The sequence below is a fragment of the Spirosoma endophyticum genome (assembly GCF_900112365.1).
Lineage (GTDB): Bacteria > Bacteroidota > Bacteroidia > Cytophagales > Spirosomataceae > Spirosoma > Spirosoma endophyticum.
Genome location: NZ_FOLQ01000003.1, coordinates 403,699 through 461,369 on the forward strand (window position 1 = coordinate 403,699; position 57,671 = coordinate 461,369).

Annotated in this window: 51 protein-coding genes and 1 pseudogene (1 of these 52 running past the window's edge); 13 read left to right on the forward strand and 39 right to left on the reverse strand. The window is 47.6% G+C overall.

The annotated features are described in order from the left end of the window. The 4 genes from BM202_RS10715 to BM202_RS10730 all read right to left on the reverse strand — a co-directional run. A protein-coding gene (locus BM202_RS10715; RefSeq protein ID WP_093825772.1) for a sugar ABC transporter substrate-binding protein crosses the window boundary here: on the reverse strand, window positions 1–435 show its start. 504 nt of this gene lie to the left of the window's left edge; only the first 435 of its 939 coding nucleotides appear in the window; it begins with the start codon at window positions 433–435; its stop codon lies beyond the left edge, outside the window. 75 nt (window positions 436–510) lie between these two features. Beyond that, on the reverse strand, window positions 511–1,491 hold the full coding sequence (locus tag BM202_RS10720; protein WP_093825773.1) for an ABC transporter permease: 981 nt from the start codon (window positions 1,489–1,491) through the stop codon (window positions 511–513). A gap of 26 nt (window positions 1,492–1,517) precedes the next feature. Continuing rightward, window positions 1,518–3,017, reverse strand: a complete 1,500-nt coding sequence (locus tag BM202_RS10725) for a sugar ABC transporter ATP-binding protein (RefSeq protein WP_093825775.1) — start codon at window positions 3,015–3,017, stop codon at window positions 1,518–1,520. A 135-nt stretch (window positions 3,018–3,152) separates the two neighbouring features. Next, the gene (locus BM202_RS10730; protein WP_093825777.1) at window positions 3,153–4,172 is read right to left on the reverse strand and encodes an AraC family transcriptional regulator; all 1,020 of its coding nucleotides are present in this window, start codon (window positions 4,170–4,172) and stop codon (window positions 3,153–3,155) included. Window positions 4,173–4,291: 119 nt separating this feature from the next. Between BM202_RS10730 and BM202_RS10735 the strand changes: the two genes are divergently transcribed. Further along, the gene (locus BM202_RS10735; RefSeq protein ID WP_245776614.1) at window positions 4,292–4,813 is read left to right on the forward strand and encodes a nuclear transport factor 2 family protein; all 522 of its coding nucleotides are present in this window, start codon (window positions 4,292–4,294) and stop codon (window positions 4,811–4,813) included. Window positions 4,814–4,863: 50 nt separating this feature from the next. On the opposite strand, the gene BM202_RS10740 is transcribed toward BM202_RS10735, so the two are convergent. The 4 genes from BM202_RS10740 to BM202_RS10755 all read right to left on the reverse strand — a co-directional run bounded on the left by BM202_RS10740 (window position 4,864) and on the right by BM202_RS10755 (window position 8,582). After that, complete coding sequence (locus BM202_RS10740; RefSeq protein ID WP_093825779.1) at window positions 4,864–5,439, reverse strand: ribonuclease HII; 576 nt, start codon at window positions 5,437–5,439, stop codon at window positions 4,864–4,866. 107 nt (window positions 5,440–5,546) lie between these two features. Further along, window positions 5,547–6,632 carry a VWA domain-containing protein gene (locus BM202_RS10745; RefSeq protein WP_093825781.1) on the reverse strand — a complete coding sequence of 362 codons (1,086 nt, stop codon included), beginning with the start codon at window positions 6,630–6,632 and terminating at the stop codon, window positions 5,547–5,549. Between the two features lie 4 nt (window positions 6,633–6,636). Beyond that, the gene (locus tag BM202_RS10750) at window positions 6,637–7,719 is read right to left on the reverse strand and encodes a hypothetical protein (RefSeq protein ID WP_177236557.1); all 1,083 of its coding nucleotides are present in this window, start codon (window positions 7,717–7,719) and stop codon (window positions 6,637–6,639) included. After that, window positions 7,716–8,582: a DUF58 domain-containing protein gene (locus tag BM202_RS10755; protein ID WP_093825783.1), complete on the reverse strand. Its 867-nt coding sequence runs from the start codon at window positions 8,580–8,582 to the stop codon at window positions 7,716–7,718. The genes BM202_RS10750 and BM202_RS10755 overlap by 4 nt, the downstream gene beginning before the upstream one ends. 83 nt (window positions 8,583–8,665) lie before the next feature. Between BM202_RS10755 and BM202_RS10760 the strand changes: the two genes are divergently transcribed. From BM202_RS10760 to ffh, 4 genes are all read left to right on the forward strand, one after another. Continuing rightward, window positions 8,666–9,049: a DUF4296 domain-containing protein gene (locus tag BM202_RS10760; RefSeq protein WP_093825785.1), complete on the forward strand. Its 384-nt coding sequence runs from the start codon at window positions 8,666–8,668 to the stop codon at window positions 9,047–9,049. Beyond that, window positions 9,046–10,389, forward strand: coding sequence for a protoporphyrinogen oxidase (hemG, locus tag BM202_RS10765; protein WP_093825787.1), 1,344 nt, complete (start codon window positions 9,046–9,048; stop codon window positions 10,387–10,389). The genes BM202_RS10760 and hemG overlap by 4 nt, the downstream gene beginning before the upstream one ends. 72 nt (window positions 10,390–10,461) lie before the next feature. After that, window positions 10,462–11,262 (forward strand): polyprenol monophosphomannose synthase, encoded by an 801-nt coding sequence (locus BM202_RS10770; RefSeq protein ID WP_093825788.1) that lies wholly within the window; start codon window positions 10,462–10,464, stop codon window positions 11,260–11,262. 789 nt (window positions 11,263–12,051) lie between these two features. Then, window positions 12,052–13,371, forward strand: a complete 1,320-nt coding sequence (gene ffh, locus BM202_RS10780; RefSeq protein ID WP_093825793.1) for a signal recognition particle protein — start codon at window positions 12,052–12,054, stop codon at window positions 13,369–13,371. 73 nt (window positions 13,372–13,444) lie between these two features. On the opposite strand, the pseudogene BM202_RS10785 reads toward ffh, so the two are convergent. From BM202_RS10785 to BM202_RS10895, 22 genes and pseudogenes are all read right to left on the reverse strand, one after another. Beyond that, window positions 13,445–14,149: pseudogene (locus BM202_RS10785) on the reverse strand (DNA alkylation repair protein). 69 nt (window positions 14,150–14,218) lie between these two features. Further along, window positions 14,219–15,628 (reverse strand): cell division protein FtsZ, encoded by a 1,410-nt coding sequence (gene ftsZ, locus BM202_RS10790; RefSeq protein WP_093825795.1) that lies wholly within the window; start codon window positions 15,626–15,628, stop codon window positions 14,219–14,221. An 82-nt stretch (window positions 15,629–15,710) separates the two neighbouring features. Next, window positions 15,711–17,126 carry a cell division protein FtsA gene (gene ftsA / locus BM202_RS10795; RefSeq protein WP_245776615.1) on the reverse strand — a complete coding sequence of 472 codons (1,416 nt, stop codon included), beginning with the start codon at window positions 17,124–17,126 and terminating at the stop codon, window positions 15,711–15,713. Then, window positions 17,123–17,896, reverse strand: coding sequence for a cell division protein FtsQ/DivIB (locus tag BM202_RS10800; RefSeq protein WP_093825797.1), 774 nt, complete (start codon window positions 17,894–17,896; stop codon window positions 17,123–17,125). The genes ftsA and BM202_RS10800 overlap by 4 nt, the downstream gene beginning before the upstream one ends. A gap of 37 nt (window positions 17,897–17,933) precedes the next feature. Next, entirely contained in the window at window positions 17,934–19,319 is a 1,386-nt protein-coding gene (gene murC / locus BM202_RS10805) for a UDP-N-acetylmuramate--L-alanine ligase (RefSeq protein WP_093825798.1), read from the reverse strand. A 45-nt stretch (window positions 19,320–19,364) separates the two neighbouring features. After that, window positions 19,365–20,456 (reverse strand): undecaprenyldiphospho-muramoylpentapeptide beta-N-acetylglucosaminyltransferase, encoded by a 1,092-nt coding sequence (gene murG, locus BM202_RS10810; RefSeq protein WP_093825801.1) that lies wholly within the window; start codon window positions 20,454–20,456, stop codon window positions 19,365–19,367. Between the two features lie 2 nt (window positions 20,457–20,458). Further along, on the reverse strand, window positions 20,459–21,580 hold the full coding sequence (locus BM202_RS10815) for an FtsW/RodA/SpoVE family cell cycle protein (RefSeq protein ID WP_093825803.1): 1,122 nt from the start codon (window positions 21,578–21,580) through the stop codon (window positions 20,459–20,461). Between the two features lie 60 nt (window positions 21,581–21,640). Beyond that, window positions 21,641–22,996 carry a UDP-N-acetylmuramoyl-L-alanine--D-glutamate ligase gene (gene murD, locus BM202_RS10820; protein WP_093825805.1) on the reverse strand — a complete coding sequence of 452 codons (1,356 nt, stop codon included), beginning with the start codon at window positions 22,994–22,996 and terminating at the stop codon, window positions 21,641–21,643. A 92-nt stretch (window positions 22,997–23,088) separates the two neighbouring features. Next, complete coding sequence (gene mscL / locus BM202_RS10825; RefSeq protein WP_093825807.1) at window positions 23,089–23,418, reverse strand: large-conductance mechanosensitive channel protein MscL; 330 nt, start codon at window positions 23,416–23,418, stop codon at window positions 23,089–23,091. Between the two features lie 72 nt (window positions 23,419–23,490). Continuing rightward, window positions 23,491–24,450: a DUF3078 domain-containing protein gene (locus BM202_RS10830; protein ID WP_317039688.1), complete on the reverse strand. Its 960-nt coding sequence runs from the start codon at window positions 24,448–24,450 to the stop codon at window positions 23,491–23,493. Window positions 24,451–24,520: 70 nt separating this feature from the next. Then, a complete protein-coding gene (locus tag BM202_RS10835) occupies window positions 24,521–25,363 on the reverse strand; it encodes a mechanosensitive ion channel family protein (RefSeq protein WP_093825812.1) in 843 nt (280 codons plus the stop codon). Window positions 25,364–25,586: 223 nt separating this feature from the next. Continuing rightward, window positions 25,587–26,192, reverse strand: coding sequence for an RNA polymerase sigma factor (locus tag BM202_RS10845; RefSeq protein WP_093825814.1), 606 nt, complete (start codon window positions 26,190–26,192; stop codon window positions 25,587–25,589). A 138-nt stretch (window positions 26,193–26,330) separates the two neighbouring features. Continuing rightward, window positions 26,331–27,164 carry a translation elongation factor Ts gene (tsf, locus tag BM202_RS10850; protein ID WP_093825817.1) on the reverse strand — a complete coding sequence of 278 codons (834 nt, stop codon included), beginning with the start codon at window positions 27,162–27,164 and terminating at the stop codon, window positions 26,331–26,333. Window positions 27,165–27,352: 188 nt separating this feature from the next. Then, on the reverse strand, window positions 27,353–28,189 hold the full coding sequence (rpsB, locus tag BM202_RS10855; protein ID WP_093826286.1) for a 30S ribosomal protein S2: 837 nt from the start codon (window positions 28,187–28,189) through the stop codon (window positions 27,353–27,355). A 148-nt stretch (window positions 28,190–28,337) separates the two neighbouring features. Continuing rightward, entirely contained in the window at window positions 28,338–28,724 is a 387-nt protein-coding gene (gene rpsI / locus BM202_RS10860; RefSeq protein ID WP_093825819.1) for a 30S ribosomal protein S9, read from the reverse strand. A 6-nt stretch (window positions 28,725–28,730) separates the two neighbouring features. Continuing rightward, window positions 28,731–29,174: a 50S ribosomal protein L13 gene (gene rplM / locus BM202_RS10865; RefSeq protein ID WP_093825821.1), complete on the reverse strand. Its 444-nt coding sequence runs from the start codon at window positions 29,172–29,174 to the stop codon at window positions 28,731–28,733. 126 nt (window positions 29,175–29,300) lie between these two features. Next, window positions 29,301–30,509 carry a phospho-N-acetylmuramoyl-pentapeptide-transferase gene (gene mraY / locus BM202_RS10870; RefSeq protein WP_093825823.1) on the reverse strand — a complete coding sequence of 403 codons (1,209 nt, stop codon included), beginning with the start codon at window positions 30,507–30,509 and terminating at the stop codon, window positions 29,301–29,303. Between the two features lie 103 nt (window positions 30,510–30,612). Next, window positions 30,613–32,100 (reverse strand): UDP-N-acetylmuramoyl-L-alanyl-D-glutamate--2,6-diaminopimelate ligase, encoded by a 1,488-nt coding sequence (locus BM202_RS10875; protein WP_093825825.1) that lies wholly within the window; start codon window positions 32,098–32,100, stop codon window positions 30,613–30,615. A gap of 166 nt (window positions 32,101–32,266) precedes the next feature. After that, the gene (locus BM202_RS10880) at window positions 32,267–34,387 is read right to left on the reverse strand and encodes a penicillin-binding protein (protein WP_093825827.1); all 2,121 of its coding nucleotides are present in this window, start codon (window positions 34,385–34,387) and stop codon (window positions 32,267–32,269) included. Beyond that, on the reverse strand, window positions 34,377–34,775 hold the full coding sequence (locus tag BM202_RS10885; protein WP_093825829.1) for an FtsL-like putative cell division protein: 399 nt from the start codon (window positions 34,773–34,775) through the stop codon (window positions 34,377–34,379). The genes BM202_RS10880 and BM202_RS10885 overlap by 11 nt, the downstream gene beginning before the upstream one ends. A 126-nt stretch (window positions 34,776–34,901) precedes the next feature. Continuing rightward, window positions 34,902–36,395 carry a M20/M25/M40 family metallo-hydrolase gene (locus BM202_RS10890; protein WP_093825831.1) on the reverse strand — a complete coding sequence of 498 codons (1,494 nt, stop codon included), beginning with the start codon at window positions 36,393–36,395 and terminating at the stop codon, window positions 34,902–34,904. Window positions 36,396–36,503: 108 nt separating this feature from the next. Further along, window positions 36,504–37,205, reverse strand: coding sequence for a DUF3431 domain-containing protein (locus BM202_RS10895; protein WP_093825833.1), 702 nt, complete (start codon window positions 37,203–37,205; stop codon window positions 36,504–36,506). Window positions 37,206–37,370: 165 nt separating this feature from the next. Between BM202_RS10895 and BM202_RS10900 the strand changes: the two genes are divergently transcribed. Both BM202_RS10900 and BM202_RS10905 read left to right on the forward strand, forming a co-directional pair. Then, the gene (locus BM202_RS10900) at window positions 37,371–39,494 is read left to right on the forward strand and encodes a S9 family peptidase (protein WP_093825835.1); all 2,124 of its coding nucleotides are present in this window, start codon (window positions 37,371–37,373) and stop codon (window positions 39,492–39,494) included. Between the two features lie 162 nt (window positions 39,495–39,656). Beyond that, on the forward strand, window positions 39,657–41,132 hold the full coding sequence (locus BM202_RS10905; RefSeq protein WP_093825837.1) for an FG-GAP repeat domain-containing protein: 1,476 nt from the start codon (window positions 39,657–39,659) through the stop codon (window positions 41,130–41,132). 63 nt (window positions 41,133–41,195) lie between these two features. Here BM202_RS10905 and BM202_RS10910 read toward each other — a convergent pair whose 3' ends face one another. From BM202_RS10910 to BM202_RS10930, 5 genes are all read right to left on the reverse strand, one after another. Further along, window positions 41,196–42,479 (reverse strand): Gfo/Idh/MocA family protein, encoded by a 1,284-nt coding sequence (locus tag BM202_RS10910; RefSeq protein ID WP_093825839.1) that lies wholly within the window; start codon window positions 42,477–42,479, stop codon window positions 41,196–41,198. Between the two features lie 132 nt (window positions 42,480–42,611). Next, a complete protein-coding gene (locus BM202_RS10915; protein ID WP_093825841.1) occupies window positions 42,612–44,000 on the reverse strand; it encodes a glycoside hydrolase family 140 protein in 1,389 nt (462 codons plus the stop codon). Between the two features lie 367 nt (window positions 44,001–44,367). Continuing rightward, complete coding sequence (locus tag BM202_RS10920) at window positions 44,368–45,681, reverse strand: esterase-like activity of phytase family protein (RefSeq protein ID WP_093825843.1); 1,314 nt, start codon at window positions 45,679–45,681, stop codon at window positions 44,368–44,370. 313 nt (window positions 45,682–45,994) lie between these two features. After that, on the reverse strand, window positions 45,995–46,246 hold the full coding sequence (locus BM202_RS10925; RefSeq protein WP_245776616.1) for a hypothetical protein: 252 nt from the start codon (window positions 46,244–46,246) through the stop codon (window positions 45,995–45,997). A gap of 105 nt (window positions 46,247–46,351) precedes the next feature. Continuing rightward, window positions 46,352–46,618, reverse strand: a complete 267-nt coding sequence (locus tag BM202_RS10930) for a hypothetical protein (RefSeq protein ID WP_093825847.1) — start codon at window positions 46,616–46,618, stop codon at window positions 46,352–46,354. Between the two features lie 312 nt (window positions 46,619–46,930). On the opposite strand from BM202_RS10930, the gene BM202_RS10935 reads away from it, so the two are divergent. Continuing rightward, on the forward strand, window positions 46,931–47,179 hold the full coding sequence (locus BM202_RS10935; protein ID WP_093825848.1) for a hypothetical protein: 249 nt from the start codon (window positions 46,931–46,933) through the stop codon (window positions 47,177–47,179). Window positions 47,180–47,567: 388 nt separating this feature from the next. Here the strand turns inward: BM202_RS10935 and BM202_RS10945 are convergent, their stop codons facing one another. Next, window positions 47,568–47,843 (reverse strand): hypothetical protein, encoded by a 276-nt coding sequence (locus BM202_RS10945; protein ID WP_093825852.1) that lies wholly within the window; start codon window positions 47,841–47,843, stop codon window positions 47,568–47,570. Between the two features lie 203 nt (window positions 47,844–48,046). Continuing rightward, window positions 48,047–51,256, reverse strand: coding sequence for a TonB-dependent receptor (locus BM202_RS10950; RefSeq protein ID WP_093826288.1), 3,210 nt, complete (start codon window positions 51,254–51,256; stop codon window positions 48,047–48,049). A gap of 503 nt (window positions 51,257–51,759) precedes the next feature. On the opposite strand from BM202_RS10950, the gene BM202_RS10955 reads away from it, so the two are divergent. Both BM202_RS10955 and BM202_RS10960 read left to right on the forward strand, forming a co-directional pair. Beyond that, entirely contained in the window at window positions 51,760–52,521 is a 762-nt protein-coding gene (locus BM202_RS10955) for a ferritin-like domain-containing protein (protein WP_093825854.1), read from the forward strand. 12 nt (window positions 52,522–52,533) lie between these two features. Next, complete coding sequence (locus tag BM202_RS10960; protein WP_093825855.1) at window positions 52,534–53,343, forward strand: ferritin-like domain-containing protein; 810 nt, start codon at window positions 52,534–52,536, stop codon at window positions 53,341–53,343. Window positions 53,344–53,544: 201 nt separating this feature from the next. On the opposite strand, the gene BM202_RS10965 is transcribed toward BM202_RS10960, so the two are convergent. Then, on the reverse strand, window positions 53,545–53,967 hold the full coding sequence (locus BM202_RS10965) for a response regulator (protein WP_093825857.1): 423 nt from the start codon (window positions 53,965–53,967) through the stop codon (window positions 53,545–53,547). A 335-nt stretch (window positions 53,968–54,302) separates the two neighbouring features. On the opposite strand from BM202_RS10965, the gene glf reads away from it, so the two are divergent. The 3 genes from glf (at window position 54,303) to BM202_RS10980 (ending at window position 56,917) form a co-directional block, all read left to right on the forward strand. Then, window positions 54,303–55,424, forward strand: a complete 1,122-nt coding sequence (gene glf, locus BM202_RS10970) for a UDP-galactopyranose mutase (RefSeq protein ID WP_093825859.1) — start codon at window positions 54,303–54,305, stop codon at window positions 55,422–55,424. 98 nt (window positions 55,425–55,522) lie between these two features. Continuing rightward, window positions 55,523–56,182, forward strand: coding sequence for a DUF6766 family protein (locus tag BM202_RS10975; protein ID WP_093825861.1), 660 nt, complete (start codon window positions 55,523–55,525; stop codon window positions 56,180–56,182). Window positions 56,183–56,203: 21 nt separating this feature from the next. After that, window positions 56,204–56,917 carry a hypothetical protein gene (locus BM202_RS10980; RefSeq protein WP_177236558.1) on the forward strand — a complete coding sequence of 238 codons (714 nt, stop codon included), beginning with the start codon at window positions 56,204–56,206 and terminating at the stop codon, window positions 56,915–56,917. 12 nt (window positions 56,918–56,929) lie between these two features. On the opposite strand, the gene BM202_RS10985 is transcribed toward BM202_RS10980, so the two are convergent. Further along, on the reverse strand, window positions 56,930–57,664 hold the full coding sequence (locus BM202_RS10985; protein WP_245776617.1) for a DUF72 domain-containing protein: 735 nt from the start codon (window positions 57,662–57,664) through the stop codon (window positions 56,930–56,932). Window positions 57,665–57,671 lie beyond the last annotated feature (7 nt).

The window sequence follows — 57,671 nt, forward strand, 5'->3', positions numbered from 1 at the left end:
CAGCGCAATTTTTGCTGATTCTACGTCATCAGACCCCACAAAGGCCGATGGTTTTGTACTCGTTTCGGAGTTGACGTTAATAATGGGAATTTTCGCGGCAAGGGCTTTGGCAATGGCGGGCGAACTGGCTTCCACTTCGCAGGGATTCATGATGATGACATCCACTTTTTGCGCGATAAAGCTTTCGACCTGCTCGATTTGTTTAAGTGCCGACCGTTCGGCGTCAACGGTGATCAACTCAACCCCCAGTTCCTGTGCTTTTTTCTCCATTTCATCGTGGACATTGACGATGAATTCATTCTGCATACTGAGCATCGTTGCACCCACAATGATCTTTTCACCTTCCTGACTTTTATCCGAAGAGGTTGATTGAGAACAGGCGGCCAGTAGACTGATAGACAGGAAAGTAATTCCGATTCGACGCAGTAGTTTCATTTAAAAATAAAGAGCGAAAGAGTGAATGAGAGAAAGAGCAGTGAGTAGCTAAGTAATAAACTGCAGTTAATACACTTATTTTTTGTGATTAAGACTGTCCAGCACGACGGCGCCGATGATGATAACGCCCATTACGACTTGCTGGTAATAAGAGGTTACGTTCAGTAGATCCAGCCCATTACTAATCACGCCAATCAGCAGGGCACCAATTAGGGCACCCGCCATCGTTCCGGTTCCGCCCGACGTACTGGTTCCACCGATAATGGCAGCTGCAATGGCGTCAAGTTCAAAACCGGCTCCGGCATTTGGCTGACCGGTTGTGATGCGCGATGTCAGCAGAATACCGGCTATTCCGGCCAACCCTCCGCAGAGCGTGTAAACAACCATCTTTATTTTTTTCAGGGGAATGCCCGATGCGCGGGCCGCCTGTTCGTTACCTCCAATGGCATACATGTAGCGTCCTAATACGGTTTTGTTGAGCAGAACAGCGCAGATCACAAACAAAATGATCAGGATGAAAATGGGCATTGGTATACCCAATAATTGTCCGCCACCAATAAAATTAAAGGAGTCGGATAAGTTTGAAATTGGACGACCTTTACTCAGAATCAAGGCCAGACCCCGGCCTATTGTCATCGTGCCTAACGTAACGATGAACGGCGGTACGTTGCTTCGGGTAATGACAAACCCATTGAACGCGCCCATCACTACGCCGGCCAGTAAGCCCATAAAAATAGGTACGACTACCGGATACGTATCAGGGTGGGCAAACGAAGCTGCCACTACGCCCGCCACGGCCACCATCGACCCTAGCGAAAGATCAATGCCGCCCGTTATAATCACGAACGTAACGCCAAAGGCAAGTAACGCATTGATTGACACCTGGGTAACGACGATCGTCAGGTTCGACCAGGTCAGGAAGTTGGGCGTAATGAGCGACAGTGCCAGACAAATCAGGCCAAAAGCCACAAAAATCCCAAACCTGCCAAAGCCACTGATGCGCAGGTTCGGTGAGCCTCCAGCCAAATCGAAATACGTATTAGTCGTGTTTTTCATCTATTGTAAAAACGGATGGGTTGTTCTTAATTGGGCATGGCATACCGTAGTATCATTTCTGGCGAAGCCTCTTCCTTACTGAGCAGGGCCGTTTGTTTGCCCTTTTCCAGTACCAGAATTTGATCGCTGAGGCCCAGCAGTTCAGGAAGTTCCGACGAGATAACAACAATGGCTACGCCATCAGCGGCTAATTGCCGGATAAGTTTATAGATTTCAAACTTTGCCCCCACGTCGATGCCACGCGTCGGTTCATCGAAAATAATAAGCGACGGTGCCGCCAGAAGCACTTTTCCAATAATGACTTTTTGCTGATTGCCTCCACTCAGGTTTGACACTTTCTGATCCGGTCCAGTAGTTTTGATACGTAAGTCACGTATCATTCGATGGGCTGAATCGGTCTCGCGTTTGGCATCAACAAATACTCCTTTCGCATGAGCAGGCAGGCTTGCCAGGGTAAGGTTATGCCTGATCGACAGGTCGGGAATAAACCCCCATCCTTTTCGATCTTCGCTAACATAGCCAATGCCCAGACGAATGGCCTCCTGGGGAGATGTAATGGTAGCGAGTTGACCGTTGATAGAAATTTCGCCACTATCCGGCTGCTCCAGCCCAAAAATGGCGCGGGCCAGTTCGGTTCTCCCGGCCCCCATCAGGCCCCCAATTCCCAGAATTTCGCCTTCGTGAACCGTGAAACTGATATTGGTAAAGACATCTTTCCGACTAAGGTTTTTTACGGCGATCACTGCGTTTCCTATCTCCGTCGCTGAGTCTGGAAAAAGATTGTCAATTTCGCGGCCAACCATCAGGTTAATCAACGAATGCGTATCCAGTTCAGCCGTTGGATACGTACCAATATAACTCCCATCTCTCAGCACGGTGATTGTATCGGCAAGTTGGCTTATCTCCTCCATTTTGTGGGAGATATAAATGATGGCTACTCCATTCTTCTTCAGTTCGTCAATGAGGGTAAAAAGAACGGCGACTTCTTTGTGCGACAGCGCCGATGTAGGCTCATCCATGATCAGCACCTGCGCATTATTCGAAATCGCTTTTGCGATTTCGACCATCTGCTGTTCGGCTACGCTCAGGTCCTTCATTCGGGCGCGTACGTTAATCGTAGCCCCCATATGCGTCAGCAGCTTTTCGGCCTCTTGATTGATACGCCGGTCGTCGAGCCAGCCCGAAAACCAGCCTTTAGGCTCGCGACCCAGGAAGATATTCTGCGCGACGGTTAGTTCGGGAACGGCGAGAATTTCCTGATGGATCATCGAAATGCCGTTTTGCTGCGCTTCCCTGACGGTCGTATTCTTCAATCGTTTTCCATTGAGGATGATTTCACCAGAATCAGGCGTTTCAAGACCCGATAAAATCTTCATAAACGTCGATTTCCCGGCCCCGTTTTCGCCCATGAGCGCATGAACCTCGCCTTTTCTGAGGTTCATCTGAACGTTGTTCAGCGCTTTTATACCCGCGAAGGTTTTGGTCAGGCTACGTACCTGAAGAATATAGTCCTGATTCGGGGTCATGCATGGGGATTTGTCCGCTTTTTAAAGCAAAAAAATCTCGAAAACTCCTCAGATTACCTCAAATCAGCCGAAGTTCATCCTATACTACCACTGGAAACTGTTGGGAACGTAGCATTTGGGCGGATGTTGGCTGTTTCAGCCATTGATTATCCCTTTCTGATAACTGACGGGTGTAGTGCCGGTCCATCGCCTGAACGCCCGGTTGAAAGCGCTCAACTCATTGTAGCCAAGGATATATGATACTTCTTTTACGGGATATTGTCCTGAACCTAAATAATGTAAGGCCAATGATTTACGGGTTGAATCCGACAATTGCTGATACGTTATGCCCTCTTCCTGAAGTTTGCGTTGCAGGCTGCGCGAACTTGTGTTGAGGTTAGCCGCAATGGCTTCCAGCGTAGGAATGCCCAGGTACGAATTGACCAGAAGAAGACTTCCGATCCGTTCACTTATTTTCCGCCTGTCGCCGAAAGCCGAGTCCATCGCGCTTACTTTTTGTAGCAGCACACCTTGCAACTCATAATTCGCCATCAGGATCGGCTCATCCCAAAATGATTCATCGAATGACAGTTCATAATAGTCAGCTTCCTGAATCGAATGGCATCGAAGGACACGTTCGTATTCAGGTAAGTCGGCGCTTATGGGCGGCATACTAATACGGATTGGTTGAATCTTTTCGAGCACCAACCCATCGACTTCGTGTAGCGTAAAGGCCATGAAAAAATCCATCATCTGACTAAATAATAAGGGCGCAACTTTCTGTCGACTGGTGTCGGGCGTGAAGCGAATGAAAAACGACTTATCCGCTCGTGTTACGTCCATGACGAATATATCCGTGATTAAGTGGGCGAAGGCAACCGCGTGTGTCAAGGCTTCGCCGATGGTTCGACTATGCCGGATGAGTTCACCTACAACGCCGAGGGCGGCAACTTGCAGCGTCTCACCGAAGTGTAAGCCAAACAAAGGGTCGTGGCTCAGATGCGTGGCGTTGAGCCAAAGATCATCCAGCTGCTTATCGGTCAGGGTTAGATTCTCCCCTTTTTTCAAGGTACTAAACTCAATACCCGATAGTGTACATAACTGCGCTGCGGAGAGGTTTTTCTGCGTCGCGTAGGCCAGCAGATTGAGCACCAGAAGTCGCTGATAGTCTTGCATACGACAAAGGTATCGAAATATAAAAACGACCCTGTTTTGTGGCGTGAAGTGGTAGCGAGTTGGCGCTTAAAGGTAAAATACAGGCGGTCTACCCCCGATACCTTTGTCAAAAAAACGCCATGAAAACAATTGCAATCGCCTTACTGCTAGCCCTGAGCCATTCCGCGGTTCCTCAGCCAGCCCATGAGAAGACAAACAAATCAGTACGTCAGGAAACCACTAAACAAGCAAACACGAAAACTATGGAAACGCAATCAATGCAGGTCGTCAGTGAGTTTTTAACCGCCGTTCAACAGGGAAATCAGGTTAAACTAGGGTCGCTCATTCACCCGAATATTGAGTGGAGCCAACCCGGAAACAACCGCTTTTCAGGCACGAAGAAATCGAGCGGTGAGGTGTTTCAGATGGTTGGCGGCATGTTTGCTGCCTCCGAAAATTCACTGGCCTTAACTGACATCAAAGTACTCACAGCGAACGGAAACAGCGTCGCCTGCCTGGTCCACTGGAAAGCGGTTCAGCCTAACGGCGGTATGCTGGATGTGGACAACATCGATGTTTACACCGTAGAAAACGACCAGATCGTGAAGGTAAAAGTATACTCCGCTGACCTAGCGCAGGAAGATAATTTCTGGCTGAAATAGACGTGACGTAGCGATGTATAGAAATCCCCAACCAAAATGATCGGGGATTTCTATAATAGTCGAAAACTCATTCGATGATATTTTGTCGGGCCAAATTCCCGGATGGCTGCCCGGTGGATTGGTGTTGGATAGCCCACATTCTTTGCCCAGCCATAAGCTGGAAATTCCTGGCTGAGTCGCTCCATCAAATCGTCACGGTACGTTTTGGCCAATACTGACGCTGCGGCAATGGAGAGAAAATTAGCATCGCCCTTGATGATGCAGGTGTGCGGAATCATGGGGTACGTCACAAAGCGATTGCCGTCGACTAGTAAGTGCTCCGGCTTAATGGTTAGTGCGTCTACGGCCCGATGCATCGCCAGAAAACTGGCTTTCAGGATATTAATCCGGTCAATATCTTCATGCGAGACTTCGGCTACCGCCCACGCCAGCGCATCGCGCTCAATATCTTTTTTTAATAATTCTCGCTGACGATGAGAAAGTTGCTTTGAGTCGTTCAGGATTGGATGTGTGTAGTCACTCGGCAGAATAACCGCTGCAGCCACGACAGGTCCAGCCAGGCAGCCCCGTCCAACTTCATCCAGGCCCGCTTCAAGGACATCGGCGTTGTAATAAGAACGTAGCATTTGTTAGAGGGCCGAAGGAGGATAGGGACGAGAGGGAGAAAAGGACAAGGGAGAGAGGGTAGTGGTTCATTTTTTCTTTTCATCTCTCGTCCCCTTTCTCTCTTTTATCAGTCTTCCAATACGTTTCCAAAAATTGTATTTTTCAAAAATAGAGCAAATAACAGGAACGAGATGGCCCAGTAAAGATAAATTCGATAATAGTCCTGCACATCCTCGTAAACCCGAACGCGAACGGGTGATTTTTCCAGCTTACTAATTTGGGCAAACACGGCCCGCAGTCGGCGGGTATCGGTTGCCCGGAAGAAACTACCATTGCCGATGGTTGCAATGGTTTTCAGAATACCTTCGTCGACCGTACCAGCTTGCGCTGTTGACGCGCTGATTCGGCCAACGGCAATCGTATAGATTCGAATGTTGAAAATTTTGGCTAACCGGGCGGCTGTAACCGGGTCTATGTTGCCAGCCGTATTGTCGCCGTCACTCAGTAGGATAATAACTTTACTACGTGCCTGCTGCCGTTGTGCGGCTTCCTGCCGGGTTGTATCGGTCGTTGAATTAGATCGGTCGCGCATCCGGTTAATACAGCGGGCCAGTGCATCGCCAATGGCCGTACCAGAGGTGCGGATCATTCGATCATTGAGATCGCTGAGGTATTGCTTCACCAGTCCATAGTCTGTAGTGAGCGGACAAAGTGAAAACGCTTCACCCGCGAAAACGACCAGGCCAATACGGTCGTTTTGACGACCATTTACAAAAGTTTGTGCTACCCGACGAGCCGCAGCCAGTCGAGTAGGCGGCAAATCGGTATCGCTCATGGATTCTGATACATCGATAGCCATCATAATATCAATGCCTTCCGACTGCTCATCACGTTGTTCACGCACAATCTGCGGTCGGGCCAGAGCCACTAATACCAGCGTAACACCCGCGAATACACTAATTGGCAAGAGGTAACGTAATGAACTAAGCAGCGAACGGGTCGTCTGAACACGAATTTCCTTGCCGCGAGCGCGGGGCAAATTGAGTTGTCCCAGCGACATATTTAAGCGCTGCGTTGCGTTGCGGTGGAGGTAATAACGGATTGAAAACAGCAATAGAATCGCTGGAATCAACGACAGGGCCAGCGGATTCGCAATGTGAAATTGCTGCCACTGCGCCGGACTGAACCAATGAAGTGAATACCAGGGTTCCATTCGATCAGGAGTAAGAAGAGTGTTCGGCTGAATCGGGTTCCTGGGTGTTCGCTACATTCTGATCAACCAATCCCTGTAATTTGGTCCGTCGATCGTGGTAGGTTTGCGTAGCTATGTCACTCAGCGCCTGCAAGGCAAGCTGCGATTGTGGAGAAAAGGTGCCTCCGTAAATCATCCGATCGGCTTCACGTAGCGCATCGGCGATGCGTTCGTTGTTCATACGCTCGGCTATTTCGGGGGTCGTTAGGGATGTGTAAGGCTGTAAATCAAGTTTTTCTAAATACGTTTTCCATAGCACAACCGCCTGGTTGGCTGTTTCTGACGCCGTAAACGAATTGAGTCGCTGGCTAAGCCGATTGTAGTCACGCAGGAAGCGGGTGTGCCGCCTATTGAGCTGGTACAGCCGCCATAACCGCCTGATTGCCCGGCCAAACAATCCGTAGAGAAGTAGGGCAATAAGACTGATCACCAGTAAGCCAGTTGCCAGCACTGAGTAATTGAATTGTTGTTGTAAAGGAGCTAGATCGGTTTCTGTATCTAGTGTAAGCGACTGAGAACTGGTTATTAGGCTACGTATTGGTGGGAGTTTCGAGTGTAGAAAGACTGTGTCAATACCTGTCCATTGAACCGTGCAGTCGGCATCGTTGATAATCCGGATGGGCACACGTAGCAATTGAATTGAATCCGTCTCGAAGGATACCAGCGTATAAACGGCACTATCGCGACTGACAGCGTTATAGCCGCTACCCGTCGTCTGTGTGGCAAAAACCGCCACGTTCTGCACCTTGTATGGAGCGAAATTTCGGGCTGTATCAGGGAATAAAACGTCGATTATCGGTGAATGTCGATACGTCAGCGCGTACTGAAAGGGGCGGCCAATCTCGATACTATCTGTCAGAAAATGTCCCCACAATCTCCATTGCCACAATGGAGATTGCCGCAATGGAGATTGCCGCAATGGAGATTGTCGCAAGGTAGCCTGACGTAGTGCAGACTGAATCTGTGCGGGTTGACGGATCGGTTGCGCCCAGCCTGCACCGGTCAAAAGCCAAAAGCCAATAAAGAGATACGTGCAGACTACATTCATTGATACTTTCTCACCCTGAACAATTCAACGAGTTTCGGTACAAAATCTTCCTGCGAGTCCAGCGCAATGTAACTCGCATTGAACTGCTTGCAAAGTCGCTCCAGCCGGGTCTGGTTCTGGTGGAACGTATCGTGCAGCCCCTTCCGAAACGAGGCCGAAGACGTATTGACCCAAACCGTCCGTCCCGTCTCGGTATCATGTACGGGAATGATCCCCAGTTTAGGCAGTTTTACCTCCCGCTGATCATACAGATGAATAACGACCAAATCATGTTTTTTCGCCAAAGCCTTTAGGTTGTGTTCATAACTCAGGTCAATGAAATCAGAAAGCAGAATCACCACGCTTCGACGCTTGAGGACATTGAGCGTAAACAGTAATGCATCGGCAATGCTTGTTCGGGTCGATTCGGGCTGTAGTTTATAGAGGTTCATAATCAGTTGATAACCTGTTTTCAGGCCGTTGGCTGGTTTCAGGTAGCGCTCCTTCTGATCCGAGAAGCAATACATGCCTACGTAATTGGCCTCACGGATGGCTGAGAGCGCCAATACCCCACATACTTCTTTTGTCGCGTCCAGTTTGTCGCGATGGCGTGGCCCAACCTGCTGGGATGCGCTGACGTCCACCACGAAGAAAACAGTCTGATCTTTCTCTTCCCGAAATACTTTTACAAACGTACCGTGGCCTTTCGATGATACGTTCCAATCAATAGCCCGCACATCATCACCATATTGATAAGTCCGCAAGTCACTGAATTCCAGGCCTGTTCCTTTGAAAATGGACCGAAAGCTACCGCGCATCTGCGAGTTGACGGCCTTTCGTATGCGAATATCGAAATTACGGAGCTTAGCTAAGAACTCGTCCATACGAAACAGGCGTTATACTATTTTAACAAGCAATCCCGAACTTTGCCAACAGGGATTAGCTTACAAAGCTATCATTTAAACGTATGCACTGGAACCGATTTCAATCTCATCTATGGTGTCTGCTGATAAGTGGCTGGCTGATGGCAGCCTGCACGGCTCCAGAAGATGAACGACCGGATAACCTGATTGCTCAAGACAAAATGATTGATATTCTGACGGAAGTCCACATCGCAGAATCTCAGGTCAGCCGCTTGAGTTTGGGCTCGCTTGACTCGTCGAACATTGCGTATAAACATCTGGAAAATCAGATTTTTCGAAAATTTGCGGTGGATACGGCAATGTATCGAAAGAGCTATATTTTCTATTCATCGCATCCGAGCGATATGGAGGCTATTTATAAGCAGGTTACCGAGCGATTAAAGCAACGTGCTGATACGACAAAATCGAAGCAACCGAAAAAATCATGACAATCGGTATTATCGGTGCGGGGATTTCCGGCCTGACGCTAGCCTACGAACTGCAGAAACGCGGTATCGAATACCATATTTGGGAAGCCGCTGATCAGGCAGGAGGTTATATCCAGTCTCGTCGGGAAGTGGCCGAAGGAGGAAGTTACCTGCGCGAACTGGGACCAAATTCCTTACTTGGCGATGCTGATTTATTACGTTGGCTTGACGAACTCGGCTTAACGCCTGACCTGACATTTAGCAAACCGGTGAGTAAAGTCCGTTACATTTTCCGGAATGGACAGTATCAGCAATTACCATCCGGGCCACCTTCCTTGTTGTTTGGTAGTTTTTTTAGCTGGAAAACGAAATGGGCCATCTTTCAGGAACGTAACAACAAAACGGTGTCGCCCGAAAACGAAACGTTAGCGCAATTTTTTCGGCGTCGATTTTCGGACGAGATTGTCGATTCGGCTTTAGGGCCGTTTGTCGCTGGAATTTATGCGGGTGATCCTGAACAACTGCTTGTTTCTGAGACATTTCCGTCATTGCTTGAGTACGAGAAAGACTATGGTTCTGTGCTACGTGGTCTGATAAAAAACCAGTCGAAAACAGGCCGCCGGCAATCCTTTAGTTTTCGGGATGGCATGCAGATGTTGCCCAATGCGTTAGCTGTCAAACTCAAAAACCTGTCGCTTAGTAGTCCGGTTAAACGTATCGTCAAAATTGCTGACGGCTGGCAAGTTGAAACGGCAACTGGCACGCAAACAGTTAATATGCTCGTGTTGACCACCGGCACCGACGTAACAACTCGTCTCGTGGAGCCTACTTATCCTGTCTTCGCAAAGGCGCTGCGTAATGTTACCTATCCGCCCATGACCGCTATCCATTCAGTATACAAGCGGGCTGATGTCCGGCATCCGCTGGATGGGTTTGGTGGCCTTAATCCGAAAAGTGAAAAGCGTTTTTCCAGTGGTCATATCTGGAATAGTTCGGTATTTGACGGGCGTTGTCCTGAAGATGAAGTTTTACTGACCACGATGGTTGGCGGCCAAATGAATCCTGCTAATGCCCAACTGCCCGACGATGTTATCTTTCGCAATGTACATCAGGAGTTAGTGGACAGCTTCGGGATAAGAGCTAGCAAGCCTGTTTTTCGCGCTATTCAGCGATGGGAGCGCGCTATTCCGCAGTATGATGCAGCTATTGTTGCTGTTAAACAACCGGTTAAGGTCGCAGAAGCCGACAATTTATTTGTGTGTGCTAACTGGTACGGAGGCATTTCATTGTCTGACTGTATTCGTAAAGCCCGCGAGCTGGCTGAGCAATTAGCGGGTAAAGCAGGAATTAACAATTTTTAATGATTATTTTGTGCAGAAAACGAGGGGTTTGCAGTTATAGGAACAACTCCCCTTATAACCCATTCAGTACCTGTGAAAGAGCGCTTAGTCGTTATTCCTACATACAATGAGATTGAGAATATCGAAACAATAATCCGAAAGACGTTTAGCCTGCCGGAGCCATTTGATATTCTTATCGTAGACGACGGCTCTCCCGACGGTACTGCTCAGCGCGTCCGTGATTTACAGGAAGAATTTCCACCTAACGGGCCTTCTTTGCGACTCAATCTGCTCGAACGACGCGGGAAGCTGGGCTTAGGAACGGCTTATATTGACGGGTTCAAATGGGCTTTGTCGCGCGGTTATCAGTTTCTATTTGAAATGGATGCCGATTTTTCTCATAACCCCGAGGACTTGATCAAACTTTATCATGCCTGTGCTGACGAAGGCGCTACTCGAGCCGATGTTGCTGTTGGATCACGTTATATTAAGGGAGTTAACGTAGTGAACTGGCCAATGAGCCGCGTATTGATGTCGTACTTTGCGGGCGTATACGTTCGGTTTATTACGGGGATGTCCATCATGGACCCAACCGCAGGATTCATTTGCTACCGGGCTGAAGTACTGGAAGTTATTTTGCATAATCCCATAAAATTCGTGGGTTATGCGTTTCAGATTGAGATGAAATTTACGTGCTGGAAATACGGCTTCCGTATTCGCGAAGTGCCCATTATTTTCACTGACCGCACGAAAGGCGTCTCAAAAATGTCGTCAAAGATTTTTAAAGAAGCCGTATTTGGTGTGCTGCAAATGAAAATCAGCAGCTTTTTCCGGCACTATATCCCGCGCCGGGAGACTCCGGCAAAGGCCGAAGAATCAATGAAGGCTTTCTAAAAAGCTGTCTGAATCTCTTTTGTAATTTACTTGCTTTTGCTGGTATGCGCATGGTTGATTTCCCGAACCATGTTCATTAAACGTTTCCAGCATCGGCCAATCGTTTTTTTGTCCTGAACCTTTGGCGTTGTTGATGTAGCTGTGACTACGGGCTCAGGCTTGGCTGTTGTGTTACGCGCTAATGCTGGGCTCTTTGTCAAACTGCCAGATGACGTTCTCGACGATACGGTTACTTCCTGACTAGATTTTGGCACTGTAGGGACCGTATTCTGCAACGGCATTGCCATAGTTGCCGATGATACGAATAAACCGGTAGTCAGTAATGAAGGGACTAGGAAGCCCATAGCTTTATTGATCGGCATATTTCTCATGAGTAGTTTCTAAAGAGTCAACCAGTGCTTCATTATCATCTTTTCATTGATACATGAACCACTGGTCGGAAGATAACGCAAATTAGTATTATTGAAATATATAATTGTATTGAAATATTTTATTGAACAAAAATTTTCGCACAAGTCGGCAATTGAGATGGTGATTTTTTAGAAGATTATACGGTACTGTTAACGTTTATGCCTAAATCATATTGTTAAGTGTTCTTACCACCGAACAATTAGTAGTTTATTTTGAAAATGGATTATAAATATATGAATAAAAAAATGATAAATCGTTTCTGTATAGTTTGGTAGAGATTAATAGGTCAAAATAATCCCTTAACTAAGTTCTCCTATAGTTCGGTGCGTTAACGCCCACAGGAAACTGTTATCTTTGCCAGATCGTTTGTAAAAGACTATGTTCGAGAATCTTCAGGATAAACTTAATAAGGCTATCAAAACCCTAAAGGGGCAGGGCCGCATTACTGAAATTAACGTTGCCGCCACTATTAAGGAAGTGCGCCGTGCTCTCACTGACGCCGACGTTAACTACAAAGTAGCAAAAGACATCACCGATCGTATCCGCGATAAAGCACTCGACCGCAAAGTGTTAATTTCGGTTGAGCCTGGCCAGTTATTTGTCAAGATCGTGCAGGAAGAACTGACCGAGCTGATGGGTGGTGAAGCGCAGGGTATTAATATAAAAGGCGAACCGGCTGTCTTGCTGATTGCAGGGCTGCAGGGTTCAGGTAAAACGACGTTTTCAGGTAAACTGGCTGCGTACCTGAAAAAACAGGGACGTAACGTTTTACTCGTCGCAGCCGACATTTATCGCCCAGCCGCCATTGACCAGCTGAAAGTATTAGGCGAGCAGGTTGGTGTGGATGTATATGCAGAACCGGAAAACAAAAATGCCGTTGAGATTGCACTCAATGCTATTGCGCACGCGCGTAAGACTGGTAAGAAAATCGTCATTGTGGATACCGCCGGCCGTTTAGCAGTAGACGAAGCCATGATGCAGGAAATTGAAGCCGTCAAACGGGCAATTTCGCCTACAGAAACGTTGTTCGTCGTTGACTCAATGACAGGGCAGGATGCGGTCAATACAGCCAAGACGTTTAACGAACGGCTTAATTTTGATGGCGTGGTATTAACCAAGCTTGATGGGGATGCCCGTGGTGGAGCCGCTCTTTCGATCAAAACGGTTGTTAATAAACCGATCAAGTTTATTAGCACGGGTGAGAAAATGGAAGCGCTCGACGTATTCTACCCCGACCGCATGGCCAGCCGAATTTTAGGCATGGGCGACGTGATTTCGCTGGTAGAGCGGGCACAACAGGCCTTCGACGAGGATGAAGCCAAGCGTATCAACGCCAAGATGCGTAAAAATCAGTTCGACTTCGACGACTTCCTGTCGCAGTTGCAGCAGATCAAGAAGATGGGCAATGTTAAAGACCTGCTAGGTATGATTCCGGGGATGGGCAAGATGATTAAAGACTTAGATATTGACAATGAATCTTTTAAGCCTATCGAAGCCATCATCAGCTCCATGACGCCAAAAGAACGTCAGCGCCCTGACATCATTGACGGTAGTCGGAAAAAACGTATTGCCGCAGGTAGTGGCACGAATATTCAGCAAGTGAATAATCTGTTGAAACAATTCGATGAGATGCGTAAGATGATGAAGAAAATGAACACGATGCAGGCATCGGGTAAAATGAATAAAATGATGCGGTAGTGAACGTAATAATCAACAAAAAGGGGTTACCGTCATTGACAGTAATCCCTTTTTGTTGATTATTACGTTGTTTTTATAAATCCAGATAATAGCGTCGGCGGGATGGGTCGAAGCGTTCAATAGCATAACGGAGTGTAGTACGGGGCATTTTTTGAATGTGGTCATGTAAAAATTCTTCCAGTGCACTGAAGTTGCGTTTGCCTACTTCACGTAGCATCCAGCCAATAGCTTTATGAATAAGATCGTGTTTGTGGGGCAGTAGAATCTCGGCAATCGAAAACGTATCACTAAACTGTCCTAGCCGAATAAGCGCTAAAGTTGATACAATAGCTATCCGCTGGCTCCAAAGCTCATTTTCATGAGCGAGATCATACAGAATGGAGCGATCACCTTGTGCTACGTGTTTCCCAAGAATATGAGGTCAGGTAACATCTACTAAATCCCAGTTATTAATGTATTGACGATTAGTAAGATAGCGTTCCAGAATTGCCACTTCCTGAGTTGTTGTCGCTTTTTGGCTTTGCCGTACCCAAATCAGCAGGCCTGTCATACGGCATTCATGGTAGGTGTCTTGCACTAATTGCTCCGTTTCTTCAATCGGTAAGTTCCAGAATTGTCTTACTACTACGCGTTGCTGTGGCATTGAAAGACCCAGAAAATGATCACCTTCTCCATACTGCCCGGCTCCTGTTTTAAAAAAACGTGCCAACGCCACAGCGCGCTTGGGCTGTTCTAAAGCAAGAAGCGTGTTTTTTGCATCAGCATAGGTTAGTTGCATAGGAGAAAAATAAAAAAGCAGAGATTCGTGTGAATCTCTGCCAGCATCTATAACATACTAACTTCTCGATTAGTCATTTAGCTTCGAGCGCACGAACTCCTGTTCCGACAGCAAAGGCAGTGTATACAGCATCGTTTTATTTCGTTCAAATGTTGGCCGGTCGATGTCGGCTGCCAAGTATTGACCTTTAACAAAGGCTTCAACTGTCCGCTTGATCAAATCGGCATCACTGGGACGTTCTTCTTCATCCAGCAATAATACATCATTCTCCTGATCCCGTAAAGGCAACGTTGTACCTGGTTGTTCAGGTCGAATGATCGTAGTGCCGTTGTAGCTAGTTGGTGTTTGCTTATCGTCGTTTTTGACGCTAACGCCTGTAGGTTCGGGATCAATTTCATCGCCAGCATCATCAACGAGTACTAATTCACCTGCCGGCTCTTCTTCGGTCACTACGTCCTGTGGCTGCTCTTCTGGTTCTGTAATGACCTCAGTTGGCTCCAGAATAGCTGGATTCGTACCATCAAAACCGGCTGCAATAATCGTTACCCGCAAACTTTCGCCTAAGGCTTCATCGGTGATCGCACCGAATTTAAACATTCGGGCTTCATTCTGGATTTTCTTGGCCACGTGTTCTGAAATAGCCATTTGCTCTTTCAGACGCATGGCATATGCCTTACTTGACGAAATAGTCAGCAGAATACGCTTGGCACCCCGGATATCGTGATCATTGAGCAGTGGCGAATTAAGGGCAGCCTCAATAGCGCGTATAGCCCGATCTTCACCGGCGGCTTCTGCTGATCCCATTACCGACTGGCCTGCGCCTTCGAGAACTTTCTTTACGTCGGCAAAGTCAGCGTTGATGTCCCCTTGCGTGGTAATAATTTCGGCGATGCTTTTTACCGCATTGGCCAGTACGTCGTCGGCATGGGCATAAGCTTCCGTCCATGTCAGTTCGCTGTATAGTTCGGCTAACTTGTCGTTCAAAACTACCAGAACAGTATCGCAACTTTTCTTGAGCTTTTCAATACCTTCCCGTGCCTGTTCTTTCTTGTCGGTTCCTTCGTACCAATACGGCGCTGTGACAACGGCCACAGTCAGCAAGCCCATTTCACGAGCCATTTCCGCAACTACGGGAGCTGCTCCTGTACCCGTACCACCGCCCATACCCGCCGTAATGAAAACCATTTTGGTAGGCGGAGCTAATAAATTACGGATTTCTTCGATGCTGGCACGTGCAGCATCTTCGCCAGCTTTCGCTTCAGTCCCAGCCCCTAAGCCATCGCCCAACTGTAACTTAGTTGGTACGGGATTGCTCATAAGTGCCTGACGATCAGTATTGCAAACGGCAAAACTCACATCCTGCATTTTGAGTTCGTGCATGTGTTTGACGGCATTGCCGCCCATGCCGCCAACGCCGACAACCTTTATTATGATCGGATTATCGTCTGGTATTTCGAATCTATAGCCCTGACTATTCATCGTGTCGGTATGTGGTGTCTTTTTGTGTTACAAAACTGTATATTTATCCGCAAACCGGTATGCTGCCGGTTTGTTACAATCATCAATATGGATCGGTTTCGTTCCCCCGTATTGGTTGCGTTAATTTACGGAACCATTTCATGAGTTGCCCTTCTTCGGCCTCTTTCGGTTGTTCTACCGGTGGTTTTGAAACAGGCGGTTTGGCCGTGCCGATCGGAGGATTAGGATTACCATAAGATGGCCGAACCGGCGTGGTAGCAGGCTGTTCATCATAAATGGCCCGATTGGGATCACTTATAAATGAAATACGATTATCAATCGTCTTATAGCCAGCCCACACTAAACCAACAGCAGTGGCATAAGCAGGATCGCCAACTAAATCGGCACGGCCGTTGGGTTCCAGATGTTCAGGAAATCCAACGCGTACTTCTTCAACACCCGTTACGCGACCAAAAATATGCTCTACGCCTGGAATCAGGGCAGAACCGCCCGTTAATACAAGGCCGCCCAGCAATTTGCCATCGTAACCAGAGCGAATGATTTCAGCCTGCACCAGTGCCGCAATTTCACGTAGCCGATCTTCGATAATAAGCGCTACATTTTTTAGCAGAACGTCTTTGGGTTTTCGGTTGCTCAATCCTGGTACAGCCACAACCTCGTTCAGATTGTATTCGGTAGGATTGGCACTGCCAAATTTTTTCTTGAGTTGCTCCGCCTGATTGGGCAGAATTTTACAACCTGCCTGAATATCGGATGTCAGGCTATTGCCTGCCCACGGGAAGACCGCAACATGACGTAGTACATTCCGATAATAAATGGCCATTTCGGTGGTGCCACCGCCAATATCTACCAGAGCGACCCCTGCATATTTTTCTTCGTCCGTCAGTACGGCCAATCCGGAAGCCAGCGCCGACAACATCATCGTGTCCTGTGCCAGATTGTTGCGCGTAATACACTTACGAATGTTCCGGGCTGCGTTTGCCTGAGCTGTAATTAACTGAAAATCAGCACCCAGTTTAACGCCGTTACGGCCAACAGGCTGGTTTACATTTGTCTCTGTATCGACCACGAAGTCCATCGGCAAAACATGGATAATCTCCTTGTCAGCCGGAATCGAGGTGCGATACATGTCATTTAGCAGATGGTCGATATCTTCGGTCTGGATCTCGTCGCCCGATGAAGAACGCGTAATACTACCACTGGACTTAACCGATGTTACATGGGCACCGCTAAAACTGACATTAACTAAGTGAATGTTCAGGTTCGATTGATTGGAAGCCTCTGCTACTGCACGCCGAATAGCGTTCACCGTATTATTGACATTCACGACCGAGCCTTTAGCTACTCCGTCGGTTAGTGTCGTTTCGCCCACACCCAGTACTTCGAGTGTTTCCTGTTCTTTATTGTTACGAATCAACCGTCCAGCTACTGCACAAACTTTAGTGCTACCAATGTCCAGACCCACTACTATTTTCTCGTCCATGCCCGTTGTTGTCATTCGCAAACTAATTGGTTTCGGTATTGAACGCTTACTCGGCTATAACGATCCCATCCTTTAGCCGGCAAAACGTCCGTATAAACTAATTTCAGCTTCTTAAACTTTGCGTCCAGATCAGTAGGCGGTCCAAATTCAATTTGGTGATTACCCATCTGTGGCCACATAATTACTTCGCCCTGCTCATCTACCGCTAATTCGGTAATTTGTGCCCGCCAGAACGGATCATCATGAATTCGTTTCAGCAAATCCAGCAATGGCCGGTTACGCTCACTAACTAACGAACGATTCTGACGAAAATAATTTCCTGTCAGAATCGGCACCCGGGCCGAGTAATTCATCGAAATCGGGAAAAAACGGCCCTCTTCGCTTACATACTGTCCAGATACGGCTCGAACCCCATCACTAGCCACCATTAATCGGGCTAGCGGACGAGGTTGTTCAATCACGACGAGCAAGTCCCCCGTCAAGTCACGCGATACTTGGCACTTTTTTACCAATCCATGGTTTTGCAATCTTTTTTCCAACTGTCGGAAATCGACTTCTTTGTAGTCTTTTCCAATAATTGGATCGGCACCTCCATTGGTTAAGTAGCCCATTACGTCTCGGCGCGTCAGAAACTGATGGCCCTCAATCTGATCGAGCCGAATAATAACTGCCCGAACGTGCTTCTGTCCATGCCTGATTTCGGTGAAAGCAATAAGCCCAAATAAGCTCAAAAGCCCCCCGATTGTAAGCAACCACTTTTTGGATGATTTAAAGGTAGAAAACATCTGTAAATAAGCTTAATTGTTTTCCAGATATTTTTATCTATTGGTATTCAACGATGTTTTTTAATGTTGGTAACAGTTGATCTATATCTCCTGCACCTATGGTTACAAGCAAAGAGGGCCGCATTTGTTGCACAACGTCGGGTAATTCAGCTTTGGTGCATTTTATTTTAGTTTTCGATTGTATGTCCCGAAAAATCAAATCCGACGTAACGCCTTCCATGGGTAGCTCGCGGGCCGGGTAAATATCCAACAGAATAACATTATCGGCCAACGATAAACTTTCCGCAAAACCCTGTGCAAAATCGCGTGTTCGACTGAACAGGTGCGGTTGGAAAATAGCCGTTAATTCTCGATCGGGATAGAGGGCCTTAACTGACGATAAAAATGCCTGCACTTCAGCCGGATGGTGAGCGTAGTCGTCAATAAGGATAGCAGAATCTGTTTTAAGTACGTACTCAAACCGTCGCCGAACACCTCGGTAACTGGCCAGTGCAGAACGAACGGCTTCTGGCGATACGCCCACTTGCAAGGCTACTGCTCCAGCCGCAACCGCATTCTCAACGTTGTGAAAACCGGGTACGGTTAGAGTAATATCTGCAATAACGCCTTTTGGATGTACAATATCAAATATGAAGGACGCTTGTTCAATTCGCAGGTTTTGGCTGTGATACTCACCTTCTTGTAATGAATACTGTCGAACAGTGGCTTTTGTTTTATCCGCCAGCGATAATCCTTTTTTCATGAACAACACGCCATCGTCTTCGATTTGACTAACAAAAATCCCGAACGATTCAAGAACGGCCTCGTGGGCTCCGTAAATATCCAGATGGTCGGCATCGGTCGAGGTTACGATGGCGAACGTTGGAAACAATGTCAGAAATGAACGGTCAAATTCATCGGCTTCTACCACGCACACTACTGACCGAAGATCGTCGGCAGGTTCGTTGAGTAAAAAGTTCGTGCCGTAGTTATTTGTAATGCCGCCCAGAAAAGCCGCGCAGTTGACACCCGCATGGCGCAGGATATGAGCGACCATCGACGACGTAGTGGTTTTGCCGTGTGTGCCCGCTACGCCAATGGTGGTCATCTGACCAGCGAGCAAGCCTAACACCTGCGAGCGTTTCTGAAGCGTGAATCTATTTTCTACGAAAAAAACATATTCAGCATGTGTTTTCGGAACGGCCGGTGTATAAATCACTAAGGTTTCGGCTGGATTTTTCCGAAAGCGAGCTGGTATCTGGTCAACATCTTCGGTAAAATGAATGGCCATCCCTTCAACTTGCAACGAGTCGGTAAGAGCCGTTTGTGTTTTGTCGTAGCCTACTACGTCATACCCGTTTACCTGAAACCAGCGAGCCAGCGCACTCATGCCGATACCACCGATACCGAGAAAATAAATGTATTTGAATTGATCTAATGTCATTACTTGAGGACGGAAAGGGAGAAAAGTACTTTCCTCCGCTCTCTATTATTTTGTTAATTTAATTACTTCTTCGGCAATGTCACGGGCGGCATTTGGCTTTGCCAGTGTCTTTATCTGGGTGCGTAATTGATGCTGTTGTGTTGGGTTGCTCAGTAAGTTCAGGGCAGACGTAATGAGTTCTTCGCGTGCAGCTCGATCATTGACCAGCAACGCAGCATTATGCTCCACCAGACTCATGGCGTTTTTAGTTTGATGATCTTCAGCCGCTGCTGGGAAAGGTACCAGAATAGCCGGGCGCCCCACTAAACACAATTCGGAAACTGACAAAGCACCAGCCCGCGACACCACTACGTCAGCAACGGCATAGGCTTTATCCATATCGTAAATAAAGTCATAGGCCTTAATCAAGGGAGAGCCAACAGCCGCTACGGCTGCTTTGGCCCGCTCACTGAAGGCTGGCCCCGTCTGCCAGACTACCTGAACGCCTGCATCTACAAAACGCTGCAAACCAGTTTCTATACTCTCGTTGATCGTTCTTGCTCCCTGACTCCCACCAATGATCAAAAGAGTAGGACGGCTGGCTTCCAGGCCAAACAATAGTCGGCCAGCCTCTATCTGTTGATCCGCCAGTTGAATGTCGCTACGGACCGGATTGCCCGTTAGTTTAAGCTTATCGGCGGGAAAAAACTGCTCCATACCGGGGTAGGCCACGCAAATGCGTTTTGCCCAACGGGCTAATACTTTATTGGTCAGGCCGGCATAAGAGTTCTGCTCCTGAATTAGGGTGGGGATACCTTTGAGTGAAGCGGCTAATAAGAGTGGTCCGCTGGCATACCCTCCCACACCTACGGCTGCGTCGGGCTGGAAGGTGCGAACGATTTGCCAGGCACGTAGTAAACTCCGGCCTAATTTGATTGGGAAGCCCAAATTAGCCAAGGTTAATTCGCGTTTTATGCCAACAACCGGCAACCCTACGATGGTATAACCAGCACGGGGTACTTTTTCCATCTCCATTTTACCCTCGGCCCCAACAAATAAAATTTCTGTAGCTGGATCAATTGCTTTCAGCTCGTTGGCGATGGCTATAGCTGGGTAAATATGTCCGCCGGTTCCGCCCCCGCTGATGATAACTTTCATACTTAAATTTTACTTTCGTCGGCTTCGTCGCGGCTGACACTTAATACAATACCAATGGCTAAGCCTGTGAATATGAGGGATGTACCACCCATACTTAACAATGGCAACGGTTGCCCGGTTACGGGTGCTAAACCAATGGCCACACAAATGCTGGCAAAAGCCTGGAACACAATACTGAATGTCAGCCCCGCCGATAATAAACCACCGAAAGGCCGGGTTGCTTTCTGAAGTGTTTTCATCCCTCGCCACAAAAACCATATATAGGCAAGTACGACTGGAATGCCGCCCAGTAGCAAACCATATTCTTCCACGATGATGGCGTAAATGAAATCAGAGAATGGGTTTGGTAGCGTATTGCGCTGGTGACTATTACCGGGTCCCTGACCCGTTATCCCACCATTGGCCAGGGCTATATAGGACTGTTCAACTTGGTAAGGAAGCGTGTCTGACTTAGTAAAAATAGCGACTCGGTTAACGGCTGTTTCCAGGCGTTGACCAACGGCTAAGGCTATTCCGCCAAACAGAATACAAGCCGCGATCATATAGCCTAAATATCGAACTGGTACCCGGCCAATGTACATTAGTAGAAAGCAGGTCGCGCCCAGCAACAGGGCTGTTGACGTATTGGACAGAATAATAAGTGAGCAAATAAGCGCAATCCAGATGATCAGGTTAAATAACACGCTGGGGTCACTCATGAAGCGCTGGCGTTTGGCTAACATGGCTGCCAGATTGGAAATAAGCGCTAGTTTGGCCAAATCTGACGGCTGAAATGTCTGGTTAATAATGGGAATCGTTACCCAGCGTGATGCGTCGTTTAAGGTTGCTCCTTTGAAAAAGGCCCACAATAACAAGGGTACTGACAGCCACAAGCCATATTTCGACAAGCGGGCGTAGTAAACGTAGTTGATCTTATGCGCGAAATAGGTGCAGGCGATTCCAATCAGGAGCAGTGAGCCATGTTTGAGCAGAAAGACTTCGGTGTTGCCATCGAGTTCCCGAAAGGCCTTGGTACCAGTCGCACTATAGACGACCAGCACGCTCATGATGGATAGATATAGGACAATCCACCAGATTTGGCGGTCACCTTTAAGATGCGTACGAATCCACTCGCGTAAAGCCATGGTTTTCTACTGATAAATGATGAGTTGTGAATGATAAATGATTTTGCCCACGAGCATTTATCATTCATCATTCATCATTAGTTTCTTCACTGCGGCTTTAAACTGGTTGCCCCGATCTTCGTAATTTTTAAATAAATCGAAACTCGCACAGGCAGGTGATAACAGCACGACATCACCGGTTTGGCCCCATTCAAGTCCTTTCGCTATCGCGTCCGTGATCTGCTGCGTCTCATAAATAGCGGAAACCTTATCGCCGAAATAATCTATTAATTTGTGATTGTCTACACCAAGGCAAATCAATGCTTTTACTTTCTGGCGTACTAAATCATCAAGCTGGCTGTAATCGTTGCCTTTATCCTGACCGCCAGCGATCCAGATTGTCGGGGCATCCATACTCGCCAGAGCATAAAAAACAGAGTCAACGTTGGTCGCTTTCGAGTCGTTGATGAACGTAATACCATTGATCGTTCCGGCTGGCTCAAGCCGATGGGCCGCATTTTGAAAGGTTTTCAGCCCGGTCTCAATGGCTTCATTCGTTATACTTACAGACTGCGCTGCTAGTATTGCCGCCAGCATGTTAATGGCATTGTGCGGGCCACGCAGGGGTGTTTCTGCCTGTGCGATGGCAAAAGTGTGCTCTTTAAACTGGGAGATTAATTGGCCATCGGCTAAGTAGCCACCGGGCGCTACCCTCGTTTGCAACGAAATCGGCAGTCGATCAACAACGGGTTGCCGTTTGGCCAACCCGTCCAGAATGGGTTGGCTTTCGGCGAAATAAATGAATTGATCGTTAGGCTGCGCATTCTGTAAGACTCGAAACTTAGACGCTACGTAGTTCTGGAAATCATATCCGTAGCGATCAAGATGATCGGGTGTGATGTTGAGCAGGATCATTACGTCGAGATGCGTATCATACATATCGTCTAACTGAAAACTGCTTAGTTCCAGTACGTAAAAATCGAATGTATCGGTAATAACCTGTTCAGCGAAACTATCGCCAATGTTGCCTGCCAATCCAACATTAAAGCCCGCTGTTTTGAGTAAGTGATAGATAAGTAACGTAGTAGTCGTTTTACCGTTGCTCCCAGTTATGCCAATAAGTTTAGCTTTAGTATAACGGGCTGCAAATTCGATTTCCGAAATAATAGGTGTCCCCTGCGCCCGAAGCTTTTGCACGAGTGGCACTGTGGCCGGGATGCCGGGACTTTTAATGACTTCGGTTGCTATTAAGATCTGATCTTCAGTATGTTGACCTTCTTCAAACGGAATGCCGGCAGTTTGAAGGGTAACTCGGTAGCTGTCTTTTAGCGCGCTTTTATCCGATAGAAAAACATCAAAGCCTTTCGCCTGAGCCAGCAACGCTGCCCCTACACCGCTTTCGCCCCCGCCAAGAACGACTATTTTCTGAACTGACATAATAAAACGTTACTATTGGCAAAATAACGCATAAATAGAGAAGCCCCGGCTATGGACCGGGGCTTTTCATATATTTTTCTACATTCAGTTTATTATTTCGGTGCCAGGGAGCTTGATAAACGAGCGCGGTTGGCCAGTTTAACAATCATGAAAACTACCCAGGCAATGATTAAAAATTGGATAACTGTATTCAAAAAGTTACCATATCGAATGGCTACTTCGGGTGCTGTACCCACAGCTTCTTTAAGAACAAGTTTTAATTGACTGAAATCAACACCACCAAGCACTAACCCCAGGATCGGATTGATGATGTCTTCAACCAGGGAAGTCGTAATTTTACCGAAAGCTGCGCCAATGATAACGCCAACGGCCAAGTCAAGAACATTGCCCTGAGCAATGAATGTGCGAAATTCACTTAACATGGATTGCGTAGTTTAGAGTAGTTAAATAATTGGTTATTAAGCGCAATTAAGCTATATAATATGAAAAACTACTCAAAATCTTCCAGGTAAAGTATCGGTTGCTTTTAATGGATCAACTTTTTTCTTAAAGGAGCTGAGATTATAAACTAACCCAATTGCCAGCGTTTGCTGAATCTGTAAAGACGAGCTAAAGTCCTTGTTGTAAAGTGCAATTAATCCAAACGTAGTATTCAGATAACGATTTATTTTAGCTGTCAGCAGAAGGTCAAGCCGGTGGTTAATATTATCTAAATGGGAATACTCTGTGAAAAGTTGATACCGGGCATTCAAGGATATATTATCGGTTAGATTTCGATTGATAACCGTTTGTAATTGAAAAGCTAACCACTCGGTCCTGTTGCTTTGGCCCTGGGCAACTCCATAAACAGTCGCGGTAGGATCGGGAACATAGAAGCCTGTATTAGGATCGACACGTACCCGTACACTTTGATCCGATAGAAAGGTAAAGCGTGGAGCTAAGGGACTCATACGTAGTGAGAACCAGTCGTTAGGTTTATAGGCTATACCCGTGGACAATGTCAACTGCGCAGGCGAAAAGAAATTAGATACACGTAGGCGTGTTTGGTCAGCAGGAAGCTTATCATAACGATAGCCAGGTGCAAAAAACGTATTGAATGTTCCAGAGATAAATAGATCCCATTTCGGAGCGATCTTGTGTCCCAGCACCGAAATCACGATAATCTGATCGGCCGATTTTCGTGATGTACCCAATTGACTAACATAACCTAATTGCAAATCAGCCGTATTATCCCAGGATGTTTTCCCTTTTTCGTATAAGGCGCGGGCGGCAATAACTCCCCCTAACGCCATTGAATTGACCCCTCCACCCGACCAGTTGCTGAATGACGTTTGATTAAAGTTGACACCTCCCGTGAAAGATCGTTGCCAGTAGGACGTATCAGGCTTTACGGATATTGTATCTCTAAAATTTGTCGTAACTCTGGTAGAATCCTGTGCTATAGCACTGCCCAAGCAGAAACAGTTTATTATAAAATATAGTATACTCTTTTTCATGATTGGTTGAGTTTATCATGCGACTAAATTAAGAAGCAACTGGATTCTCAAACACTTCTACCTTTTTTGTTTGTAATGATTGTAATGGAATCACAGTTGTTGTTTCGCCCGTACGTAGTGTTAATGACAGAGTATCAATTTTTATGATTTCCCCCATTGTATCATCGATCTGAATTGTCTGCCCTTCTCTATATTTATTTTTAGTATAAAAGGATGATAGGATGTTGGCCATTATATCTCGGGAGGCAATACCGTATCCAATGGCAAATGCAAAAATGACGCCACCGATGATAAGGTTAAAGCTTGACTCAAGTAGTTCTGTATTTATACCTGCCTGGCCCAACGCACTGATAACAGTGATGATCAGAAAGAAAACAAAGACAATCATGCTCAGTAATCGTCCAGAGGCAATATTAAAGGACTGACATACGCTAAGCACCGCTCCCCGTAATGCATCGGCCAGCAGCACGCCCACTTGTAACATAATAGCGGCTACAATCAGCTTAGGAATAAAATTCACCAGCGACGATACCATCTCAGTGATAGCAGCTACTCCCAGGGTTTCGGTGGCAGCTGTAATGAACATCAAAAGAATGTAGTAATAGAGAACTTTAGCAATAATCTCGCTTAACTTAATTTCGGTTTTAAGCTGTTTTATGATATTGATTTCGTTCAGCCGATTACCAATTTTGTCGAAGCCTACCCGGCCCAGAACCCGTTGGATAATATAAGCCGTCAGTCGGGCAATGGCAATACCAATCAATAGGATCAGCATCGACCCAAATATGCGGGGTACAAATTCGACAAACTGATTAATTAGGTTTTGAAATGTATTGCGTACTACTTCTGCCAGATCAGGGAGTTGTTTCATGAGGGAAGGTTTGGTTCTTTGGGAATTACCTGATCTGGGTTAACCAGCACGGATGCCAGTCCAAACAGGTCACCTACATAAAGGTCTATGATAGTTATAGCGTTTCGGATAAGGTCAATTTCGGATATTAACTCAGCTTTCAAATGAGGAGGGCAAATATCATCTGGCTCAAGTTCCTTAAATGGGTTCGCAGTTTCCATAGTAGTTCTTTAAGGGAATATAATCAACGGAAAGGCCAGCGAATAGCCAATGCAGCCTTAACAGCGAGTAATAACCAAAATAGAGCGCTTTCCAAGTAGTATTTGCGGAGCTTGTCACGAGAACGCTTGAGCCTCATTTTTACTGCACTCTCGGTTAAGCCATTTAACTGAGCAATATCACGTATACTAATATCATCCTGATACTTCATCAGTAGCATTGTCTGTTCTTCAGGAGCAAGCTGATGTAGCGCCCGTTCCAGTTGCTGAGCTTCCATCTCTGCCATTTCGGCTAGTCCATCGTCAGTACCGAGGTCTAGTCGTTCCCATCCCTCATCCACATAAACTTCCCGGCGAAGATTATGTGATCGTAACTGGTCCGTGCAGTAATTATAAGTAATTGAGTATAACCAAGTAGAAAACTTAGCCTGCTCCCGAAAACTACTAAGCTTTACAACTAGCTTCAAAAAAATGTCGTGCGTTAAATCCTCCGCACGAACAGGATCTTTGGTAAACGACAGGCATTTTCGATAAACCTTATCACAATAGCGTTCATACAGACGCTCAAAATATATATTACGTTGAGTCTCGACATATAGTCGTACTAACTCCTCATCCGAAAAAGGCTCCATTCTACAGGGTGTAGCTATTTAGACATAAGAGAGTTATAAAAGTAACATTGGTTGTTTTACTTACTAAATTGTCAGTAGCCTAAAATAAAAATACCCGACTTTTAGAGCCGGGTATTTTAAAAAAATAATAAATATCGATTAACCAATCGATACTCGCTTGAAGGCAGAAACAGTTAGACCTTTACTGGTTTTTTCAAGCAACTGAGCGATCGTCAACGAGTTGTCTTTTACGAACTCCTGATTCAACAACGTATTGTCTTTGTAGAATTTGTTAAGCTTACCCATCGCAATCCGCTCGAGCATTGCTTCTGGCTTACCTTCCTGGCGAGCCTGTTCTTTACCGATTTCGATTTCACGTTCTACAATCGTCGCATCAACACCATCTTTATCCAGAGCAACAGGTTTCATGGCGGCAATTTGCATGGCAATGTCCTTGCCTACTTCTGTTACGTCGGTACCGTTCGTATTCTTCAGACCAACCAGGACGCCCAGTTTACCATTCGAGTGAATGTATGATACCACTTTATCAGCAGAAACGGTTTCAAACGACGATACGTCGACTTTCTCCCCGATTTTGCCCATAAGGTCTGTAATGTGATCCTGAAGCGAACGACCGTCAGCCTGGGGTGTAGCGAGCAGACCCGCTTTGTCAGTTGCGTCAGTAGCAACAGCTGTGCTTAAAATAGTCATTGCCAGATTCTGGAAATCAGCAACTTTCGAAACAGGCTCGGTTTCGCAGGCTAACGCGATAACTTTACCGCTTTTGCCATCGGGACTAACGTGAGCCAGTACAATGCCCTCGGCTGTTGTGTTATCAGCCCGTTTGTCGGCTATTTTTTGACCCTGCTTGCGCAGAATTTCTTTTGCTTTTTCAAAATCGCCGTCGGCTTCGGTAAGGGCTTTTTTACAGTCCATCATACCAGCTCCGGTCTCTTGCCGAAGTTTATTTACGTCAGCAGCAGTAATTGCCATAATAAAAGGGTGTTTATCGATTTAAACGCCAAAAAATAATTGGTAATCAATGAATTGCACTCTGAAATGGAATAGCCCATAGCGGCTGGCTACGGGCTATTTTCCTGAGTTATAAAGTTGTACAGTTATCGAGTTATACGTTGAATAAACTAAACAACTATATGACTGTACAACCTTACAACTCTATTTTATGCTTCGGTCTCGTCTTCAGCTACAGCAGCGGGTGCTACTTCTACTTCAGGGGCAGCACTTGCGCCTTCAGCCTTAGCTTGCGCCAGGTCTTCGTTGCGTTTTGCATCTTCCTCTTCCTGAACGCGTTGATCGTCTTTATCCTGCTTACGTTCCATCAGACCTTCTTCGATGGCCTTACCAATGGCAAGCGTAATCAATGAAATCGACTTGTAAGCATCGTCGTTAGCTGGAATAGCAAAGTCAACTTCTTCTGGATTCGAATTCGTATCGCACATAGCAAATACAGGAATACCCAGACGGTGTGCTTCGGCAACAGCGATGTGCTCACGCTTTACGTCAACGACGAACAAAGCGGCTGGTAAACGTGTCAGATCGGCGATACCACCCAATACACGCTCCAGTTTTTCTTTATCACGGCTACGGGTCAAACGCTCCCGCTTGGCAATGCTCTTAACGGTCTCCTCGTCTTTCAGCATCTTGTCCAGCGTTTGCATTTTCTTCAGCGACTTGCGGATCGTAGCGAAGTTCGTCAACATGCCGCCCTGCCAGCGGTCTGTTACGTAAGGCATTTTCAGGCGACGCGCTTCCTCTGAAACGATTTCCTGAGCCTGTTTCTTCGTAGCCACAAACATCACTTTCCGGCCCGAGCGAACGATGCCTTTGATAGCATTCGCTGCTTCGTCCAGTGCCGCAACCGTTTTGTTAAGGTCAATAATATGGATACCGTTCTTCTCCATAAAGATGTATGGAGCCATCCGGGGATCCCACTTGCGCGTAAGGTGGCCAAAATGCACACCAGCGTCTAAGAGGTCTTTATATTCGATTTGTGCCATTTTCGTAATGAAAAATGAATGTTTTGAAAAATACGCAGCACCGCCCGTCGGCATCATCTAAGGGCAGTCTGGACAAATAAACAAGGTGCTGGGTGCAAAGAGCAAGGAATGAAAAGACCATGCTCCGGGCACCAACCTTCGTGCCGAATTAACGTTTCGAGAACTGGAACCGGCGACGGGCTTTCTTCCGACCTGGCTTTTTCCGTTCAACCATGCGTGAATCCCGTGTCAGGAAGCCTTCTTTTTTGAGGGCTGGACGGAACTCGGCATTCAGTTCAACAAGCGCACGGGCAATCGCCATCCGCGTAGCTTCGGCCTGACCAGCCACACCACCACCACGAACGTTGACTTTTACGTCATAACCACCGACACCGTTGACGGTTGCAAACGGTTGGTTCAGAATAATTTGCAGTACTTCGGTAGGAAAATATTGTTTATAATCTTTTCCGTTCACCGAGATGGCTCCGCTGCCAGCCGACATGTAGATGCGGGAGATGGCAGTTTTACGGCGGCCAATGGTATTAATACGATCCATTATGACTTAGAATTTAACTGCTGTTGGTTGCTGAGCCTCGTGCGGGTGTTGCCCACCAGCGTATACATACAGGTTGGTGTACAACCGCCGACCAAGCCGATTTTTCGGCAACATGCCTTTTACAGCGTGTTCGATAATGCGCTCGGGGTGTTTTTCAAGCAGCAAGCGGGGCGATGCAAACCGTTGACCACCGGGATAACCCGTATGGCGGACGTAGACTTTGTCGGTCATCTTGGCACCGGTCAGGCGAACCTTATCGGCGTTGATGACGATCACGTTATCTCCGCAGTCAACGTGCGGAGTGAAGTTGGTTTTGTGTTTGCCGCGAATCAGGCGTGCGATTTGGCTGGCCAGCCGACCGAGCACTTCACCCTGAGCGTCAACCACAATCCATTCCTTCTGCACCGTTTCTTTGTTGGCAGAGATTGTTTTGTAACTGAGCGTATTCACTGTTATGGAGACTAATTGTTTGATTTATAAATACTTACCTGCGTAAAAAACAGGCCCGTCCTGAAACGGGAGTGCAAATATACGAGGTATTGGGCTGAAAAACAAGGGGATACTAAGAAATCACGCTTACCGTAACTTCAGTGTAGCCAGCGCCATTACTGCCAGCATAATGCCAATAATCCAAAAACGGGTTACCAGCTTCGCTTCATGGTATCCTTTCTTCTGAAAATGGTGGTGTAAAGGCGACATCAGTAAGATTCGCCTGCCTTCACCATACTTTCGTTTAGTGTATTTAAAATAGCTGACTTGTGCAATTACGGATACTAATTCGATTAGAAAAATGCCGCAAATGATGGGGATCATCAGCTCTTTACGGATGGCCAGAAATAGTACGGCAATGACACCGCCCAGCATCAGGCTACCTGTATCACCCATAAAAACCTGAGCAGGGTAGGAGTTGTACCACAAAAAACCGACGCAGGCACCAACAAAAGCCGCACAAAAAATTACCAGCTCTCCCGAATTCGGGATGTACATAATGTTCAAATATTGCGAGAAAACTTTGTTGCCTGACAGATAAGCCAATACCCCAATAGTTAGCCCAATAATAACTGATGTACCAGCGGCAAGGCCGTCAATACCGTCCGTAATGTTCGCTCCATTCGATACCGCCGTGATGATGAATATGCAGATCAGTACGTAAATAATCCAGGTGTAGCTGTCCGGAACGAAACCGAAGAGGAGGGAACTGTAGTCGAACTCATTATTCTTAACAAACGGCACTGTTGTCAGGGTCGACTTAATGTCCGCATAGACGTCTGGTACGTTAGATGTATTCAATAATCTGGGGGCGTATTTTCGGATTTTAACGTAGTCATTGAACGATAGGGTTAGTCCCACAATCAAACCCAGGCCAACCTGACCAACCACCTTGAATTTGCCCTGCAAACCTTCTTTGTTCTTTTTGAAGACTTTTATGTAGTCGTCTAAAAAGCCAATTAAACCCGTCCAGACGGTTGAAACGAGCGCGAGGATGACATAAACGTTGGATAGTTTGGCAAACAATAGCGCTGGAATGAGGAGCGAGGCCAGAATAATGAACCCGCCCATCGTTGGTGTACCTCGTTTCTGCATTTGCCCTTCCAGACCAAGATCCCGAATGGATTCCCCAATCTGAAGGTTCCGAAGCGTATCAATGATACGTCTACCAAAAATAGCGGCAATTAAAAGGGAGGTTATAACGGCACCGAGGGCACGAAACGATATATATTGGAAAACCCCGGCACCGGGGAAGTTGTAACGTTCGTCAAGGAAATGAAAGAGGTAATAGAGCATTTTTAAAGAGTGAAAGAGTGAAAGAATGAAAGAGCGGAAAGCAATAGCGGTTTACAGGCGCTCCTCCACTCTTTCGCTCTTTCGCTCTTTGTACGTGCCAAAGTTACTGATTTCCGCGTTCTGCGAAAGCTTCCCGCAATACCGCCCGGTCGTCGAAATCGTATTTGACTCCTTTAATTTCCTGATACGTTTCGTGACCTTTTCCCGCAATAAGAATAATATCGTGCGGACGAGCGAAAGCAACCGCTTGTCGAATAGCTTCGTGGCGGTCCTCGATCGTTGTTGTTTTTTTGACGTCAACGGGCGAAACGCCGGCCTGCATTTGCGCCAGAATCTCCATCGGGTCTTCGTTTCGAGGATTGTCTGAGGTCAGGATGACGCGGTTACTAAAGCGGCAGGCAATGTCGGCCATGACAGGACGCTTGGCCGCATCACGGTTTCCTCCGCAACCCACCACCGTAATAATCTGCGGCAGATAATCCTGCTCGTCAGTCTGCCGTATCCCGTTTATTGTTTCCAGTACGTTCTGAAGCGCATCGGGCGTATGGGCGTAATCGACAATTCCCACAATCTTATCGTCTGAAACGACCTGCTCGAAGCGGCCGGGTGGGGGCGTAAGACCAGATAGTAAGGTTAATACGTCGGCTGAGTCTTCGCCGAGTAATACGGCGGCTCCATATACACTCAGGATATTGTAAGCGTTGAAGCGACCGATCAGTTTGAACCAAACCTCATGATCGTTCACAAACATATTTAACCCAAACAGGCTGTCGGCAATGATTTTCCCCTTGAAGGTTGCCAGCGTTTGCAGCGAGTACGTCTCCTTGCGGGCAGCCGTGTTCTGAAGCATCACCAATCCCCGTTTATCATCTACGTTTGTTAGGGCAAAGGCCGATGATGGCAATTGATCAAAAAATCCTTTTTTTGCCCGTATATATTTATCGAACGTACCGTGGAAATCGAGGTGGTCGTGGGTGATATTCGTGAAAATTCCGCCCGCAAATGTTAAGCCTGCAATACGTTCCTGCACCACCGCGTGCGAACTCACTTCCATGAATACGTGCGTGCAACCATGTGCCCGCATTTTCGTGAGCAATTGATTGGTAGTAATAACGTCGGGCGTGGTGTGCGTAGCGGGAATGACTTCGTCGTCAATCTGATTCTGAACCGTCGACAGAAGTCCGCAGCGATAACCCAACGCCCGAAATAGCCAGAAAAGTAATGTAGCAACCGATGTTTTACCGTTCGTACCCGTTACCCCAATGAGCTTGAGTTTCTGTGAAGGCTGACCGTAAAAATTAGCCGCGGCTAACCCCATCGATCGGGCCGAATCCTGCACCCGAATGTAAGCGACTGTATTTGTAGACTGACCAGGATCATCGGGAAATTCTTCGCATAAAATGGCCGATGCACCCTTTTGCACCGCCGTTTCGATGAATGAATGGCCGTCGGAAATGGTCCCGCGAATGGCTATGAACAAACTGCCGGGACCAACTTTTCGTGAATCCATCGTCAGGTTCGTTACGTCGGTCTCCATGCTGCCAGACGTAGCCAGCAGGGGAATTTTATAGAAGAGGTCTTTGAGTTGCATTCGTTTTTAACAAACGGCCAGTTCGTCTGTAGCCCGCAAAAAAACAGATTGAGCGCGGGATTGCCTAATTTTTTATAAGACCTACTTCCATCATACCTTTCCTCCGATCAGATTCATTAGGTTAATGTCGTTCGTCGACCGAAAATCAAACATGTTATTTTAGGTATTACCCTAACGTTAGTGTTATCCGCTTTCCCGTTGTTTTGTCTGGTCCTGTTCCGGGCTCAAGCGATTGCTCTTTTACCTTACCACGACCCTCAGTCAGCACCTTATACCCATGATTTTCGAGCAGGAATAACGCATCACGAAGCGATAGTCCCCGAACATCCGGTACCTGGTCGGTTCGGGTTGGACGAGATTTCCAGCGGCCACTTGGCGTAGCTTCTACCCAGCCTTCGGTCGATGGTTCATTGCGTATGTGCAGGGCCGAGCCTATTGTATGCAGGTCGTCGGCATAACCCGCCAGCAAGCCCGCCGTTGACGATTGCGGCTGAGACGTATTGGGTTGGATAGGCGCATGCATGCGAATGTCGGACGCGACGATCCGGTCGGCCACTGCTTTAAATACCGGGGCCGATACCGCCCCGGCGTACAAAGTGCCCTTATTATCACCTTGATGGGGGTTATCTACGACCGCAATTACACTGTACTTAGGTTTGTCGGCTGGGAAATAGCCAATAAAAGAGGTGTAATATCGCCCCGCCTGATACAGCCCACCAATAATCTTCTGCGCTGTTCCCGTTTTACCCGAAATACCGTAATGCGGATTATTAATGTGTCTCGCCGTACCGTGGTCAACCACACCGCGCAAGAGTTCCTGCGCCTTTCGTATGGTTTCGCTGGAACAGATAAGGGTAGGTGATACGTATGGTTTATTGTCTTCAAGAATCTCTTTGCCGCGCCGGATCTGCTTAACGATCATGGGACGCACCCAATGGCCGTTATTGGCTACCGCATTATAAAACGTGAGCATTTGCAGCGGAGTAATCTGCATTTCGTAGCCGTAGGACATGGATGTCAATGAAACCTTACTCCAGCCCCTCATGTCGGGATTACGAATAATCGGTTGGGCTTCCCCTTTCATGTGGATGCCCGTCGGTTCTGTCAGGTGGAACTGGCGCAGATACTGGCAATACAGATCAGGACGACTATAGAAATAGGTGCGCATGAGCAGATGAGTGCCGATATTTGATGACTTCTCAAAGACCTGACGCGCCGTTATGGTGCCCGATCCACCCCCATTTGAATCCGTTATCCTAAGACCATTGTACACAACAGAATGTTGTCCCGTCGCAACCATCTGATTTAGGGAAATGGCTTTCTCTTCCATCAGCGCCATCATCGTGGCTAGTTTGAACGTGGAGCCAGGATCAGTACGTCCTGCCAGGGCATGGTTGAAGTTTTCAACGTATTTATCCCCACGTCTGGTCAAATTTGCCATGGCCCTGATTTCTCCCGTCGCTACTTCCATCACGATCACACAGCCTTTGTCTGCTTTATACTTGACGAGGGCTTCATGTAGCGCTGACTCAGCTATATCCTGATAGTCGACGTTGATGGTTGTGTACAGATCCATGCCCGGCTCGGGCTTCATGTCCGGGCCATCGTTGACGGGCTTTCGTATCCCACCCGCTAGTACTTCGACCAGGCCAACCGCGTTTTTACCGGCTAACTCGGGCTGGAAACTCGCTTCGAGTCCAATTAAACCCCGGCCTGTTTTCGCATCGAGGTTGCCAATTGTACGTTCAGCCATCCGGTCGAATGGGTGATACCGCTCGTAATAGGGACGTAGCACACCTCCGCGAGCAGCCACTTTGGGCGACGACCGGAAAAACGGCCATTTAAGCATCTCCTGCCGCTCCTGAAACGTAACACGCCGACGGTTCAACAGGACGTAGCGACGTTTGCGGGCGCGGGCATCGCGAATAAGATCCTCATAGTCTCTGGCAGAGCGGTCTTTGTAAATACGAGACAGTAGCTTGCCCAGAGAATCGACCTTGTTATTAAAATATTCGGGCTTAGCCATGGTTGGGTCTAAGCCAACCACATAGGTTGGAAGGGATGTTGCCAGCAGTTTTTCTTCAGTTCCATAGATGTTGCCGCGCATGGCCCGAATCGTATCGCGTTGGATGAGGGTTGACGCTACCCGTTCGCGCCAGTATTCGCCTTTTAAATCTTTCTGAAAATACTGCAGAGATACAAGCCGCACAATAACACAAATAGCCAGCACAATAACCACGTAGAAGACGTGATTTGCCCGTTGAATGATGTCCTGCTTAATGTTCATTTGACTTGACAACTATTTTGTGGGGTGGAGTTTGGCTTTCGGCAAGGCCAAGGGCTGCAACGCGCCGGCTGATTTCGGATTGTTTGCCGCTCTTGTTAAAATCGGCCTGTAGAACTGTTGCCTGAGACCGTAATTCGTCTACCTGCAATTTAGTGCGCTGAATTCGCCGGACCAGCCGTTCGGCATTGTGGTTCAGGCCAATGTACACAATCATCAGGAACGTAACCCACAGAATACGATCAATATGCCGGATCGGCCAACTGTTGTCTTCGCCAAATAGCCGATCTAAACCAATGAAATCATTGAGCCACGATGCCAGACGGATTTTACGTCGTTGTTTTTTCTGTTTGGCGATCCGTTCGGGTTCTCGAAAGGTATTTTTTGCCATGACACGGTGAGAATGCGATGTACCTACAAAGAAACGAAAACATTATTTCCAGTCCCGATAACGACGAAATCTTTAATCCCGGTGAGAAAGATTTTTTAACGGTACAAAAATGTGATTCGTTTATGTCTATTCTTTCCAGCGCCACTCATTGGCAATTTGCAGAGAGGTACGTAGGCCCTGTGTCACGAGGTAATCGCGGGTTTGTGTGTCGGTCTGGCGACGGGTTGGAATGTCGTCGGCGTCGGCGAGGGCATACAGCAGCATGGTCGAGTACCGGACGGTATTTTTCAGCTGATCGGCATTGACAAGGTTAATCCGGTCGCAGTTGGCGTGGTAGCAATCAAGCACGTCTTTGGTCAGATGACCGTTCATGCCTACCACCGGAACGCCCTCAAGCATAAACGGTTGGTGGTCAGAATGTAGCCCCGCCTGATTCTGCATTTGGTTAGCAAAGGTGGGTTCTACCTCTTTCATTGTTTCACCAACCGTATTTAAAAACGGCACGATGTCAGACCGGCCAAAAGCGTTAAGGCCCGTAGGGTCATTGGTCATGTCGAGGTTCATCATGTACCGTACTTTATCCAATTGACCGGTCTGCTTTAGTTCTTCAACCATCGCCTTAGAGCCCAGCAACCCCTGCTCTTCGCCCATGAACAGAACAAATTCAATCGTGCGTTTAGGCTTGAGCTTCAGGGCCTTGAACGTGCGGGCTATGTCCATAATAGCGAAAGAGCCAATCCCATTGTCAATGGCACCCGTAGCCAGATCCCAAGAATCGAGGTGCCCGCCGACGATAATTTTTTCGTCGGGATATTGCGAGCCATTTAGCGTAACCACTACGTTGCGCGCGCGAATTTTGCGGCTCGTATTGGTCATGTCGATAACCGCATGAAGTGGACTGTGTTCTTCCTGAATCCAGGAACGTAGCGCCTGACCGCTTTCGAGTGAAATACAAACGGACGGAATCGGAATGAGTTTGCCTGTTACGGACGCGGTACCGGTTAGCAAAACGTTGCCGGGCACCAGATTGACCATTATAACTCCTGTGGCTCCGTACTGAATAGCGAGTGCAGTTTTCTCGGAACGGTGCAAGTTTCGGGCACCTTTGGTTGGTGCGGCTAGGCCAATATTGACTAAAGCGACTTTCCCTTTCAGTTTATCTTTTACCGCGGCAAAATCGCCTTCAAGCCCATTGCCCACGTCGACAATTTCGCCTTGTATGTGTGCTTCGATAGGTGAGTGGGCGAGTGATACGACTGGTACATCACGGAAATTGTCGCTCCGATACGGTACTACCGACAGCGTAACCGTGTCGCGGGCCCAGGCTTCAACCTCAAACGGCGCAAAGCGTACGTCTTTATAGCCATATGATGACAGCAAATCAAATGCATAGGCTTCTGCCCGACTACCGTTGGGGCTACCCGTTAGCCGGTGACCGACTCGCTCGGAGGCATCGGCGAGCGTTTCGTAGGCACGACTATGTTCGCTTACCTCCTTGTTTATACGGAAGAATGCTTTCTGAAGAGAAAGTTTATCAGGATTAAAGGCAGTTAAACAACCGGCAGTGCCGATACAGAACAGCACGAGCCGGAAACGGGGCACGTAAAATGTTCGGGCCATAATATGGGTGGTAGAGTTCTTTGCTAAAGATACAAAAATGGCCGTAGATTTCGATGCCGAAGATTAGACGTATTAAACCCACAAAGCGTTCGAACCTATTGAGAAAATTTACGAATTCTGATTAAACGTTGATGCTACATACGGTGGCTTAGGCTTCATTGGTTTTAATTGAACCATAATTCGTCCAGCAAGCCAATCCGGATCAATACCAGCTACGCCAAAAACCTTATTCCAGCTACGTTCAAAACAGTGAGCGGCATCCGGAAAGGACGTTGATACGGCCAATGCCCGTTCATAAAAGGATACTGGTTTTTGGCATATTACGTTGCGGTGAATAGCAAATTGAGCCCCTAAAACGAAGGTGTAAAGTTCTGGCCCGTCGGTGTCAAAAAGCGCTCGATGGAAACCCCGCAGGTCAAGACGACGCCCATCTTCATTTTTACTCCAGGGCTGGAAAAGTCGGTGCCCCTGATTGTCGTCAGTATCAATCAGGTGCCCGAGCCATCGGAAACCAGTCTGGCCGGTCATATTAGGTTCAGCCACGAATTCACGTAGTGTTTTCTTGAAATCGTAGGCATGATCGAAGGGCTTACCCTGACAGAAAATGGTCCACTCCGCCAGTGAATCGTAGCGGCTAACGATGTGATGCAGGTAAGTGTGGGCTTCACGGCCAATATTAGGCAATGTGATGGCTTCCCATTCTGTCAATCCTTCCGGGCTTTTGTCGTATACAGTTTTCTGCAAGCCAGTTGGCAGATTTCGCAACCAGTTCAGGTTTTCAGTATAATGAGCAACAACAAGTTCGATCATAATTTAAACGATCCGGCGTTCCGGCGCAGAGAAACAGAGAAAACGCAAAGGTCGCGGAGTTAAGTTGTTTTCTTATGTGTCTCTGCGCTCTTCTCTTTAGACTCTGCGTTTAAATAAACCTTATTTTTACGAGCAATCTATCGAAACGACCATCACCAGACCAATATGAAACGAACATGGTTTACGCTTCTTATTTTACTTACCCTGCATAGCATGACCCAGGCACAAACTCCCATACTGAATCCACCGAAGGCCATCGTTAAGCCTAAAGAACTGGTTACGAACGGACATACGCGGACAGATAATTATTACTACCTCAACGAGCGCGAAAACCCTGAGGTTATCAAGTACCTGAACGCCGAAAATACTTATCTCGATCAGGTATTGTCTCCCGTTAAAGACTTGCAGACCAAGCTCTTCGACGAAATGAAAGGGCGCATCAAGCAGCAGGATGAATCCGTGCCTTACAAAGAAGGTAACTATTATTACTACACCCGCTACGTAACGGGGGGCGAGTATCCTATTTACTGTCGTAAGAAAGGCTCGCTTCAAGGCACCGAGGAGATCATGTTCGACGGGAATTCGCTGGCGAAAGGGCACAACTACTACCAGCTTGGTGGTTATGAAGTATCAGACAATGATGAACTGGCCATTTTTGCGGAAGATACCGTTAGTCGTCGGCTCTATACATTACGTATCAAAAACCTCAAGACCGGGAAGATTTATCCTGAAGTCATTAAAGATACCGAAGCGGGAAGTTTTGCCTGGGCTACTGATAACAAAACGTTGTTTTACATCAAAAAAGACCCGCAAACGTTGCTTGGTTATCAGGTCTATCGGCACGTACTGGACAGCCCTACAGCCGCCGACGTACTGGTCTACGAGGAAAAAGACAACCAGTTCTACATGGGCCTGAGCCGCTCTAAATCAAAGAAATACATTGAGATTGGCGTCGACCATAATGGAGTCGCTACGGAGTATAGACTGCTGGAAGCCAGCCAGCCAACGGGCGAGTTCAAAGTTTTTTTGCCGCGTGAGAAAGGGCACGAATACGACATTGTTCATTACAAGGACAAGTTTTACGTTCGTACCAACTGGAAGGCCGAAAACTTCCGATTAATGGAAGTACCCGAAGGTAAAACCGCTGACCGGACCACCTGGAAAGAAGTGATTGCGCACCGGCCGGATGTGTATCTGGCCAACATGGACGTATTTGTGAATCACCTCGTGTTGGGTGAGCGCAAAGCGGGCCTGACGAACATTCGGGTCATTAACCAGAAAACTAAGGCTGACGAATACCTGAATTTTGGTGAACCAGCCTACGTAGCGGGCATTGGCTACAATCCAGATTTTAACACGAATATCTTACGCTACAGTTACTCGTCGCTGACAACGCCTAGCTCCACCTTCGACTATAACATGGATACGAAGGAGAAAACGCTGAAGAAACAGCAGGAAATTTTGGGCGGCTTCGACAAGAACAACTACGTATCGGAGCGGACATATGCTACCGCCCGCGATGGCGTAAAAATTCCGGTTTCGCTGGTGTATCGCAAAGGCACGAAGAAAGATGGCTCGGCTCCGTTGCTCCAATATTCTTACGGGTCATACGGCTACTCGACTGATCCGGGCTTTAGCTCAACGCGCCTAAGTCTTCTTGATCGGGGATTTATTTTCGCCATTGCACACATTCGGGGTGGGCAGGAAATGGGCCGCCGATGGTATGAAGATGGCAAAATGCTGAAGAAGAAAAATACCTTCAACGACTTTGTAAACGTATCGGAATATCTGATCAAAAACAAGTACACCAGCACCAGCAAACTCTTCGCGATGGGCGGTAGCGCAGGTGGTTTACTGATGGGTGCTGTTATCAACCAGGCTCCGCAACTGTACCGGGGCGTTGTTGCGGCTGTTCCCTTTGTAGACGTAGTAACCACGATGCTCGACGAAAGTATTCCCCTTACAACGGGTGAGTTTGAGGAGTGGGGCAATCCGAAAAATAAGGAGTATTATGACTACATGCTTTCGTATTCACCCTACGACAACGTCGAAAAGAAAGCGTATCCAAACCTGCTCGTAACGACAGGACTGCACGATTCGCAGGTACAATATTGGGAGCCTGCCAAATGGGTTGCTAAGCTTCGGGCTATGAAAACGGACAGCAACCAGTTGCTGCTTCATACCAACATGGAAGCCGGTCACGGGGGCGCATCGGGTCGATTCCAGGCGCTGAAAGAAATTGCGCTTGAATATGCGTTCATGCTAAACCTGGTTGGTGACCGGCAGTAAGAACCGTTTTTTCAATTAAAAAAATCTCAATTTTCTGTCATTCCGACCGGTCCGCTGGTGCGGCAGGAGGAATGACAGAAAAACTACATCATTGTAGTGATTCTCCCTAAACTCTCTTTTTCTGGATCATTTAGTGGACTTGTAGTACTCACAAGTCTTTGCATGGTCGCCGGAAGCTGCAACTCCGGTAATGATGCTGCGCTGAATGATCCGGTACTGGACGAAGGGAAGCAGTTGGCGCAACAGCATTGCGTGAGCTGTCATCTCGTTCCATCGCCCGAACTGCTGGATAAAGCAACGTGGGTCAGGCACGTCTTGCCCGCTATGGCACCTAATCTGGGGTTGGAGGTGTATCCCGGTGGTCAGTATTATTCGGGAACGAAGGCGGCTATTTCGTTTAACGATTGGCAAAAGTTAATTGCCTATTATGAAACGCTGGCTCCGGCAACGCTGAAATCCGTCGAAAATACCGAGCCCGTCGTGAATGACTGGGCTATTTTTGCGCTTGAAAAACCCACGCGCGACACCACGCAAATGGCTATGACGACGTTAGTGACGATGGATACCATTGGTCATCAACTTTATTCGAGTGATGCGCTACGTAGTGATTTGACGCGTTGGGATAAAAATCTGCGACCAACTCCGTTTAAGCAACTAGCGTCGGCGGCTGTTGACGCTACGTTCTTTCGGGATGCCAAAGGCAAGGAACAAGGCTTATTCACGTGTTTGGGCACCATGCGTGCCGCCGACATTTCGAAAGGGAAATTGATAACGCTGGACGTGACGCGAAAAAAAATCACTGATTCAACTACGTTGGCTACCGACTTACCCCGTCCACTTCAGTCGGTGAGCGCCGATTTCAACAAAGATGGGCTAACCGATTGGGCTGTGTGTGGTTTCGGGCATTTGAAAGGCGGGCTGTATTGGTTAAAACAACAACCGGATCATCAATTTACGAAGTTACCAATAAAAGAAGTCGCCGGAGCAAGTCAGGCTACAGTTGGTGATTTCAACGCCGATGGCTGGCCCGATCTTATGGTTTTGTTTGCCCACGCTGACGAAGGTATATGGCTATTTCTGAATGATCAAAAAGGTGGATTCAGGGAACGTAACGTACTGCGATTTCCGTCAGTGTATGGGTCAACCAGTTTTCAACTCGTTGATTTTAACAAAGATGGTCGATTGGACATTTTGTACACCTGCGGAGATAACAGCGACTTTTCGAAAATCCTGAAACCTTATCATGGCGTCTATATCTACCTCAACGAAGGCGATTTTCGGTACAAACAGACGTATTTTTATCCCATCAATGGTTGCACCAAAGCCATTGCTTCTGACTTTGATCAGGATGGCGATTTAGACATTGCCACTATTGCTTTCTTCGCTGATTTTCAACGCAACGCGGCCGAGGGTTGCCTATATTTTGAGCAGCAAAAGCCCTTACAGTTTCGGCCACACGCGTTGCCCGTCAGTACATATGGGCGATGGATTTGTATGGATGTGAACGACGTTGATCAGGATGGCGATGCGGACGTAGTGCTGGGAAATTTTTCAAAGACGTTTATCATTCAGGAAGGCTTAAAACCAACCTGGGACACGCATTTGCCGCTGATTGTTTTGAAGAATAAGACGCGTTAGGAGTTTGTAAACTTGTTAACTGCAACGGATTTAAATCCGTTGCAATTCATTTGAGACTGCCGGTCATATCAAATCCCAGCCCTTCCGGTATTCCCGCGACAGAAGTGCATTCGCGTCGAAATTGTGCCTGAATTTCTCCTTGCGAGCGTTCCATTCCAGTGGCTGACCCAGTCGGTAGGCAATCAGGCCAAGGTGCATGGGCATGGTCATCTGGCGGGCGTAAGCCAGATTGGATTCTGGTTGCTTACGCGATTTTACGGCGTTTACAAAATTCTGCTGATGACCCGGTGAGCGTTCCAGGGTAATTGGTATCTCGGCAATGTCGTTCATAACCACCCCATTGATCGTGATTTCACGGGTATTATAATCGCAGAGTAGCGTGCCTTTGTCGCCTTCAAAATAAGCGCCGATGCCTCGTTTTTCGGCACCCGGTACGTTCGGTGGCGTACTGGTCCAGTGCAGATTTAGCCCCTCGAATTCGTAATCGATGTCGATCCATTTCGGGGCATCACCAATGCCTTCGGGTGCTTCACCTTTCGCACTGATACGTTTGAGGCCCGTCGGATTGATCGCCCACCACACTACGTCGGCAATGTGGCACCAGAAATCCTGAAATACCCCGCCCGAATAATCCAGAAAATACCGATACGTGAAATGGCAACGCTCCGGCGTATAGAGGGAAGCTGGAGCTGGCCCCTGCCACATATCCCAGTTTAACGTAGCAGGTGGCGTCTGGTAATTGGCCGGGCCGAGCACCGGCGGAAAGCCGGTTTTCCAGAGCCGAACCGTATGCACTTTACCAATAGCTCCAGACTGAATAATCTCGACGACGCGGTGGTAGTTATCGCCCGCGTGAATTTGCGTGCCTAACTGAAAAATGCGGTCATAGCGATTTAGCGCCTTGAGCATTTTCTGGCCTTCCCGGACGCTATAGGACAGCGGTTTTTCCCCATATACATCTTTCCCCGCCTGAAAAGCCATGATGGCCACCTGCGCATGCCAGTGGTCGGGGGTGGCGCAGGTAATGGCGTCAATATCCTTCCGGTCGAGCAGATGCCGGAAATCGGCGTAGGTTTTAGCCTTTGTATCGGGCTGTAATGTCTGCAACGTATTTAACGCTTTGCTCAAATGGGTTTCGTCCAGATCGCACAGGCCAACGACTTCCACGTCGGGCAACTTGGCGAACCAGTTCAGGTGGTTGGTGCCCATGCCATTCAGGCCAATGTGAGCCACGCGCAGCCGGTCGCTGGGGGCGACTTTGCGTTTCAGACTGGGAAACATAGCCAGACTAAGCGCAGCCGCACTGCTTTGCTTTATAAAATCCCGGCGATTGGGTTGGAGCGTCATAGCGAAGGAGCGGTTCAGGTTGCTACGTTAGAATACGTTTACTGACTCATCACTATTAATGACGGGAAGACGAAGAAATCTACTGTACATGAGCGTCCTTTTTTCTTGATTGTGCCGCATATTCAAGTACGTTTACAAAGCCGGATAATTCTTTGCGGCATCGTCCAGCACCAGCACCCAATCCTGGCCGTAGCCTTTCGAGGGAGGAGTAAATTGTTGCGGTTTTTGATTGTCGAACGTACCGGCTGATTTGGTCTTGCCCGTTCGCGGATCGAACCATGTAGCAGTAATGGTTTTGCCAGAGATTTTTCCCGGATTTACCGTAAATGGCTTGCCTACAGCCGAATAAACAAAGGCATAATCCTTGCCACGAGTAGCCTGAATCCGTTCGGCCGCACTCAGGTTGTTTTCAGCAACCAAGGACTGGTCGGGAACGCGATCAAGCTGCGGGCGAGCGGTCATTAACTTCCGAACGTATGTCATCTGATTGGCACCGGGTAAATCCATCGCTTCCTGCCAATACATGTGGGGACCGTTGACCGATGGCCGTTTCGTACTGTACATCTGCCAGATATCGTGACAGCCGTAGGTGTGGCCGTGAGCCCCCGCAAACAGGTCTAGATAGGCATACAGTCGTACGTCGTAGGCATTGGATGTGCCCAGATCTTTGACATTAAAACAAACCGGGTGGTCTTCATAAATCGGTTCGGCGTCCATCGTAGGCTTGATCGGCTGACGATTGTACGACACGCTGATATGGTCGTACATGGGCGTAAAACGGCAATGGCCATTCTGGTGCATGTTGAAGGCAAACCAGTCGTCGGCCTGAAACCATTTCGATGCGCCCCCGTCGAGACCGTTGGGTTGCGGGTGATACGTTATCAGTGCCTTACTGGCTCCTCCAACCCCCTCCTGAATACCGGCGGCCATCGCGCGCCAAATTGCTACGTCCTGCGAACCATCGCGCGGATTACGATCGCCCCCCAGAACCCAGACGATGTTCTCCCGGTTCTTGTAGCGATTGCCCACATAGCGTCCGTATACTTTCGCATTGGCAACGGTAAAGATTTCGGGCCCTTGACCCCACGTACTTTTGAAGACTTTGTCGCCCCAGGTCGGCAGAAAGCCAATAACGATGCCGTACTGCGCTGCTTTATCGATAATGTAATCGACATGCTTGAAATAAGCGTCGTTGGGTGTAGTGGGGTCGTTGTTCAGGAGGGGCGTATCACCATACGGATTCGGCTCTTTAAGGCCGTCGAATTCAGCAAGTGCCACCGCCTGTACGACCGTAAATCCCTGCTCGGCCCGACGTTTGAGGTATTGATCAGCTTCTTCGCGGTTAAGTCGGTGAAACAGTTCCCAGGCGGTATCACCCATCCAGAAAAATGGCGTACCGTTCTGGTGAACCAGGTATCGTTTGTTGTCCGACACTTTCAACCGGCCATTCGTGAACGGCTGCTGCGCCCAAAGCAAGACCTGCATCAGCAAGAGTCCGGTAAGCATGAGGAGTTTTTTCATGAGTTTCACTGTAACCTGAATTTTCTTGCCGTACTATTTTTAACCTGCTCTGTCAGTTTTTGAACGGATGGGCATCTTGACAGGTAAATTAACAATAAAGTTATTCAAGAATTACAGCACCGCCCGCAACTAAAACCGAATCGGATTATCGAGCCGCCTTGTTGGGGTAATCATCGCTGGTCGCGGCTAGTGTAGATTACACTACAATCAAAGCGTTGCAAATTAATACGTTAACCACCTCCCATTACGTAAAGAAGCCGGGCGAACCGTTAAGGAGTCGCCCGGCTAGGGTATCGATTGATTCACTATTTTCTGACGTGGTCGATCTTGTCAGCATTCACAATATTGACTCCAACTTGAATTTGCTTTATTTCAAGGGCGTTGGCAACGTAACGAAATAAATCCGGTTCAGATCAACCTTACCCGTAGCGGGTAAAATCTTTGCCATAAATCCATTTTGTCCATTGTCCACTACCCCAAAATCATCATCATTGGAAATGGCCAGCCGATTTGCTCCAAGCAACGTAACCCCTTCGGCTTTATCGTGCGGATAAACCGGCGAAATATCCTTTAATAGATCAAACACCAGCGTCTTGGTAACCGGAACAACGCCAGCAGCCTGTAGGCCAGCTTTATCTTTGAGTTGTTCTACGGTTAAGCCATTGAAAAGCCGACCACCATCACCGTTCGTGGCATCAGAAATATCGGTTGCTCCGGCAAGATCAAATTTGTAGATGCGTTTGAAGGTCGCGGGTTTGGTAGGGTTGCCACCATAATCACCATCACGCTCCAGAGCTAAAAATGTTGTATTTGTAATGGCTGCTACGTCACTACATCCTGTCAGGCTTGCATTTTCCATGAGGTAGGCATACTGTTTCGTGGCACCAGTCACAATATCGAATGTCAGCACACGTAGCACGGTAGAGCCTGTTGTCGCTGCCGAAGAGGGATTATACATCGGTGATTGCATCAACCCAACCAGTGTTTTTCCATCGGGCGTCATCGTTAATCCTTCCATACCCCGGTTCGGGCGACGGCGAGCCAGCACTTTGGGTAATGTACGTCCGCCAGTGCCGGAGCCAAATGGATTGATACGCTCAATGGTTTTACCGGTCGCATCAAAATGGACAATATGAGGCCCATATTCATCGCTGATCCAGAACGTACCATCGGGCGCTATGACCAATCCTTCTGAATCCAGACCGTCGGCATTCGGGGCAATCGTCTGGCCCATTAAATCAAGCGCAATTTCACCTGTGTTACCTTGCCCGATGGGATTAGGTAGACCGGTTAATGGCTGTCCGGCTGCATTTTTAAGTAAGATGGTCTGTTCCAGAACCAGTTTGTCTCCAACTACCCGGAATTTGCCGACCTGGGGGGTAAAGTCAGCTTTTCCGAAAATGATCGAATTTGCCACCGATCCAGCGGCATTCGGTCCTCGATCGGTTAATAGATAAAACACGTTTGGATCAGTGGGATCAGCCGCAATGGCCGACCCAAACCCACCGTTGTAGATAACCGTACCATTAGGCGAAGTCGCTAATACGTTTGGATCGCTCGCTTCGGCAAAGCTCGGGTACTGAATGGAAGGTAGAAGATGGTCCTGGCAGGCTGTAACAACTAATCCACTAACAAGCGCACCAAGGATGGTTAACCGAACCGATAAAACGGATCTATTCATGGCAAAAGAGAAAGGTTATATTGACGCCATAAAGCTAAACCATCCCATATTACCCGTGCGTCATCTATTGCCCTTGTTTATTAAGGTTATATTAAGGTTTCAAAGGCTGTCTGATCGCTAACGATACGTAGCAACTATTTATCGAGTCAAAAACAAAAATGCCAGCTCCCGAAGAGCTGGCATTTTTGTTTTTGATGACACCCAACGAATTGGATAAATAAATGTAGGGTGTTGTCAGATCACTGTCGATAAAGCACTTATTATGAAAAGTATATAAATCTGCGTCTGAGAGATAACCGCCATGAGCAGTTAATCAGACCAATTCATAAATGTCTTCAACTAAAAGCTTCCTGGACTCTAATTCCTCTTGAACGGCTCTGGCGAACGCGCTCTTATCCGATTTCCGGTACTGCTCCCGATTTAACGCGCCTGATGGAGCAATAAAAACCTGGTTTACCCGCTGGCAAGCTGTCCAGAGTTGCGGATTCATCGCGATCTTATATTGCCGAATCGGTGTATCTGCCCCAAACCATAGCCTGGCTATATTCTCTACTGTTACTTTCATCACAAGTCCCATACTCGTTCAAAATCATTGTTTGGTATATAAATCAATCATTTAACCTCTTACCACTAGACGTGCTATCCCTTAACTAGTCACGTTGCGATATGTTTATCGCTCATGCAAAGACATATGTTGGCAAATCTGCTTCATGTACTCAATGGCAAACTGACGGATTGTTTCCAGCTTATCATTACCAATAAGTTGATCGATATGCGCATAAGGGGTCACATTGTCCGTCATGATGTCGTAGATTCCACGAGGAACGAGGTCATTGTCTTCGTAGCCCCGGAACAGAAAATCGTTGGCGTCAATTACTGACTCGAACCCCATGCCGTAGATGGTACGCTGTTGATAAAAAACGGCGATGAAGCGCATACGTACCCATGTGTGGTGCGCTGTAAAGGTAGCGAGTAACCCAAAATCGTATGTTACGTGATAATTATGGTAAGGTTAATTAATTGCCCATCCGCACAGGAAAGTTCGCTGACGCGACATAGCCAACTTCTGTTTATTACCGTCAAAAGAAGATTAGTTGTAGGAAGCTTATTGCTCAACCTTTGATAGTGGATGCATCAAAAATTGCCGAAATGATAACATAAACTTAACATTGCCTTTTTGTTTGTGCCTTTTCTTTCGTATTTATTTGTAGATTTTTTTCTCGTTACCCATCACTAATAAAATTTTAGAATGAAAGCTAAAAAAAAGGCACTTGCTCAGGATATTACAACCGCGGTTGAAACCAAATTAGGCGAAGCCACCGAGCAGTCGAAGAAGTTTAAAAAAGCCATTGAGAAGTCGGCTAACAAGCTGGCAAAGAAATTAGTAAAACTTCTTAATAAAGAAGAAAAGAAAAACAAGCCAGCCAATAAAGCGGCTCATGAGCCTAAAAAATCGAAAAAAGTAGTCAGCCCTATAGATACTTCAACAGAAGCATAATTGTATACACTCATAAACATTCGGGGCTAGTAAAGTAAAGTCTTTACTCTCACCGAACGTTGTCAGTCGTCTTTTCACTTGAGGTCTTTACTGTCGGTATTTTTCCAACGGTACTTACGATACGTTCTCCCTTCCGACATGGCCACGAAAAGATCTTCAGGAATTGCTTACCCAGTGCTATGTTCGTCCGTCATAACTGCTACGTCAGTGGGTTTGCCGCCGAACGTCAGTTCATATACGAAATCTACATTGTTAGGTGGATTCGAGCAAAACAAACCACTTTCACCAAAATGGACGTCAGCTGCTTTGTTATGAGTTATACCTCTCCTTATAAACTTAATTCGGAGATATTGATTGTCATGGCAAAACCTGATAAGAGTGGCTAACATTACCCATCACTCGGTCCCGGAAAGCCAAGCCATTGACGGATACTCGTTAAATAATTAGTCGCAATGGTACGAATGGCGGCTGTGCTAAAATCGCCTATCCGGCGGCCAGCATGCAGGTAAGGCGTTGCCTGATCGGTTAGGGCATCATACACGCCTTGAGGGATTAATTCCTGATCTTCGTAGCCCCAGCACAGAAAATCAACGGCATCAGACAGGTTATCAAACCCGAAGCTGGTTGTGGTTTGAAGTTGATTAAAAACAGCGATGAAGCGCATAAAAATGACAATTGATTCAGCAGCAAAAGTAACGGTCTCCTTTCTTTCGGGCTATTAAGAAATCGTTATCAAATGCAGTTACACGCTAGCACGGGTGAACCGCGTCGGCGGACCCTCCTGCGCCAGAATCGGAAAAACGTAAGCCCATCTGACCGGATGGGCTTACGTTACTTCGTGAAAAAATTAACTAACGGGTTTACTGCTTAGAATCCGAAGCGAGCGCCAAGCTGAATCTGGAACGGATCGCCCGATGGTGTGACCACTCCAGTCGCATTTACACGGTAATTAAATTGCTGGGTTGCCTGGCTAAACGCGGGGACAGCCGCATTGCCCCCCGAGGCTGGAATCCCCAGCGCATACAACGTCTGGTTCCCCAATGACAGATTCGTTCCTTTGTTTCGGTTCAGCAGGTTGGCCACGTTAAAGGCATCCACCGATATGTCGATATACTGCCGTTTTCGGTTAAACTGGAAGCGCTTGTTTGCCCGAAGATCGAAAACGCCGTAGAACCCATTGATACCACCGTTCCGTTCGGCAATCTTGCCCGAAGATGCACTGATGTAATCTTTGAGGCTCTGGCTGGCTGTCGGACTATCCAGTAAAGTCTGTAAACCAGTACGTATGTTGGCCGCCGTTTCAGAGTTGGTTCTGTTGAAAACGTAGGCCAGGTCATTGTTTGTTACAAAGTCGCCATTGTTATTAGCTCCGGACAGCAGCGAATACCGCGTACCACCAATGCCCGAATAGCGGAACCCTACCGAAATTCCGTAGAAGGAAGGCAGCGTACCATAGATGACCAGCTTATTACGGAACTGGTTATCGGAGTACGACATCCGGCTCAGGTCGCGCGGATCATCTTTCACCAATTGTACCAGCGTGGCGGTGTTGGCTACGTTACCATTGAAGGACGTATTGTCTTTGGCATCGTTCCAGGTGTAGCTGGCCGAGATTTCGCCATCCCGGAAGTACTGATACGTTCCATCGAGCACAACCGCAAACTGATTGACTTTACCCTGGCTTCCCAGCTCCAATACCCGGCCCAGCCGCTGGCTAACGCGGCCCTGTTGCCAGTCGCCCGCGCCGGTAGAAGGCATTGAGTTTAGCGGTACATACACCCCCCGATTGTCTTCGTTGGCTAACCGGAAAAATGGCTCGACAACAATATTCCGGTCGACATAGGTGTAGTTGTGGCGGGCCAGCGACGCATACCCGGTCAGGCTAACTTTCAGCTTATCCGTGAGGTAGTGCGTATACGACAGGTTAGCTTTGTACAGGACGGGCGTCCGTGCATCGGCACCGGTCATGTTGATGGTAGGTAACTGGAAGGCTGCCAGGGAAGGAATGCTGGCGTAGTTGGCCCGGTAAGCCGCAAAATCCGGCGTTGGAATGTTCGGGGCGCGTACGTCTACTGTTCCGTAATGTTTTCCGTCGAAGGTCAGGTTATTGATGATGACGTAGTTGTTGATGTCAGATGCAAATATCCCGGCTCCGAAACGGATGAAGTCCTTGTGCTCTTCGTTGACATCCCAGGTTAACTGCAACCGGGGCTGGGCCACGAAAGATTTAAGCTGATTGTCGGTGCGCAGTTTCAGGTCATCAAAAACCACCTGATTGAATTCGGCTTTCGGATATACGGCATAATCGAAGCGCAAACCGGCGGTCATATCTAGGCCTCGGGCCAGCTTCGTACTCATCTGGCCGTATAAACCGGCGTTGAGGGTGTTACCGACAACCGTTGGATCGGCTACTAGGGGCACTTCCCGGAAATACCGGTACGGTTGCAGCCGCTCAAAGTTATCCAGTGCTGTAAAATTGGTTGTACCAACCGTACTTTCTCTATAGTGGAAACGGCCGTTCACTTCACTGCCATAGAGCGACTTGGCGTGGGTATACATCAGGTCGATACCGAAGGTATACTGCGCTTTGTTAGTGTTGTAGTACAAATTATCAACCAGCTGGATTACGTTGTTGGTGAATCCTTCCTGCGCAAAGCGATGACCCCCCATCTGAATATTGGTCGCCCGACTGCTGCCGTCGATAGTTGATGCTACGTTCTCAACGATGTTACGGGGAATATTGGCTGCCGGTAACTGATCGCCGGGCGCGCTTTTCTGATAGGTGTATAAATGCTGGACTTTTAACTCGTTTGTGAACTTGGCATTGAGCGATGTACGTAGCGTAGCCAGCAGACTATTGTCTATGTTGAAATCGTTCCCGTACGACTCATAGATATTGATGTTGGTATTATCGGCCAGTCCCAGCTTGTTGCGGTCGTTGGTGTAGTTATCGCGAACGGTCAGCAGGTTTTTCTCGTTTATCTGCCAGTCAATGCGGGCAAAACCAGCATCCGTAGGCCGTACTTTACTGAACGTGCCATACTGAGGTGTGTTGGCCGTCCCATATTTCGTCTGGGCAATGTTCACGAACCGGTCGAGGGTAGCTCTGGTTACCAGAAACCGGCTTTCGTCGGCGGGCGTCTGAACGTCGGCAATAATTAACGGACGCGAATCCTGCTGGTGATCCCAGACGACAAAAAAGTGCAGTTTGTCTTTGATGATCGGGCCACCCAGCGAAAAGCCGAACTGGTTAGTCGAAAACGGAACCTTGCGCTCGTTGCCCCGGATGTCGTACTTACTGGATAGCCAGTTGGCGCGTGTATAATTAAAAATGCTACCCGTCAATTTGTTCGTTCCTGCTTTGGTCACAGCGCTGATAGTACCCCCACCGCTACGTCCGTAAATCACATCGTACTGGTTGGTAACCACTTTAAATTCGCGTACGGCCTCAATGGAAATTGAGTAAGGCGCTCCACTACGACTGGTCGTTGCGCCTGCCGATGTTGGGTTCTTGGCGGTTGTACCGTCGATGGTAAAATTCGTTGATGAACCAAGCTGTCCGGACAGATTAGTGCCCCGGCTCAACGGCGATAGATCGGTCAGGGAGGTAAAATTCCGGCCATTGACCGGCAGTGCGGCAATGGAACACGCCGATATGGTCGTAGCGGCTCCCAGATACTCCGTCTTATTTTTCAGTCCTGATGCCACTACCTGCACCACTTCGAGCGATTGACCGCTCTCCTCCATGCTGAGGTTTACCCGGATGGCATCCCCCTGGTTGAGCATATAGCCCGTTCTTTTCTGGTCGCCGTAGCCAACAAACGTAACGCGGACGGTGTATGGCCCGCCCAGTGGCAATTCTTTGAACAGATACTCGCCCTGGACATTGGTCACCGTTCCGGTTGTAAAGCCCGTTGATTCGTTACGTACCTGGACGGTTGCGCCCGGCAATGGCAACTTCTTGTTATCGGAAATAACCCCCGAAATGGAGGCTTGTGTCGTTTGTGCACTTGTTTTTTCAAGAACCAGACAGGTGAAAAGCAGCAATAAGACAGTTTGAAGAAGATGTTTTTTCATACAGCAGGCGTGTAAAATTTCCCGCTGCAAAGAGAGCATATCTACTGTCGTTTAATGTTAATTTAATGTTACCAAATCGTGACCATTGTTTTACGTTGCTTAGTGATTGACAAGACAATAATTTATCTGAGCCAGACAACCCATTTCTAGCAGTACCATTTTTTATATAACCGGCAAGCCTATTCCATTACCTATAACCGGGTCACTTCCTAACAATAGAAATCCTAATCTTCAATCAACGGCTCATTCCAGTTTGATAGACATGAATATTTTATGAGCTATAGATAAATTTAGTAAACAGCCTGTATCTATTTAGATGCGGGCTGTTTTGTCGATAAGACATTCGTAGCCTAAAAGCGCTTGGCTTTCTGGTAAAAGAAAAGGTAACTCTTATCAAATTTTCGTAAACAGCGGACCATATTCTCACATTTCAATCCAAAGAAAAAAGGCCTTTGTTATACCCCGGAAACAATTAATTTCTACCCAATAAACTAGTTTCTGAAATGAAACAACTCAACGAAGTACAACCCAAAAACAGTGCCCCAAGCATTCCGGCGATTCCCTCGGTTGAACGCCGAATGTTCATGCGCCAGCTTGGTTTATTGTCGGCTTCAACAGCCGCCTTTCTGGCCTCCTGTGCCCGGCCAACCGATGATTTGATTAGTCCGGGCAGTGGGCATTCGGGCGCGCGGATGGGGGCGTCGATTCTGCCTGACGGGACCATTGATTTAGGCTCAGGTGACCTCGGCATCTCAAACCTGGCTTACACCCTGGATCAGCTAGAGACGGCTTTTTATGCCACCGCTCTCGAAAAAGCCTACGGGATCAGCCAGCAGGATCGTAAGGTCATTGCCGAACTGCATGACCATGAACTGGTCCACCGCGAATTTTTCAAGGCCTTGTTAGATGGCAACGGCATTCCGATGCTGGACTTTGATTTCAGCGGGATCAGCTTTTCCGACCGCAATTCTGTATTTGATGCGGCTCAGCAATTTGAGGACGTAGGTATCGCTGCCTTCAATGGAACGGGTCCGCTGATTGAAGATTTGGAACTCCTGAAGATAGCTGGAAAACTAGTTTCTATCGAAGCCCGGCATGCTACATTAGCCCGCTACATGCTTCAGCCAAAGTCATACTTTTCGCTGGGTCATGAATTGATCGATCCTCAGGGACGCGACTGGGCTTTAACACCAGAAGAGGTCGTTAAGAAAGCCCAGCCTTATATCAAACAAAAAATCAGTGTTGCTAATCTTCCCAAATACTAACTCAGCCTTCGTATGAACTTGTTTAACATTTTATCAGACATAGAAAAAAGCGACGCTGAAGCCTACGAACGGGTGGAGTTTTCACGGCGGAAATTATTAAAAACAACGGCCTTTGCGGCTGTTGGTACGAGTGCTCTGCTGACTACCACCCTTAACAAAGCGTTTGCGGCCGACGGCGACGTAGTGGATGTGCTCAACTTTGCCCTCCTGCTCGAATATCTGGAAGCAGAGTTCTATGCAAGGGGTCTTGATCAACCGGGTCTGATCCCGGGCAATGATCGGAATGTGTTTATGAAAATAGGCGAGCACGAGAAACAGCACGTTGAATTTCTCAAGTCAGCGCTGGGTGGTCAGGCCATTGCTAAACCAGCTTTTGATTTCACCGCGGGTGGAAAATATCCCGGTGCCCTATCCGATTATACAACCTTTCTGACCTTATCTCAAGCTTTCGAAGACTTGGGCGTACGGGCGTACAAGGGACAGGCTCCCCGGCTTAAAGGAAATCGGGACGTTTTGTTGTCAGCTTTGAAGATCCATTCCGTCGAAGCCCGTCATGCGGCTGATGTCCGACTGATTCGTGGGTTGCGGGTATGGACTTCAGAACAGGAGACGGGTGGTGCGCCAGCGGCCGTGTATGAAGGGGAAAACCTGCTGTATCAGCACGATGCTGTCGATTTAATCTCGCTGGTAACCCCAAAAATTGCTCAGCGGGAAGGTAACCCTGAAATGACTACAGAGAAAATCGTTCGTGAATCATTTGATGAACCCCTAACGAAGGAAAAAGTATTGGCTATCGCTGGCCCATTCGTTGTCAGTGCTTAAAGAGCCCACTACGTATACGTATGTAACTTTTGAATTGCGTATATCGTCGTTCGTAAGCGGTTAAATTAATGAAAAAGGGAGTCCTGATTGAGCAATCAGGACTCCCTTTTTCATGTTTTATAGGATAACTGTAACGGCAATTCTTTTCGTAATCAGGCTCCTACGATTTTATGAGTCATTGCCACCAGAAGAAGAGTTACGTTAAAAATTATTGGGGGCCACACACCGCTTCCAGTATTCCATAATCACAGTAATGCTTTTTTCTAATTCATCCATCGATACTTGCTTGACAAAAAAGCCCTGTACGGATAAACTGTAGGCATCAATCACCATTTGCTGGCTCACGGCTGTGGAAAAGAAGAGATACGGAATACACTTCACTTTTAGCTGGGCATCCATATGAATTTTATCCCGCAGGGCAAACCCGTCCAGTTTCGGCATATTAATATCCGACAAAATCAGAAACGGAACTTCCTCCGTCTTATTTAAGTAATCCAGTGCTTGCTGGCCATCCAGAAAATAAACAACTTTGTTGGGGTAACCTAGTTTCTGGAAAACCACTTCTAGTAATAACTGGTCGTCGAGGTCATCTTCGATGATGATAACCGGTCCATTTTTATTCATAGGTAGGAAGGGCGTCGAATGAATGGATTGCCAAGACCCAAGACTGGACAATGACAACAACCGGTTATTACGGCTTAGCTCAGCAGAAGAAATCCCAATTCAGGTAAGCCGCAAAATAAACTTATCATTTTGGGCAGATAGAGCCTATTTAGTTAACCGGCTGGCTCCTGTGATTGTTTTAGTTAAGTTGGATAGGTATACGGAATAGTGTTCCATGACTGATTGGGTGCCGGAGAGGGCCGTTCCCTCATCATTACGGTTGTCATATGACTCATAAGTCAGTTTAATCCGTTATACTTAGTACAAAAAAACCATTTACACATTAGTACCCATTTATGCATTACGATTATGCCATTGTTGGAGCCGGTTTTGCCGGAAGTGTATTAGCTGAACGCCTGGCCACTCAGTCTGGAAAAACAGTCTTATTGATCGATAAGCGCCCTCACATTGGCGGTAACGCCTATGATTGCCTCAATGAGGACGGCATTTTGATCCATCAGTATGGCCCACATATTTTTCATACAAACTCCCCCGATATATTCACGTACCTGTCACAGTTTACCGAGTGGCGGCCCTATGAACATCGGGTGCTGGCATCGGTAGATGGGCAATTGCTGCCTATTCCCATCAATCTTGACACCGTTAATAAATTATACGGCTATAATTTTACCTCCGAGGAACTGGCCGACTATTTCAAGAGCGTAGGGGAGTCCGTCGACGATATTCGTACGTCTGAGGATGTGGTCGTGAGTCAGGTAGGCCGCGATTTGTACGAAAAGTTTTTCCGGGGATACACCCGCAAACAGTGGGGCGTTGACCCGTCGGAACTGGATAAAATGGTTACGTCACGGATTCCGACCCGCACCAACCAGGATGACCGTTATTTTACGGACGAATTTCAGTACATGCCACTTCATGGCTACACGAAGATGTTCGAAAAAATAGTGGCGCATCCAAATATCCACCAGATGCTCAGCACCGACTTCAAGCAGGTAAAAGACCAGCTTTCGTTTGATGAGCTGATTTATACCGGTCCAGTCGATGAGTATTTCGACTTCTGCTATGGCAAACTTCCATACCGTTCTTTACGATTCGATCATCAGACGCTGGATGTGACGGATTATCAACCCGTTTCGGTTGTAAACTACCCGAATGATCACGCCTATACACGTATTACGGAGTATAAAAAGTTGACTGGTCAGGAGCACCCTAAAACCAGTCTGACTTTCGAGTATCCGCAAGATGAGGGAGATCCGTATTATCCGGTACCCCGACCCGAAAATGCGGAGCTATATCGTCAGTACAAGCAGTTAGCTGATCAGCAGCCCGGCGTTCACTTCGTGGGGCGGTTAGGTACGTATCGATACTATAATATGGATCAGGTAGTGGCTCAGGCCCTGACTTTATACAAAAAATTAGTAGGAGCTGGTTCGCTTCAGGATGTGATTGTGGGCTAACCTGTCAAGACGACGGAAAAGGTTGTTGACCCTACTTATCATTAATCAATGGCAAGTAGGGTCAGCAACTTTTTCATAATTGCATACCTACGTATCGAATGAAGAAATTTCTGCGTGAAAATGGGCTGTCTCTCCTGTTTGTATTGATTACCGTGTTAACCTTGGCCGGTCAGATTGCAGTAGGCCGGAACGAGTTCAACAACGAACTGAGTGATTACGGGCGGCCTCCTCTCACGTTAAGTGAATACCTCACCAGTGGTCATTGTATCGAAGCCGTTTTTGAAAACTGGGAAAGTGAGTTTTTACAGATGGGCTTATACGTACTCATGACCGTTTCTCTTTATCAGAAAGGCTCCTCTGAATCCAAAAGCCTTTCTGAGCCAGAAGAAGTTGACCGGGAGCCTTCCCCTTCGCGCAAGGGTGCTCCATGGCCCGTTCGGCGCGGAGGATGGGTGTTGAAACTGTATCAGAACTCGCTTAGTATTGCCTATTTTGTTCTTTTCGCCCTTTCGTTCTGGCTGCACGCCCTGGGCGGCCTCAAGCAGTACAATACAGAACAGGCGCTGAAAGGGAAAAACGAACTGCTTAGCCTTTGGCAATTTTTAGGGACGAGCGAATTCTGGTTTCAGTCCCTGCAAAACTGGCAGAGTGAATTTCTGTCGGTATTATCAATCGTCGTATTGTCTATCTATCTGCGACAGAAGGGATCGCCCGAATCCAAGCCAGTTGATGCGCCTAACTCCGAAACGGGTGAATAATCAACGCTCATTGATGTCAACGTGAAAAAGCTATATCTTCTTTTTAGTCTGTTGGGCTGGAGCCTGACCGCGCAAGCTCAGCAAACCATTTTTAGTGTACCCTCGTCTGATATAACCCCGAAACATAAAATTCTGGCTCAACAGCAAGTCGATATCAACGGAGAACAACTACGTTCATCGACAACCGTTGATTTTGGGCTGGGCCGAAATTGGGAAGTTGGCTTCAATCTATATAATGTCGATTATCAGCGTGAGCAGCATAGCTGGCTACGAAATGACACGACCATTCAGATGCCCTATGCACCTTTACTGCTGATTAATGCCCAGAAGACGTTTGACCTGACAGATGCCCTGCACCTGGGCCTGGGTGGTCAGACCGGATTAAATCTATTCCCAACAGGGCATAGTTCCTGGGAGGGCTGGGGCTATGTGAACCTGGGTGGCAGTTTTGACAATGAGCATTACCAGGCCGTAATTGGGGCCTATGCAGGCAATCAGCGGTATCTGGCCGAGGGCTCAACGGTGGGTATGCATGCAGGTATTGACGCCGGAATCTGGTACGAAAAAGTGCACCTGCTTGGCGACTGGGCTACTGGTACGCATGAATATGGGCAACTGGTGCTGGGAGTAGAAGTCTATCTACACAAGCACCTCCCACTGGCTCTTGGCTGGCGACGGTCCAATAAGGATGGTGACCAGGGGCTAGTTGTCCAGCTAACGTATACGCCCAAATAAATACCTGGTGTTTCAGGTAGGATACGTTTCTGTCAGTAACTGCTTAAAAACCAGTGCATCCTGACGCATGTGTATGTTGTTGAAGAAAACATACGCAGGTTTATTCGCTGGTAATAACTCCGTCAACTCCGTTAATTCGGCTGGCTCATATTGATAACGCCACCCCTGCCGACCGTGAAGCCGAAAGTAAACGTGTTCCGGGGTTACGGTCGTGGTGGTAAATGGATCAACCACATGCCACAGGTGGAGGTCTTCACATAACGATTTTATCACAGACTTATCCCAGGGACCGCGAGGCTCCCAGCAGCATATAAGGTTCTTTCGCTCAATACGGGAGAAGAACTGAACCAGATTATGAATATGCTCGGGCGTCTGGGTGAAACTGGCTGGGCACTGAAACAGTACCGTTTTAACACCCAGCGCCTGAGCACAGGCCAACGAGAATTGCCAGGCCTCGTCAACAAGGGTAGTCGGTTTGAAATAGCCAGCCGCTGCCCGCTCAGGTTCCGAAAGAGTCCGCTTCAGCCGGTTATAGGTTGGACTTTTTGCCGGGTGTGTAATGAGTTGCCAGGCTTTCAGCGTGAATTCGAAGTCAGGTGGTACCTCACGTCGCCAACGTTCCAGGGTGGAGAGCTGGGGCGGCTGATAAAAGGTTTGCTGGATTTCGACGCAGGAAAATAGCGTTGCATACGCGGCTTTCGAGCCACCAAGACCACAAGTGCCAATTTGTACATTGCTTTTCATCATGGCTTAC

What these genes read in the sequence shown, in the direction of transcription:
- BM202_RS10900 (WP_093825835.1), top strand. Translation starts at nt 37,371, where the DNA reads ATGAAACGAACATGGTTTACGCTTCTTATTTTACTTACCCTGCATAGC.
- BM202_RS10730 (WP_093825777.1), bottom strand. Translation starts at nt 4,172, where the DNA reads ATGCAAGACTATCAGCGACTTCTGGTGCTCAATCTGCTGGCCTACGCG.
- BM202_RS10875 (WP_093825825.1), bottom strand. Translation starts at nt 32,100, where the DNA reads ATGCAACTCAAAGACCTCTTCTATAAAATTCCCCTGCTGGCTACGTCT.
- BM202_RS10800 (WP_093825797.1), bottom strand. Translation starts at nt 17,896, where the DNA reads ATGTTTTCTACCTTTAAATCATCCAAAAAGTGGTTGCTTACAATCGGG.
- BM202_RS10930 (WP_093825847.1), bottom strand. Translation starts at nt 46,618, where the DNA reads ATGCGCTTCATCGCCGTTTTTTATCAACAGCGTACCATCTACGGCATG.
- BM202_RS10895 (WP_093825833.1), bottom strand. Translation starts at nt 37,205, where the DNA reads ATGATCGAACTTGTTGTTGCTCATTATACTGAAAACCTGAACTGGTTG.
- BM202_RS10955 (WP_093825854.1), top strand. Translation starts at nt 51,760, where the DNA reads ATGAAACAACTCAACGAAGTACAACCCAAAAACAGTGCCCCAAGCATT.
- rpsI (WP_093825819.1), bottom strand. Translation starts at nt 28,724, where the DNA reads ATGGATCGTATTAATACCATTGGCCGCCGTAAAACTGCCATCTCCCGC.
- BM202_RS10760 (WP_093825785.1), top strand. Translation starts at nt 8,666, where the DNA reads ATGCACTGGAACCGATTTCAATCTCATCTATGGTGTCTGCTGATAAGT.
- murD (WP_093825805.1), bottom strand. Translation starts at nt 22,996, where the DNA reads ATGTCAGTTCAGAAAATAGTCGTTCTTGGCGGGGGCGAAAGCGGTGTA.
- BM202_RS10950 (WP_093826288.1), bottom strand. Translation starts at nt 51,256, where the DNA reads ATGAAAAAACATCTTCTTCAAACTGTCTTATTGCTGCTTTTCACCTGT.
- BM202_RS10720 (WP_093825773.1), bottom strand. Translation starts at nt 1,491, where the DNA reads ATGAAAAACACGACTAATACGTATTTCGATTTGGCTGGAGGCTCACCG.
- ffh (WP_093825793.1), top strand. Translation starts at nt 12,052, where the DNA reads ATGTTCGAGAATCTTCAGGATAAACTTAATAAGGCTATCAAAACCCTA.
- tsf (WP_093825817.1), bottom strand. Translation starts at nt 27,164, where the DNA reads ATGGCAATTACTGCTGCTGACGTAAATAAACTTCGGCAAGAGACCGGA.
- BM202_RS10815 (WP_093825803.1), bottom strand. Translation starts at nt 21,580, where the DNA reads ATGGCTTTACGCGAGTGGATTCGTACGCATCTTAAAGGTGACCGCCAA.
- BM202_RS10920 (WP_093825843.1), bottom strand. Translation starts at nt 45,681, where the DNA reads ATGAATAGATCCGTTTTATCGGTTCGGTTAACCATCCTTGGTGCGCTT.
- BM202_RS10885 (WP_093825829.1), bottom strand. Translation starts at nt 34,775, where the DNA reads ATGGCAAAAAATACCTTTCGAGAACCCGAACGGATCGCCAAACAGAAA.
- murC (WP_093825798.1), bottom strand. Translation starts at nt 19,319, where the DNA reads ATGACATTAGATCAATTCAAATACATTTATTTTCTCGGTATCGGTGGT.
- BM202_RS10745 (WP_093825781.1), bottom strand. Translation starts at nt 6,632, where the DNA reads ATGGAACCCTGGTATTCACTTCATTGGTTCAGTCCGGCGCAGTGGCAG.
- BM202_RS10905 (WP_093825837.1), top strand. Translation starts at nt 39,657, where the DNA reads ATGGTCGCCGGAAGCTGCAACTCCGGTAATGATGCTGCGCTGAATGAT.
- BM202_RS10750 (WP_177236557.1), bottom strand. Translation starts at nt 7,719, where the DNA reads ATGAATGTAGTCTGCACGTATCTCTTTATTGGCTTTTGGCTTTTGACC.
- glf (WP_093825859.1), top strand. Translation starts at nt 54,303, where the DNA reads ATGCATTACGATTATGCCATTGTTGGAGCCGGTTTTGCCGGAAGTGTA.
- BM202_RS10740 (WP_093825779.1), bottom strand. Translation starts at nt 5,439, where the DNA reads ATGCTACGTTCTTATTACAACGCCGATGTCCTTGAAGCGGGCCTGGAT.
- hemG (WP_093825787.1), top strand. Translation starts at nt 9,046, where the DNA reads ATGACAATCGGTATTATCGGTGCGGGGATTTCCGGCCTGACGCTAGCC.
- BM202_RS10845 (WP_093825814.1), bottom strand. Translation starts at nt 26,192, where the DNA reads ATGGAGCCTTTTTCGGATGAGGAGTTAGTACGACTATATGTCGAGACT.
- rpsB (WP_093826286.1), bottom strand. Translation starts at nt 28,189, where the DNA reads ATGGCACAAATCGAATATAAAGACCTCTTAGACGCTGGTGTGCATTTT.
- BM202_RS10835 (WP_093825812.1), bottom strand. Translation starts at nt 25,363, where the DNA reads ATGAAACAACTCCCTGATCTGGCAGAAGTAGTACGCAATACATTTCAA.
- ftsZ (WP_093825795.1), bottom strand. Translation starts at nt 15,628, where the DNA reads ATGAATAGTCAGGGCTATAGATTCGAAATACCAGACGATAATCCGATC.
- BM202_RS10915 (WP_093825841.1), bottom strand. Translation starts at nt 44,000, where the DNA reads ATGAAAAAACTCCTCATGCTTACCGGACTCTTGCTGATGCAGGTCTTG.
- BM202_RS10755 (WP_093825783.1), bottom strand. Translation starts at nt 8,582, where the DNA reads ATGGACGAGTTCTTAGCTAAGCTCCGTAATTTCGATATTCGCATACGA.
- BM202_RS10960 (WP_093825855.1), top strand. Translation starts at nt 52,534, where the DNA reads ATGAACTTGTTTAACATTTTATCAGACATAGAAAAAAGCGACGCTGAA.
- BM202_RS10735 (WP_245776614.1), top strand. Translation starts at nt 4,292, where the DNA reads ATGAAAACAATTGCAATCGCCTTACTGCTAGCCCTGAGCCATTCCGCG.
- BM202_RS10890 (WP_093825831.1), bottom strand. Translation starts at nt 36,395, where the DNA reads ATGGCCCGAACATTTTACGTGCCCCGTTTCCGGCTCGTGCTGTTCTGT.
- BM202_RS10965 (WP_093825857.1), bottom strand. Translation starts at nt 53,967, where the DNA reads ATGAATAAAAATGGACCGGTTATCATCATCGAAGATGACCTCGACGAC.
- BM202_RS10925 (WP_245776616.1), bottom strand. Translation starts at nt 46,246, where the DNA reads ATGAAAGTAACAGTAGAGAATATAGCCAGGCTATGGTTTGGGGCAGAT.
- mraY (WP_093825823.1), bottom strand. Translation starts at nt 30,509, where the DNA reads ATGCTCTATTACCTCTTTCATTTCCTTGACGAACGTTACAACTTCCCC.
- mscL (WP_093825807.1), bottom strand. Translation starts at nt 23,418, where the DNA reads ATGTTAAGTGAATTTCGCACATTCATTGCTCAGGGCAATGTTCTTGAC.
- BM202_RS10725 (WP_093825775.1), bottom strand. Translation starts at nt 3,017, where the DNA reads ATGACCCCGAATCAGGACTATATTCTTCAGGTACGTAGCCTGACCAAA.
- BM202_RS10945 (WP_093825852.1), bottom strand. Translation starts at nt 47,843, where the DNA reads ATGCGCTTCATCGCTGTTTTTAATCAACTTCAAACCACAACCAGCTTC.
- BM202_RS10975 (WP_093825861.1), top strand. Translation starts at nt 55,523, where the DNA reads ATGAAGAAATTTCTGCGTGAAAATGGGCTGTCTCTCCTGTTTGTATTG.
- BM202_RS10880 (WP_093825827.1), bottom strand. Translation starts at nt 34,387, where the DNA reads ATGAACATTAAGCAGGACATCATTCAACGGGCAAATCACGTCTTCTAC.
- BM202_RS10985 (WP_245776617.1), bottom strand. Translation starts at nt 57,664, where the DNA reads ATGATGAAAAGCAATGTACAAATTGGCACTTGTGGTCTTGGTGGCTCG.
- BM202_RS10935 (WP_093825848.1), top strand. Translation starts at nt 46,931, where the DNA reads ATGAAAGCTAAAAAAAAGGCACTTGCTCAGGATATTACAACCGCGGTT.
- ftsA (WP_245776615.1), bottom strand. Translation starts at nt 17,126, where the DNA reads ATGACAACAACGGGCATGGACGAGAAAATAGTAGTGGGTCTGGACATT.
- BM202_RS10910 (WP_093825839.1), bottom strand. Translation starts at nt 42,479, where the DNA reads ATGACGCTCCAACCCAATCGCCGGGATTTTATAAAGCAAAGCAGTGCG.
- murG (WP_093825801.1), bottom strand. Translation starts at nt 20,456, where the DNA reads ATGAAAGTTATCATCAGCGGGGGCGGAACCGGCGGACATATTTACCCA.